This is a genomic window from Streptomyces sp. NPDC001985, from assembly GCF_040296845.1.
GTDB lineage: Bacteria > Actinomycetota > Actinomycetes > Streptomycetales > Streptomycetaceae > Streptomyces.
Genome location: NZ_JBEOYB010000058.1, coordinates 1 through 54,942, shown reverse-complemented (window position 1 = coordinate 54,942; position 54,942 = coordinate 1). Strand labels below are relative to the sequence as shown.

Annotated in this window: 40 protein-coding genes and 1 pseudogene; 12 read left to right on the top strand and 29 right to left on the bottom strand. The window is 72.9% G+C overall.

Annotated features, from left to right (window positions below; genetic code table 11):
* The 4 genes from ABT122_RS24385 to ABT122_RS24370 all read right to left on the bottom strand — a co-directional run.
* On the bottom strand, window positions 1-1,274 hold a 1,274-nt coding region (locus ABT122_RS24385; RefSeq protein ID WP_351556051.1), incomplete at its 3' end, for a serine/threonine-protein kinase.
* A gap of 154 nt (window positions 1,275-1,428) precedes the next feature.
* The gene (locus tag ABT122_RS24380; RefSeq protein WP_351556060.1) at window positions 1,429-2,022 is read right to left on the bottom strand and encodes a GNAT family N-acetyltransferase; all 594 of its coding nucleotides are present in this window, start codon (window positions 2,020-2,022) and stop codon (window positions 1,429-1,431) included.
* A gap of 259 nt (window positions 2,023-2,281) precedes the next feature.
* Window positions 2,282-2,668, bottom strand: a complete 387-nt coding sequence (locus tag ABT122_RS24375; RefSeq protein ID WP_351556048.1) for a hypothetical protein — start codon at window positions 2,666-2,668, stop codon at window positions 2,282-2,284.
* Window positions 2,669-2,784: 116 nt separating this feature from the next.
* Window positions 2,785-3,300, bottom strand: a complete 516-nt coding sequence (locus tag ABT122_RS24370; protein WP_351556046.1) for an SET domain-containing protein-lysine N-methyltransferase — start codon at window positions 3,298-3,300, stop codon at window positions 2,785-2,787.
* 436 nt (window positions 3,301-3,736) lie between these two features.
* Here ABT122_RS24370 and ABT122_RS24365 point away from each other — a divergent pair, with 436 nt between their 5' ends.
* From ABT122_RS24365 to ABT122_RS24355, 3 genes are read left to right on the top strand one after another with little or no spacing between them, the layout of a single operon-like run.
* Complete coding sequence (locus ABT122_RS24365) at window positions 3,737-4,537, top strand: ABC transporter ATP-binding protein (protein ID WP_351556043.1); 801 nt, start codon at window positions 3,737-3,739, stop codon at window positions 4,535-4,537.
* Window positions 4,534-5,406, top strand: a complete 873-nt coding sequence (locus tag ABT122_RS24360) for an ABC transporter permease (protein WP_351556040.1) — start codon at window positions 4,534-4,536, stop codon at window positions 5,404-5,406. The genes ABT122_RS24365 and ABT122_RS24360 overlap by 4 nt, the downstream gene beginning before the upstream one ends.
* 47 nt (window positions 5,407-5,453) lie before the next feature.
* The gene (locus tag ABT122_RS24355; RefSeq protein ID WP_351556037.1) at window positions 5,454-6,566 is read left to right on the top strand and encodes an ABC transporter substrate-binding protein; all 1,113 of its coding nucleotides are present in this window, start codon (window positions 5,454-5,456) and stop codon (window positions 6,564-6,566) included.
* A gap of 28 nt (window positions 6,567-6,594) precedes the next feature.
* Here the strand turns inward: ABT122_RS24355 and ABT122_RS24350 are convergent, their stop codons facing one another.
* Window positions 6,595-7,968, bottom strand: a complete 1,374-nt coding sequence (locus tag ABT122_RS24350; RefSeq protein WP_351556034.1) for a cryptochrome/photolyase family protein — start codon at window positions 7,966-7,968, stop codon at window positions 6,595-6,597.
* Window positions 7,969-8,322: 354 nt separating this feature from the next.
* Between ABT122_RS24350 and ABT122_RS24345 the strand changes: the two genes are divergently transcribed.
* Window positions 8,323-8,808 (top strand): Lrp/AsnC family transcriptional regulator, encoded by a 486-nt coding sequence (locus ABT122_RS24345; protein ID WP_351556057.1) that lies wholly within the window; start codon window positions 8,323-8,325, stop codon window positions 8,806-8,808.
* A 61-nt stretch (window positions 8,809-8,869) separates the two neighbouring features.
* Entirely contained in the window at window positions 8,870-9,556 is a 687-nt protein-coding gene (locus ABT122_RS24340; RefSeq protein WP_351556031.1) for an HAD family hydrolase, read from the top strand.
* Window positions 9,557-9,780: 224 nt separating this feature from the next.
* Here ABT122_RS24340 and ABT122_RS24335 read toward each other — a convergent pair whose 3' ends face one another.
* The gene (locus ABT122_RS24335; RefSeq protein ID WP_351556028.1) at window positions 9,781-10,689 is read right to left on the bottom strand and encodes a M56 family metallopeptidase; all 909 of its coding nucleotides are present in this window, start codon (window positions 10,687-10,689) and stop codon (window positions 9,781-9,783) included.
* Complete coding sequence (locus ABT122_RS24330) at window positions 10,686-11,054, bottom strand: BlaI/MecI/CopY family transcriptional regulator (RefSeq protein ID WP_351556026.1); 369 nt, start codon at window positions 11,052-11,054, stop codon at window positions 10,686-10,688. Before ABT122_RS24330 ends, ABT122_RS24335 begins: the two co-directional genes overlap by 4 nt.
* A gap of 166 nt (window positions 11,055-11,220) precedes the next feature.
* On the opposite strand from ABT122_RS24330, the gene ABT122_RS24325 reads away from it, so the two are divergent.
* The 3 genes from ABT122_RS24325 (at window position 11,221) to ABT122_RS24315 (ending at window position 13,514) form a co-directional block, all read left to right on the top strand.
* On the top strand, window positions 11,221-11,721 hold the full coding sequence (locus ABT122_RS24325) for a hypothetical protein (RefSeq protein ID WP_351556023.1): 501 nt from the start codon (window positions 11,221-11,223) through the stop codon (window positions 11,719-11,721).
* A gap of 91 nt (window positions 11,722-11,812) precedes the next feature.
* The gene (locus tag ABT122_RS24320) at window positions 11,813-12,541 is read left to right on the top strand and encodes a DUF305 domain-containing protein (protein ID WP_351556020.1); all 729 of its coding nucleotides are present in this window, start codon (window positions 11,813-11,815) and stop codon (window positions 12,539-12,541) included.
* A gap of 100 nt (window positions 12,542-12,641) precedes the next feature.
* The gene (locus ABT122_RS24315; RefSeq protein WP_351556017.1) at window positions 12,642-13,514 is read left to right on the top strand and encodes a F510_1955 family glycosylhydrolase; all 873 of its coding nucleotides are present in this window, start codon (window positions 12,642-12,644) and stop codon (window positions 13,512-13,514) included.
* Between the two features lie 64 nt (window positions 13,515-13,578).
* Here ABT122_RS24315 and ABT122_RS24310 read toward each other — a convergent pair whose 3' ends face one another.
* On the bottom strand, window positions 13,579-14,607 hold the full coding sequence (locus ABT122_RS24310; protein WP_351556014.1) for an SDR family oxidoreductase: 1,029 nt from the start codon (window positions 14,605-14,607) through the stop codon (window positions 13,579-13,581).
* Between the two features lie 341 nt (window positions 14,608-14,948).
* Here ABT122_RS24310 and ABT122_RS24305 point away from each other — a divergent pair, with 341 nt between their 5' ends.
* Complete coding sequence (locus ABT122_RS24305) at window positions 14,949-16,016, top strand: chitinase (protein WP_351556011.1); 1,068 nt, start codon at window positions 14,949-14,951, stop codon at window positions 16,014-16,016.
* A gap of 41 nt (window positions 16,017-16,057) precedes the next feature.
* Here ABT122_RS24305 and ABT122_RS24300 read toward each other — a convergent pair whose 3' ends face one another.
* The 4 genes from ABT122_RS24300 to ABT122_RS24285 all read right to left on the bottom strand — a co-directional run bounded on the left by ABT122_RS24300 (window position 16,058) and on the right by ABT122_RS24285 (window position 23,331).
* On the bottom strand, window positions 16,058-17,884 hold the full coding sequence (locus tag ABT122_RS24300; protein ID WP_351556008.1) for an alkyl/aryl-sulfatase: 1,827 nt from the start codon (window positions 17,882-17,884) through the stop codon (window positions 16,058-16,060).
* Window positions 17,885-18,042: 158 nt separating this feature from the next.
* Window positions 18,043-21,255 carry an amidohydrolase family protein gene (locus ABT122_RS24295; protein ID WP_351556005.1) on the bottom strand — a complete coding sequence of 1,071 codons (3,213 nt, stop codon included), beginning with the start codon at window positions 21,253-21,255 and terminating at the stop codon, window positions 18,043-18,045.
* A 145-nt stretch (window positions 21,256-21,400) separates the two neighbouring features.
* On the bottom strand, window positions 21,401-22,993 hold the full coding sequence (locus ABT122_RS24290) for a DEAD/DEAH box helicase (protein WP_451068905.1): 1,593 nt from the start codon (window positions 22,991-22,993) through the stop codon (window positions 21,401-21,403).
* Between the two features lie 134 nt (window positions 22,994-23,127).
* Window positions 23,128-23,331 carry a cold-shock protein gene (locus ABT122_RS24285; protein ID WP_018536328.1) on the bottom strand — a complete coding sequence of 68 codons (204 nt, stop codon included), beginning with the start codon at window positions 23,329-23,331 and terminating at the stop codon, window positions 23,128-23,130.
* A 1,183-nt stretch (window positions 23,332-24,514) separates the two neighbouring features.
* Between ABT122_RS24285 and ABT122_RS24280 the strand changes: the two genes are divergently transcribed.
* Window positions 24,515-25,048, top strand: a complete 534-nt coding sequence (locus ABT122_RS24280; protein WP_351556002.1) for a DoxX family protein — start codon at window positions 24,515-24,517, stop codon at window positions 25,046-25,048.
* A gap of 95 nt (window positions 25,049-25,143) precedes the next feature.
* Here the strand turns inward: ABT122_RS24280 and ABT122_RS24275 are convergent, their stop codons facing one another.
* The 9 genes and pseudogenes from ABT122_RS24275 to ABT122_RS24235 form a co-directional block, all read right to left on the bottom strand.
* Window positions 25,144-26,211: a serine hydrolase domain-containing protein gene (locus tag ABT122_RS24275; protein WP_351555999.1), complete on the bottom strand. Its 1,068-nt coding sequence runs from the start codon at window positions 26,209-26,211 to the stop codon at window positions 25,144-25,146.
* Window positions 26,208-26,585 carry a hypothetical protein gene (locus tag ABT122_RS33655; protein ID WP_502976196.1) on the bottom strand — a complete coding sequence of 126 codons (378 nt, stop codon included), beginning with the start codon at window positions 26,583-26,585 and terminating at the stop codon, window positions 26,208-26,210. Before ABT122_RS33655 ends, ABT122_RS24275 begins: the two co-directional genes overlap by 4 nt.
* A gap of 239 nt (window positions 26,586-26,824) precedes the next feature.
* Window positions 26,825-27,259 (bottom strand): annotated as a pseudogene (locus ABT122_RS24265) (DUF5819 family protein); the annotation flags it as partial.
* A 208-nt stretch (window positions 27,260-27,467) separates the two neighbouring features.
* The gene (locus tag ABT122_RS24260; RefSeq protein WP_351555994.1) at window positions 27,468-28,670 is read right to left on the bottom strand and encodes a cytochrome P450; all 1,203 of its coding nucleotides are present in this window, start codon (window positions 28,668-28,670) and stop codon (window positions 27,468-27,470) included.
* Window positions 28,671-28,782: 112 nt separating this feature from the next.
* Window positions 28,783-29,838, bottom strand: coding sequence for an MDR family NADP-dependent oxidoreductase (locus tag ABT122_RS24255; RefSeq protein WP_351555992.1), 1,056 nt, complete (start codon window positions 29,836-29,838; stop codon window positions 28,783-28,785).
* A complete protein-coding gene (locus tag ABT122_RS24250; protein WP_351555990.1) occupies window positions 29,835-31,601 on the bottom strand; it encodes a phytoene desaturase family protein in 1,767 nt (588 codons plus the stop codon). Before ABT122_RS24250 ends, ABT122_RS24255 begins: the two co-directional genes overlap by 4 nt.
* Window positions 31,598-33,436, bottom strand: a complete 1,839-nt coding sequence (locus tag ABT122_RS24245; protein WP_351555987.1) for a phytoene desaturase family protein — start codon at window positions 33,434-33,436, stop codon at window positions 31,598-31,600. Before ABT122_RS24245 ends, ABT122_RS24250 begins: the two co-directional genes overlap by 4 nt.
* Window positions 33,426-43,040: a non-ribosomal peptide synthetase/type I polyketide synthase gene (locus tag ABT122_RS24240; protein WP_351555984.1), complete on the bottom strand. Its 9,615-nt coding sequence runs from the start codon at window positions 43,038-43,040 to the stop codon at window positions 33,426-33,428. Before ABT122_RS24240 ends, ABT122_RS24245 begins: the two co-directional genes overlap by 11 nt.
* 167 nt (window positions 43,041-43,207) lie before the next feature.
* On the bottom strand, window positions 43,208-44,161 hold the full coding sequence (locus tag ABT122_RS24235; protein WP_351555982.1) for a sterol desaturase family protein: 954 nt from the start codon (window positions 44,159-44,161) through the stop codon (window positions 43,208-43,210).
* Window positions 44,162-44,786: 625 nt separating this feature from the next.
* Between ABT122_RS24235 and ABT122_RS24230 the strand changes: the two genes are divergently transcribed.
* Window positions 44,787-45,854, top strand: coding sequence for an LLM class flavin-dependent oxidoreductase (locus ABT122_RS24230; RefSeq protein WP_351555980.1), 1,068 nt, complete (start codon window positions 44,787-44,789; stop codon window positions 45,852-45,854).
* On the top strand, window positions 45,851-46,417 hold the full coding sequence (gene msuE / locus ABT122_RS24225; RefSeq protein ID WP_351555978.1) for an FMN reductase: 567 nt from the start codon (window positions 45,851-45,853) through the stop codon (window positions 46,415-46,417). Before ABT122_RS24230 ends, msuE begins: the two co-directional genes overlap by 4 nt.
* A gap of 110 nt (window positions 46,418-46,527) precedes the next feature.
* Here msuE and ABT122_RS24220 read toward each other — a convergent pair whose 3' ends face one another.
* The 8 genes from ABT122_RS24220 to ABT122_RS24185 all read right to left on the bottom strand — a co-directional run bounded on the left by ABT122_RS24220 (window position 46,528) and on the right by ABT122_RS24185 (window position 54,566).
* Window positions 46,528-47,085, bottom strand: coding sequence for a MarR family winged helix-turn-helix transcriptional regulator (locus tag ABT122_RS24220; protein WP_351555975.1), 558 nt, complete (start codon window positions 47,083-47,085; stop codon window positions 46,528-46,530).
* 133 nt (window positions 47,086-47,218) lie between these two features.
* Window positions 47,219-48,385 carry an NAD(P)-dependent alcohol dehydrogenase gene (locus ABT122_RS24215; RefSeq protein ID WP_351555972.1) on the bottom strand — a complete coding sequence of 389 codons (1,167 nt, stop codon included), beginning with the start codon at window positions 48,383-48,385 and terminating at the stop codon, window positions 47,219-47,221.
* A 534-nt stretch (window positions 48,386-48,919) separates the two neighbouring features.
* Entirely contained in the window at window positions 48,920-49,684 is a 765-nt protein-coding gene (locus tag ABT122_RS24210) for an ABC transporter ATP-binding protein (protein ID WP_351555969.1), read from the bottom strand.
* Window positions 49,681-50,481 carry an ATP-binding cassette domain-containing protein gene (locus ABT122_RS24205; protein WP_351555966.1) on the bottom strand — a complete coding sequence of 267 codons (801 nt, stop codon included), beginning with the start codon at window positions 50,479-50,481 and terminating at the stop codon, window positions 49,681-49,683. Before ABT122_RS24205 ends, ABT122_RS24210 begins: the two co-directional genes overlap by 4 nt.
* The gene (locus tag ABT122_RS24200; RefSeq protein WP_351555963.1) at window positions 50,478-51,305 is read right to left on the bottom strand and encodes an ABC transporter permease; all 828 of its coding nucleotides are present in this window, start codon (window positions 51,303-51,305) and stop codon (window positions 50,478-50,480) included. Before ABT122_RS24200 ends, ABT122_RS24205 begins: the two co-directional genes overlap by 4 nt.
* Window positions 51,302-52,267, bottom strand: a complete 966-nt coding sequence (locus tag ABT122_RS24195; RefSeq protein WP_351555960.1) for an ABC transporter permease — start codon at window positions 52,265-52,267, stop codon at window positions 51,302-51,304. The genes ABT122_RS24200 and ABT122_RS24195 overlap by 4 nt, the downstream gene beginning before the upstream one ends.
* Entirely contained in the window at window positions 52,267-53,781 is a 1,515-nt protein-coding gene (locus tag ABT122_RS24190; protein WP_351555957.1) for an ABC transporter substrate-binding protein, read from the bottom strand. The genes ABT122_RS24195 and ABT122_RS24190 overlap by 1 nt, the downstream gene beginning before the upstream one ends.
* A 44-nt stretch (window positions 53,782-53,825) precedes the next feature.
* Window positions 53,826-54,566 (bottom strand): DUF1684 domain-containing protein, encoded by a 741-nt coding sequence (locus ABT122_RS24185; RefSeq protein WP_351555955.1) that lies wholly within the window; start codon window positions 54,564-54,566, stop codon window positions 53,826-53,828.
* Window positions 54,567-54,942 lie beyond the last annotated feature (376 nt).

The window sequence follows — 54,942 nt, the reverse complement described above, 5'->3', positions numbered from 1 at the left end:
CCCCCCGCAGGGGTGGACTCGCTCGTCTGGAAGATCCTCGCGCACTCGCTGTGGAGCACTCCCCGCGCGACCAGTTCCTCCACCGATCCGGCGGCGGCGAAGGAGGCGTTCAGAGCGAGCCAGGGGTCGGGCCACTGCGCCTTGCTGTCCAGGTCCTGCTGGACATAGTCGGCGATCGCCTCGTCCCGGATGACGGTGCCGCCCTCGGTGAACGCCCGGTAGTCCGCGATGAGCTGGCGGTGGATGCCGAAGACATCCATGCCCGCGGACACCTGCTCCCCTGCCGGGCCCTTGGCCGGCACCCGGTCAGGCTTCGACGCCTGGACCGGCGCGGGGTGCCCGGCGTGGATGGGAGCCATGTCGTCCCACCTCGCCAAGGGAGTCAGGGGACCGCGCTCGGCGGCGAGTGCGTTCAGCAGATCCCGGACATCGGAGGCTTCGGCGGGACGGTCCTCGGGCCTCTTGGCGAGCAGCCGACCCAGCAGGCGGCTCAGCTCGGGGGGAATGTCCGGGCGTACCGCATCAATGGGCGCGGGGATCGTGCCCATGTGGTGGTTGGCGAGTTGGACGATGTCGTCGCTGGCCTCAATGTAGAACGGAGGGTCCCCCGACAGCATCTCGTACAGCACACAGCCCAGCGCGTAGAGGTCGACCGCGGCAGTGACCTCGCCGACCCTGAACTGTTCAGGGGCCATGTAGTGGTACGTCCCCTGCGGAAATCTGCTGGTGGAGATCGGGTCGTTGGCGGTGTCGTCGAGGAATCGTCCCAGGCCGAAGTCGAGTACCTTGACCGTGCCCTGCCGGGTGAGCATCACGTTGCCCGGCTTCAGATCTCGGTGGATCACCCCCTCGGCATGGGCTTCGGCCAGCCCTGCCGCGATCTGCGCGCCGATCTCGGTCACCCAGTCGATCGGCAGCGGTTCCACGTCGAGGACGAGATCCGTGAGGGTGCATCCGTCCAGTAACTCCATGACGAGATAGGGGTGACCGCCACCCGCCTCGTCAATACCGCCCTCGATGATTCGGGGAAGATTCCGGTGGTCGAGGCGGCGCATCATCGCCGCCTCCCGGCGGAAGCGCCTCACCAGACTCGGGAAACCCATCGCGTCGACCGAGGAGCCCGCCCGGTTCTTCAGGATCGTCTTGAAGGCGACCAGGCGCGCGGGCGAGTCGACAGGCGCATGGAGATCCTCGGCCTGGCGCACCTCGCCCATCCCGCCCCGGCCGAGTGAGACCCCCAGACGGAACCGTCCTCCGATGGACTCCTGGACCACGCGCACTCCCTCCGGCAATGACGGGGCGCGGCGCCGCCGGAACCACGGCCGCCCCCGTCCGAGAGACGGCATCGTATACGCGGCCCCGGCGGCTTTCAGGGAAGTCGCGGAAGCTGGCCGAAGACGGCCGGGAGGCCGTACGGACCGGGCCCGTTCAGCCGGTTCGCGGTTCCCGCCACATCGGCCACACCGGGGGGCCGTCCGGGAGGACGAGTGGGGGCTCGTCGGTGGAGAAGCCGAGGCGGCTGTAGAGCCGGCGGCTCGATGGGCTGCTGGCCTCCAGGTAGGCGGGGCGCGAGGTGCGGTCGCAGCGGTCGAGGGCCGGGCGGAGGAGGGCGGTTCCGAGGCCTCGGCCCTGGTGGGCGGGGTCCACGGCGATCAGCCAGAGGTAGTCGTGGGCGCGCTTGGGGTGGACGCGGGCCGTCAGCCGGGCCATGGTCTCGATGCGCTCGTTTCCGGGGTCGATCGCGGCGCGCAGCTCCGCCGGACCGGTGTCGTCCTCGCTCATGCCGCCGTCCGGCACGGGCAGCCAGAGCGCCACGGCCGAGCCGTCGTCCAGGAGATCGATGCGGCCGGCGGCGAGGACGATGTCGAAGAAGGCCGCCATCAGACGGTGATGGGTCGAGCGCCGGTGCTCCTCCCCCGGGAAGATCCAGCCGCTCACCGGGTCCTGGTCGAAGCCCGCGGCCAGCAGGCCCGCGACGGCCTCCCGGTCGCCCGCCCCCGCGCTGCGGATCTCGGCAGTCATCTCCGTCACCCCTCGGTCTCCCCCGGTACGACACCCGGACGAGGCCAGCGTAGACGAGGCGTACGACAGCCCGCCGCAATCACCGCGACGGCGGCACAGGGCGCGGGTCACCGGGGTTCACGCGGTGGTCAGTCACCCCTCCGGTGTCCCCGGCGTCCGGGGGCGGCGGGGGCCGGAGGCGCCCTGGGGCGGTCCGCTCACGCCGTACGGGCCGGACCGGCCCCGACCGGGTGTCGTGACGCGCGGGACGGCCCCGGGGTCACATGGAGCCGGCGATGCTGGGCGGCGCGAAGAGATGGCGCGCGCGGTGCTCCAGCCCCAGCGCGCCGGAGCCCTCCCGGGTCCGCTGCGACAGGGACTCGTTGGTGACCCGGGACTCGTAGAACATGCAGGTGGTGCAGGCGTGGTCGTATGCCGGGAGATCTCCCGGGTGCCCGGTCGCTATGTGCTGGGCGAGACGGATCTGCGAGGCGACCGCGCTGTCCATGAAGTCGTAGTCCGCGTCCGGCTTGCCCCGGCGGTGTGCCTCGTCCAGCACTTCGAGAACGTGCTTCATCGCCTTGTACAGATCGGTGCACTTCTGACAGCCCCACATCCAGGGGGGCGGCAGCGGCCACTCGTCGGCGGAATGAGCGTCGTCATCCATGCGGTCACGGTAGCGGCTGCCACCGTCACCGATAGCTGATCCACCGCACAGTATGCGCCAACTCGGCGGCGGCGGGGGCGCCGGCCGGCCGGGGTGGCCGGCGGCGCGGGGCGGGTTCACGGGGCGGCCGGGCCGTCGAGGAGATAGGGGGCGACGGAGTCCCGGTAGGCGTCCCGGCGCGCGGCGGGGAGATCCTTCCAGCCGGTGACCCGGCCCCGGCAGAGCGGTGAGCCGCATCCGCACAGGGCGGGGAAGTGCTCGATGGAGAAGTTGCGCATCGCGTAGTCGAAGGTGATCTCGCGGCCGGCCGCGATGGCGCGGCGGGCGAAGAGATCGTGGGCCCCGGAGGCGTTGAGCCGCACCCCGCACTCGGGGTCGCAGGAGTGGTTCACCTTGGGCATCAGACCGCCGTGCCGGACAAATCGATTCCAGCCGATCTGAGAGGCATGGGAGTCGTTGCGGTCGAGCTCGGCCTCGATGACCCCGTCCAGCACCAGCTCTCCCGTGCGGAAGGTGCGGGTGGCGAACACCCCGCCTCCCTTGCCCCGCGCCTCCCGGAGTTCGGCACCCGGGCCCCGGACCGCCGCCCCCGGCACAGTGGTCACGGCGGTGTCGGAGTTCTCACGAGTCACGGGGGAGCCCTTCGATAGAACGGGCGGAGCAGGAGTGCGCGCGCAGCGGGAATCGGGGCACCGGGTGTCACCGGAGCTCTCCGCCGGACCGCGGACACCACCCACACAACAGCACTGGCCCCCCGGGCGCCAGGCCCCTGCCCTCCCGGGTATTTCCGTGCCGGGCCCGGGGGCGTCCCGCGCCGCCGCCGCGCCGGGAGGCACCCAGTGCCCGTACCCGGGCCTTCCTCCGGAGCGCACCGGGCTCCAGCGCCGGGCCCCCGCACCGGGAGCGCCGGGCCCCCGCACCGGGCTCCCGCGCCCCGGCGTCGCGGGCGCCCCTCGGCACCCGGGGCCGGCGCGGCCCCTTCCGCCTCCCCCGCCCCCTTCCCGTATCTGACGGTTCGTCATATCGTCGTCGGGGCCCTTCATCAGAACTCCGCGCCGAGGAGCCGCCGTGGGAGAGCCCGATCCGACACCGCCGGCACCGCCGAACAAGCTCCGCGCCACCGCCCTGACCCGGGACTTCGGCCGGGGCCCGCGTGCCGTGCACGCGCTCGGCCCGCTGGATCTCTCCGTCGCGCCCGGCGAGTTCGTCTGTGTCGTCGGCCCCTCCGGCTGCGGGAAGTCCACCCTGCTGCGGATCGCGGCCGGGCTGCTGCGCCCCTCCGCGGGTGAGCTGGAGATCAGGACCGGGTCCCCGAGACCCGCCGCGATGATCTTCCAGGACTACGGCATCCACGACTGGAAGACGGTCCTCGCCAACGTCCGCTTCGGGCTGGACATCCAGCGGACGCCCCGCCGGGAGGGCGACGCCCGGGCGGCGCGGTGGCTGGCCCGGATGGGGCTCTCCGATGTCGCGGACGCCTATCCGTCCGCCCTCTCCGGCGGGATGCGCCAGCGGGTCGCCATCGCCCGCGCCCTCGCCGTGGAGCCGGAGATCCTGCTGATGGACGAGCCGTTCGGCGCCCTCGACGCCCAGTTGCGCACCATCCTCCAGGACGAGCTGCTGGAACTCACCCAGTCCACCCGCACCACCACCCTCTTCATCACCCACAGCCTGGAGGAGGCCATCGTCCTCGGGGACCGGGTGCTGGTGATGTCCGCGCGACCGGGCCGGATCATCGCCGAGCGCCGGCCGCCGTTCGACCGTCCGCGCTCGGCCGGTGTGCGCTCGGCGCCGGAGTTCACCGCGCTCAGAAGCGAGCTGTGGGAGCTGCTCCGCGGTGAGGTGCGCGCCGGGGCGGTCCCGGTATGAGTACGGCGAGCGGGAGCCCGGAGGGCACCGACGGGCATGTGCTGGTGCGGCGTCCGGGCCCGCGCGAGCTGCACCCCGTGCGCGCCCACCGCAGGCGCCGGGCCCTGGAGGTGTCGCTGGCCGTCGCCGTCCCTCTCGTCCTGCTGCTGCTCTGGCAGCTCGCCGCCGGGAACGGCTGGATCGATCCCCGGGTCTATCCCGCGCCGGGCACCATCGCCGCGGACGGCTGGGAGCGCGCGGCCGAGGGCGCGCTCTGGCCGGATGCCCGGGCGACCCTGGGGCGCGTGCTCGCGGGGTACGCCGCCGGCAGCGCCGCCGGATATCTCCTCGGGCTGCTCATGGGATCGTTCTCCCTGGTCAGAGCCGCGCTCGAACCCATGCTCGACGCGCTGTACGTGGTGCCCAAGCTCGCTCTGCTGCCGGTCTTCCTCAATATGTTCGGGCTCGGCGAGGGGCCGCAGATCGCACTCGTGGCGACCACCGTCTTCTTCTTCGTCTGGATCTCCACCATGGCCGCGGTGATCGCCGTGCCCCCCGGGCACCGTGACGCGGGCCGGGTCTTCGGCGCCTCTCCCTGGCAGATGTTCCGCCATGTGCTGCTCCCCGCGTCGCTGCCGGCCGTGCTGGTCGGTGCGCGGATCGCGGCGGGGGTCGCGGTGCTGGTGATCGTCGCGTCCGAACAGATCGCGGCCACCGAGGGGCTGGGGCATCTGATCTTCGACTCCCGGGCGCTCTTCCGGAACGATGTGATGTTCGTCGGGATCGTCTGTGTCGCCCTGCTCGGTGTGGTCCTCTCCGAACTGGTGCGGCTCACCGGCCGGCTGCTCACCCCCTGGGCCCCGCGCGACCGCGGACCGGGCCGGTCGTGAACCGTCGGACTCGCGGAGGGGCGACGCGCGCGCGGACGAGGGCGGCCGTGCTGCTGGCCGCGGGGGCGCTGCTCGTCTCGGCGGGGTGCGGCGGACCGGGCGCGGGTCCGGCGGACGGTCGGGCCGCGCCGCGCACGGTGGTGCCGGTCGCCGGGTGCGGCGGGGGTGCCTGGACCGACCCGGCCGATCTCTCGGCGGACCGGGCCCCCGCGCGCTGCGAGCGGGGCGCGCCCGCGCCGCGGCCGCTCGCGAAGAAGCGCCGGCTCACCCTGGTGAGCTCCACTCTGAGCGCCGAGTACGCCGCACCCCTCGTGGTGGCGGCCCGCAAGGGCGAGTTCGCCCGGGAGAACCTCGATGTCACCCTGCGGGTGCTGCCGACACCGGACGCGCTGCCGCTGCTGGCCAGGGGCGAGATCGACGCCCAGTGGGCCGCGCCCGAGGCCGCCGTGGTGAACGGGGTGGCCGCCGGGTTCGACATCAAGTGGGTCGCCGGGAACTTCTCACCCGGGCGGGGGTCGAAGAGCGGTCTGTGGGTGCGGCTCAGGGACGGCGAGAGCGCGGCGCGCGTCCCGATGGCGGGCCGCACCCTGGGGACGATGATCGGCAAGGGTTCCGTCATCGCCTACCCCCTGGCCCGGGCGCTGCGGCGGCACGGCGGCGGCCTCGACCGGATCGGGTTCCAGCAGCTCGGCTCCGCCGATGTCCTCACCGCGCTGCGCAACGGCGCGGTGGACTCCGCCTGGCTGCTCGACCCCGTGTGGCGGATGGTGGACGGAGATCCGTCGTACGCCTTCCTCGGCGGCCAGCCCGCCGGTGAGCCGCTGGGCGGGCTGCTCCTCGGCCCCGGGCTGCTGCGGGCCGACCCGGACGCGGGCGTGGCCCTGGTGCGGGCGTACATCCGCACCGTGAACACCTGGTTCGCGGGCGACTACAAGCGCGACGCGGCGTTCGCGGGCGAGCTGGCGGGGCTGCTGAAGACGGAGCGGCCGGTGCTGACGTCCACTCCCTCGCTGCGGATGGACTGGGAGATCCGCGCCGGTACGACCGACCGCGTCCAGGGGGCGTACCGGGACGCGGGGGTCGTGGACGGCGAGCCGGTGCCGGAGGAGCGGGCCGTGGACCGCTCGCTCTACGAGGAGGCCGTGGGGCACCGTCGCTGAGGGAGTGCCAGGGCGCCGCCGGACCGTGTCAGCCGATGCCCCGCGCGTGCTGGAACCGGGCCAGGGCCTCCGGCAGGCCGACCAGTGGCGCGGGGTAGTCGTACCGGGCGCGCTCCTCGTCCGGGAGCCGCCAGGGCTCGTGGACGGCGGACCCGGCGAGCCCCGCCAGCTCCGGGACCCAGCGGCGGACGTAGTCGCCGTCGGGGTCGAAGCGCCGGCCCTGGCGGACCGGGTTGAGGACCCGGTTGGGGCGGGTGTCGGTGCCGGTGCCCGCCGCCCACTGCCAGTTGAGCTGGTTGTTGGCGATGTCGCCGTCCACCAGGTGCGCCAGGAAGTGGCGGGCGCCGACGCGCCAGTCGGCGTACAGCGTCTTGGTGAGGAAGGAGGCGGCGAGCAGCCGGCCCCGGTTGTGCATCCACCCCTCGTGGAGGAGTTGGCGCATCGCGGCGTCGACGACCGGATAGCCGGTGCGGCCCTCCTGCCAGGCGGTGATCTCGTCGGCGGCGGCGCTCCCGGAGCGCCAGTCGTCGTGGCGGGTGCGGTAGTCCTCGGCGGCGGCGGCCGGGCGGGCGGCCAGCACCTGGTGGTGGAAGTCGCGCCAGGCGAGCTGCCGGACGAACGCCTCGGCGCCGGGGCCGCCCCGGGCACGGGCCCGGTGGACGAGTTCGACCGGGGAGAGGGTGCCGAAGTGGAGATGGGGCGAGAGCCGGGAGGTGGCGTCGCCGGGGAGGTCGTCGTGCCGGTCCTCGTAGGCGTCGAGGCCGCTCCGGGTCCAGGCGAGCAGCCGCCGCCTGCCCTCGCGCTCGCCGCCCGCGGCGAGCCCCGGCGCCACCCCGGCGAGGCCGCGGCGCTCGGGGAGCGGATCGGACGCGAGATCCTCGGGGACGCTCACCCGGCGGGGGGCGCCGTGCGGGGTCCGCAGCCGTTCCTGGGACCAGCGCCGGAAGTACGGGGTGAAGACGGCGAAGTGGTCGGAGCCGGCGGGCACCACCGCTCCGGGCGGAACGGCGGTGATCACAGAGTCGTGGACATGGAGCCGGCAGCCGAGGCGCTCGGTCTCCCTCCGGAGCGCCTCCTCCCGGCGGCCGGCGTAGCGGGAGACCCCGGCCGCGAGATGGAGATCGCCGGCGCCGGTCTCCGCGATGACCTTCGCGGTCTCCTCGGCGGTCCGTCCCGAGCGGACGACCAGCCGCCCGCCGCGCTCGCGCAGCGCGCCGTCCAGATCGCCGAGGCAGTCGGCGAGGAAGGCGCGGCGGTTGGGCGCGTCGAAGCCGGCGCCGTGGATGCCGCTGTCGAGGACGAAGAGCGGCACCACGGCGTCGGAGGTGTCGAGGGCGGCCCGCAGCGGCGGATGGTCGCGCAGCCGCAGATCCGAGGTGAACAGGACGACGGAGACCGTCATGGCGCCACTCCTGGGGAGGGTTCGGGGGGTGGGGTGTGTCGGCAGGGGGTTCCCTGCGGGAGGCGGGGGCGGATGCACCGGGGTGCGGTGAACGGGGCGGCCCGGTGCATGTTGGGCCCGGTGCCGGGGCCCGGTGCCGGGGTGCGCTGACCGGAGCGGCCCGGTGCCGGGGGGCGGTGACCCGGGCAGCCGGGTGCCGGGGTGCGGCGACCGAGGAGGCCCCGGTGCCGGGCCCGCCGTCGCGGGGGCGGATATGCGCGCCGGTGTGGCGGGGCGGCGCGGGTGGGGGCGGTGAAGGCCGTTGGTACGGTCGGGACCGGACTGAGCGACCAGGGAAAGGGCCGGTGGAGCACCATGGCGGTGGACGCGCTCGACACCCGCATTCTGCGGCTGATGATCGAGCAGCCGCGCACCAGCGTGCGGGAGTACGCCCGGCTGCTGGGCGTCGCGCGCGGCACGCTCCAGGCGCGGATCGACCGGCTGGAGCGGGAAGGTGTGATCACCGCGACGGGCCCCTGGCTCTCCCCCGCCGCGCTCGGCCACCCGGTGCTGGCCTTTGTGCACATCGAGGTCACCCAGGGACATCTGGAGGAGGTCGGGGAGGCACTCGCGGCGGTGCCGGAGATCATCGAGGCGTTCTCGATCACGGGCGGCGGCGACCTCCTGACCCGGGTCGTCGCCCGGGACAACGGGCATCTGGAGGACGTCATCCAGCAGCTGATCCGGCTGCCGGGGGTCGTGCGCACCCGGACGGAGATGGCGTTGCGGGAGCGGGTCCCGCACCGGCTGCTGCCGCTGGTGGAGTCCCTGGGGCGGGCGGCGGGCGGCGCGCCGAGATGAGTACGGGTGAGCCCGGCACCGGATGTCACCGGGCCGGGGGCGGCTTGGCATGCTGGAGCACATGAGCAACCTCCGTACCACCTCAGTCATCTTCGATCTCGACGGCACGCTGGTGGACAGCGAACCGAACTACTACGAAGCGGGACGCCGGCTGCTCGCCGACTACGGGGTGACCGACTTCGGCTGGGAGCGCCACACCGACTTCATCGGCATCAGCACCCGCGAGACCCTGACGGCGCTGCGCGCGGAGCACGGCATCGACGCGCCGGTCGCGGAACTGCTCGCCGGTAAGAACCGGCACTATCTGGAACTGGTCCGGGCGGGCACCGAGGTGTATCCGCAGATGCGGGCGTTCGTGGAACTGCTGCACACCGAAGGGGTGCCGATGGCCGTGGCCTCCGGCTCGTCCCGGGCGGCGATCGAGGCGGTCCTCGCGGTCACGGGCCTGGACGCCTTCATCACCACGACCGTCTCCGCCGAGGAGGTCCCCCGGGGCAAGCCCGAGCCGGATGTCTTCCTGGAGGCGGCCCGCCGGCTGGGCGCCGAGCCCGCCCGGTGCGTGGTGCTGGAGGACGCCCCGCCCGGCGCCGCCGCGGCGCGGGCGGCGGGGATGCGCTGCATCGCCATCCCCTATGTCCCGGCGACCGTCGCGGACCCCGCGTTCCGCTCGGCCGAGCTGCTCTTCCCCGGGGGCCAGGACGAGTTCACCGCTCGGGCGGCGCACGACTGGCTGTCGGCCGCGTCCTGAACCGCGGTCCTGAACCGCGGTCCTGAGCCGCGCACCCCCGCACCACGGCCGCCGCACCACCCCGCCGCACCACCGCGAGACCAGCTATACCACTAAGCTGATTAGCGGTACCGTGAACCACGGCACCACGCCGGCCGGTGGCTCTCCTGGGCCATGCGCACCGCGCACAGCCGCCAAGGAAGCAGGAGGGCCACCGTCCGCGCCCACCCGGAGCGGGACGACGGTCAGAGCGGGCCGCACCCCAGCAGCAGCGGCAGGACCGGCGCGGTGAACGACGCGGCGACGATCCCCAGCCTCGCCGCCCGGGACGGCCCCGCCTGCGGGTCGAGAATGCGGTGCAGCCGTACGAGGGTGTCCGGGCCGCCCGCGCCGAGTCCGGCACGCGGCGCGCGGCCGGCCGCCACCTCGCACAGGGCCGTGGCCAGGGCGTCCCGCGAGTGGCTCCGCAGGGCGCGGTCGTCGGCGGCCATCTCCAGCAGCAGCGCGGTCTGCCCGCGCACCCGCCGGGCCAGCGGCAGCCCCGGGAAGGCGGCGGCGAACGCCCCGGCCGCCAGCAGCGGGAGATGGTGACGGCCCCGCAGATGCGCCCGCTCGTGCGCCAGGACTGCCCGCACCTGCTCCCCCGTCAGTACGTCGAGGGCACCCCGGGTCACCACGACGCGGCGGTCCCGGCCGGGCAGGCAGTACACCGCCGGAACGGCGTGTTCCACGACCGTGGCGCCGTACCCGGGGGCCTCGGTGCCGATCATCAGGAGCAGATCGGCGTGGCGGCGCCGCTCCCGGCGGGCCCGCCAGGCCGTGCCGGCCAGCAGCCCGAGCGGCAGCAGCACCACCCCGGCGGGCACCAGCAGCAGACTCGCGCCCGCCGGTGACAGCGAGCCCCAGGCCGCCGCGCCCACCGCCTCCCCGCAGGCGCTCAGCAGCCCGGTGAGCCACTGGTGGGCGGAGCGCCCGGCGAGCAGCAGATGGCAGACGGCGAGGGCGGTGGCCACGACGAAACTCAGGGCCAGCGCCTGCCAGGCGAGCACGGCGGCGGCCGGGGCGCGGTGGGTCCACCCGGCCCGCACCAGGGCGTACGGCGCCACGGCGCCCGCCAGCAGCGCGTACCCGGCCGAGGCCAGGACGGTGCTCACTGATCGCTCCGGCGCTTGGCGGCCCGCAGCGCGGCGCGCAGCGCCTGGATCTCGTCGGCGGAGATCTGCTCCACGAAGCTCAGCAGCACCCCGGCCGGGTCGGGGTTGTCCTCCAGCGCGTCCTGCATCCGGGCGGCGGTGTACTGCTGGCGGGTGCAGGTGGCCGTGTAGAGCCAGGCCCGGCCTTCCTTCTCCCGGCTGAGCAGGCCCTTGGTGAAGAGGATGTCGGCGACCGTCTTCACGGTGCTGTAGGCGATCGGGCGCTTCCTGTTGAGGTCGTCGCGGACCTCACGGGCGGTGGCGGAACGGCCCCACGCCCAGAGCCGGTCCATGATCTCCGCCTCCAGCTCACCCAGCTGTCGCACGCCCGCTCATCTCTGTCGCCCCCGGTGTCCCCGGTCACCCATCGTAGCCGCCGGTACCGTCCCGTATGCGCGGTGCGAGTGCCATGCCGCTTAGCGGAACCGGGAGGGGGTGGGGAGCGATCGCGGCCCGGCACCTGGGTTAGGGTCGGGCACGGAGGTGGGAGTCATGGACGCGCGCCGGAGCATGCGGGCGGCAGGTGCCTGGGGGCATCTGCTGCTGGTGGCCGTGCTCGCGCTGGGTGTCTTCGCGATGCACACCACCGGACACCCCGACAGCGGCTCCGGAATGACTCACTCCGCAGCCGCCCCGGCACCGGAACCGGCCCCGGCTTCCGAAGCCGCCGGCCCCGCCGGCGTCACGCATCCGGCTGACACCGCCACCGGAAGCGGAACCGGAACCGCAACCGGAACCACCACGGCGGCCACCACCGGAACCGGCACGACCGACGGCGGCGGCACCGCCCATGACCAGGGCATGGCAATGGACATGTCCACGCTCTGTGTGGCGGTGCTCGCCGGCTGGGTCCTCGCGGTGCTGCTGCGCGCGGCGCTCAGCCGCCGGACGGAGTGGCTGCCGGCGCTCCGCGCCCTGGTCATCGCGTCCCTGCGGCCCCATCCCCCACCGTCCGGACCCGACCTCGCGCGACTGTCGATTCTGCGGATCTAGGCCGAACGCCACCGCGGGCGCACCACGCTGCCCGCGCCCCGAGCGTCTCCGCCACCGATCCGACAGAACAGAACAGCACGAGGTGTCATCCATGACCATCAGGTCCTCCCTCAGCACTGCCCCGCGCGGCCCGCGCGCCCGCCGCCGTACCGCCCTGGTCGCCGCCGTCGCCGCGGCCGGACTGCTGCTCACCGCCTGCGGCGGCGACAGCGGCGACAGCGGTTCCATGGACGGCATGGACCACGGCGGCTCCCGGCCGAGCACCGGTTCGGCCAGTGCCCCGGCCGGCGGGAAGAACCCCGCGCCGGGCGCCTTCAACGACGCGGACGTGATGTTCGCGCAGATGATGATCCCGCACCACGAGCAGGCCCTGGAGATGTCCGCGCTGGCGGACGGCCGCGCGCGGGACGCGGAGATCAAGAAGCTCTCCGCGCGGATCGCCGGTGCCCAGAAGCCCGAGATCGAGAAGATGAGGTCCTGGCTCGCCGCCTGGGGCAAGCCCGAATCCGCCGGCGGCGGCATGGACCACGGCTCGGAATCGGGCTCGGGATCGGAATCGGGCTCCGACGCGGAATCCGGCTCCGGTATGTCCGGAATGATGACCGCGCAGGACATGGCGGGGCTGAAGGCCTCCCAGGGCAAGGACTTCGACCGGAAGTTCGCCCAGCTGATGATCGACCACCACCGGGGCGCGGTGGAGATGGCCGAGGACGAGCGGAAGAACGGCCGGAACGCCACCGCCAGGAAACTCGCGGACGAGGTGGTCGCCGGCCAGTCCACCGAGATCGACGAGCTGACCGCGATCCTCGGAAGGCTCTGAGCCCCCACCCTCCCGGGCCGGCCGCCACACGGCGGCCGGCCCCCCTCCGCTCCACCGGACCACGGGTCCGCCCGGACCCCTCTCACCTGATCAGGACCCCATGAAGATGCGTCGTACCGCGCTGACCGCCTCCGCCGCCGCGCTGGTGCTCACCCTCGCCGCCTGCACCGACTCCGGCTCGTCCGGAGCGAAGGACACCGAGGGCGGGGCCCCCGCCATCAGCCATATCCACGGAGTGGGCATCGGCCCGTCCGACGGCAAGCTCTATGTGGCCACCCATGAAGGCATCCACACCCCGGACGCGAAGGGAGACCCCCGGCTCGTCGGCGACCGCGAGGACGACTTCATGGGCTTCACCATCACCGGGGACGGCAGGTTCCTCGCCAGTGGCCACCCGGCGCCCGGCCGGGACGCCCCCGCCAACCTCGGCCTCATCGAGAGCCGCGACTCCGGGGTCTCCTGGAAGGACAGGTCACTCGTCGGCGAGGTCGACTTCCACTCCCTCGAATACGCCCACGACACGATCTACGGCTACGACAGCACCAACGGTGTGCTGCGGGTGAGCGAGGACGGCACCCGCTGGGAGAAGCGGAGCGAGCTGACCGCGCTCGATCTCGCGGTGAGCCCCGACGACCCGGGGACGGTGCTGGCCACCACCGAGTCCGGGCTCACCCGGAGCACCGACGGAGGCAGGACCTTCGGCCCGGGCGCGAAGCCCGCCCTGGCGTTCATCTCCTGGCCCGTGAAGGACGCCCTCTACGGCATCGACCCGTCCGGCGGGCTCAGCCGCAGCGCCGACGGCGGAAAGAGCTGGAAGCGGGCCGGGACCGTGCCCGGGGGTGCCCCGCAGGCACTGACCGCGCTCGACGCGCGGCGGCTGATCGCGGCCACCCAGGACGGGGTGTACGAGTCGGAGGACGGCGGCGCCACCTTCGACAAGCGGCTCGACGTCACCTCCGGCGGCGGGCACTGACGGCGGCGCCCCGCCGTGCGCCGGGGGAGCGGGCGCCGCGTCCCGGCGCCCGCTCCCCCGGTCCTCACCGCCGGCGCTCCCCGGCGGGGGGTCCGCCGAAGTCGCCGGCGTGGTCGCGGGCCCATCGGCCGTAGTCACGGGCCGTGCCGCCGGTGACATCGGCGGCGGTGACCCAGGGGACGGAGGGCTCGGCGTACTCCCCCTCGGGGTGCCCGTCCCCGGACCCGGACCCCTGCTCGGACCCGTGCCCGGACCCGGACCCGTGCTCGGACTCGCGCCGGGCCGCCCCCTCCGACCCCTCCGATACCGCCGATACCGCCGATGCCTCCGGCTGCCCGGGCTCCTCCGCGGCGCCGGTGGCGGCGCCCGAGTAGTCCTCCCAGCCGAAGAGGAAGTCCGCGTTGTCGGCCGCCCACCCGCCCTGGCGCCGGTAGAAGTCGCGGGCCTCCTCCGCCGTGACCTCGTCCAGCCGGATCGGCTCGCCGATGGCCTCGGCGATGGCGGCGACCTGCTCCCGGTGGCTCAGGGTCCCGGGTCCGGCCAGGCTGTACGCCCGGCCCGCGTGGCCGTCCCCGGTGAGCGCGGCGGCGGCGACATCCGCGATGTCCGCCTCGTGGACGGGGGTGCCCGACTCGTCGGGATACACATCGACCACCCGGCGCTCCGCCCTGATCGAGGGCCCCCACAGCTGGAGCGAGTTCAGTGCGAACTCCCCCGGCCTGACATGGGTCCACTCCAGACCCGAGCGCTCCACCGCGCGCTCCACCGGGTAGTGGTACTCGGTGTCGTACCCGGCGGTGACGGCCGCCGACGACAGGACGACGATCCGGCGCACCCCGGCCTCCACCGCCAGACCCACCACCTCGTCGACGGCCTCGCCGACCGGGAAGAGCAGCATCGCCGTCACCCCCTTCAGCGCCGGCGGAAGGCTCTCGGGGCGGGCGAGATCGCCCTCGGCCACCGGCAGACGCGCCGGGAGGCGGGCCGTGGCGGGCCGCCGGGTCAGCGCACGGACATCCCGTCCCTCCGCCAGGAGCCGCCGAATCACCCACCGGCCGATATTGCCCGTCGCTCCGGATACCAGAATGGTCATACCGCTGTCGTCCTCCACGCTCGCGACCAGGGGCGCCCGGGCCCGCGCGGGCGTCCGCGCCCGCGCCCGCCGATCGGGTCGACCGGGTCGATCGGGCGGCCCAGCAGCCTATCCCGGGCCCCAACAGCCTTTTGTGTGCGCCCCATTGACGGTTGGTCTGGACCAACCTACCGTTTGGCCGTCGCACCACGTACGTCTCCAGGCCCCCACGTCCAGGAGGTGAGCGTGCCCCCCAGCCCCGTCCCCACGGCTCCGGTCCCGGCCGCGCTCACGGCCGTACCCCCTGGTCCCACCGGCCTGCCCTGCCCCTCACGGCACGAATGGCACAAAGGGAGCTCCGTATGATCCGTCGGACACTGCGCCTGCTGGGCGCCGCCGGACTGGCGATGGCCTTTCTGGCACCCCTGCCCGCCGCCGCGGCCCCGCCGCCCACCGCACCACCGCCGCTCGCCGAGACCTGTGCGGTCAAGTCGAAGCCCGCGGGCAAGGTCCTCCAGGGGTACTGGGAGAACTGGGACGGCGCGGCCAACGGCGTCCACCCGCCCTTCGGCTGGGTCCCGATCACCGACTCCCGTATCCGCGCCCACGGCTACAACGTGCTCAACGCGGCCTTCCCCGTGATCCGCTCGGACGGCACCGTCCTGTGGGAGGACGGGATGGACACCCGGGTGAAGGTCCCGACCCCGGCCGAGATGTGCCAGGCCAAGGCGGACGGTCAGACCATCCTGATGTCCATCGGCGGCGCGGCGGCCGGGATCGACCTCAGCTCCAGCGCGGTGGCCGACCGGTTCATCGCGACGATCGTGCCCATCCTGAAGAAGTTCAACTTCGACGGCATCGACATCGACATCGAGACCGGGCTGGTCGGCAGCGGCAACATCAACCAGCTGTCGGCATCGCAGTCCAACCTCATCCGCATCATCGACGGGGTGCTCGCCCAGATGCCGCCGAACTTCGGTCTGACGATGGCGCCCGAGACGGCCTATGTCACCGGCGGCAGCGTGGTGTACGGCTCGATCTGGGGCTCGTATCTGCCCATCATCAAGAAGTACGCGGACAACGGCCGGCTGTGGTGGCTGAACATGCAGTACTACAACGGCAGCATGTACGGCTGCTCCGGTGACTCCTACTCCGCCGGAACCGTCGCCGGTTTCCGGGCCCAGACCGACTGCCTCAACCGGGGTCTGGTCATCCAGGGCACCACGATCCGCGTGCCCTACGACAAGCAGGCCCCCGGTCTCCCGGCCCAGCCGGGCGCGGGCGGCGGCCATATGTCACCGAGTCTGGTGGCCCAGGCGTGGAACGGCTACGGCGGCCAGCTCAAGGGTCTGATGACCTGGTCGCTCAACTGGGACGGCTCCCGCAACTGGACCTTCGGCGACAATGTGAAGGCGCTCCAGGGCCGCTGACCGCCCGCGCGCCGGGCGGGCCGACGGGCCCGCCCGGCGCTTCAGGGGGTGACGACGGGGAACGCCGGATCGGGCTCGGTCACATGGGAGAAGAGCCGCGCGAGCAGCGCCGGGTCGCCCTCGGTCCGCACCCCTTCGAGCCCCTTGCCCCCGAGGATGCCCAGCAACTGCGGCCGGGTGAGGGTGAGAGTCAGCCCCGCCCCGGTGCGCGGGGTGTGGTAGAGCGGATAGGCCCGGTGGGTGAGGGCCCCGTTGTGGAGGGTGATGCGGTGCCGGCGGCGCTCGTCGGTGAGCACGGCGTCGATGGTCAGGTCCTCGTCCCAGGCTCCCGGCCCGTCGATCCGGATGGCGACCGAGTCGAGCAGCATCGCGGTGGTGAGGGCGCCCGCCATCTCGGGGTTGGCGCTGTCGAGGACGGCCCGGTTCTCGCCGTGGCGCAGCTCCATGGCGGCCGTCAGGAAGAAGTTGCGCCAGGTGCCGTTCTCCGATCCGTGGCCGAGACGGTCGTAGACATGGGCGAGGGTCTCCTTCGCCTCGGTGTGGGAGGGGTCGGCGAAGACGATGTGGTTGAGGAGGGTGGCGGCGAAGCGCAGATCGCCGTCGGCGTCGTAGACCCGCGCCTTGGCGAGGGCCTGTTCGGTGCCGCCCGCGATCTCGACGTACCGCCGGGCCTGCTCGGCGGGCGGGTGCTCCCACAGATGGGCCGCGTTGCCGTCGAACCACCCCATGTAGCGCTGGTAGACCGCCTTGACGTTGTGGCTCAGCGAGCCGTAGTAGCCGCGTGCGTGCCAGACCTCCTCCAGGGCGGGCGGCAGCCGGATCGCCTCGGCGATCTCGTTGCCGGTGAGTCCGTCGTTGAGCAGCCGCAGGGTCTGGTCGTGCAGATAGGCGTACAGATCGCGCTGCTGCCCCAGGAAGCGGATCACCTTCTCGCGGCCCCGGGTGGGCCAGTGGTGGGAGGCGAACGCGACATCGTATCCGTCGCTGAAGAAGTCGATCGCCTCGTCGAGGTAGCGGGCCCAGACCCGGGCGTCGCGGACCTGCGCGCCGCGCGGGGTCAGGATGTTGTGCATGGTGCGGGTGGCGTTCTCGGCGAGGCAGAGGGCGCGGTGGTCGGGGAAGAGGAAGTTCATCTCGGCGGGTGCCTCGGTGCCCGGGGTGAGCTGGAAGACCATCCGTACCCCGTCCACCGTCTCCTCCTGCCCGGTGCGGGCGATGTCCTTGGTGGGCGGGACGAGGGTGAGGGTGCCGGTGGAGGTGGTCATGCCCAGACCGGCGCCGATCTGGCCCTCGGGGCCCTTGGGGAGCCGGTCGCCGTACATGAAGACGGCCCGGCGGGTCATGGCGTTGCCGGCGTAGACGTTCTCGCTGACGGCGTGGTGGAGAAAGCCCTCGGGGGCGAGGACCGGCACCCCGTCCTCCGCGTCCCGGGGCAGCACCCCGCGCGCGCCGCCGAAGTGGTCGGCGTGGGAGTGGGTGTAGATCAGTCCGGTGACGGGCCGGTCGCCCCGGTGCTCGCGGTAGAGGGCGAGGGCCGCCGCCGCGGTCTCGGCGGAGATCAGCGGGTCGATGACGATGACGCCGTGGTCGCCCTCGACCAGGGTCATGTTGGAGAGGTCGAGACCGCGCACCTGGTAGATGCCGTTGGTGACCTCGTACAGCCCCTGGCGGGCGCAGAGCTGGGCCTGCCGCCAGAGGCTGGGGTGGGCGGTGGCGGGGCAGTCGGCGTCCAGGAAGGCGTAGGCGCCGTGGTCCCAGACGACCCGGCCCTCCGCGTTCCTGATCACGCCCGGGGCGAGCGCGCCGATGAATCCGTGGTCGGCGTCGGCGAAGTCCGCGGTGTCCTCGAAGGAGGGCAGGGGGCTCATGGGTCGCTCCGTTCGGGCGGGGGCGGGGCCGGCGGCGGCGCGCTTCTCCCCTCTCGGTACGGGTCTCATCTCAGCACCGGTCGGGGCTCCCCGCATGTCGTCGCCCCTTCCGGTCCGTGCCCCGGGCGCCGGGGGCGCGGGCCGGAAGGGGCGGGCGGTCACACCGGTGGTGCGCAGCAGCCGTCGCGGTGCATCAGCCGGGCAGCCTCGGGCCAGTCGGTCGCGGTGGCGCCGGGGTCCGTCCGGCGGGGCGGCGCGGTCACCGAGGCGACCAGGCCGGCGGTCTCGTACGGCACCCCGCCCCGGAGCACGGAGACCGTCCGCACCAGCGTGCCGAAGTCCGTGAACGGGTCGCCGTCCACCACCGTGAGATCGGCGATCCGCCCCTCCCGGACCGTGCCGAGGTGCTCTTCGAGGCCGAAGAGGCGGGCGGGGAGCACGGTCGCGGTGCGCAGGGCGGCGGCCGGGGAGAGCCCGGCGCGGTGGAGGGCGCGCAGCCCGAGGTGGAGGGCGAGGCCGACGGGGGTGAGGGGCGCGTCCGTGCCGAGGGCGACCAGCCCGCCGGCGGCGAGCACCCGCCGATAGACATCGGTCTCCGTGCTCAGGGTGGCCAGCTGCGCGGCGGTCGGCCGGGTGGCCGCCGTCCGCCGCACCGTGTCGACGTCCCAGGGCGGCATCACGGCCGTCACCCGGGGGTCGTCGGCCAGCGCCGGGTCCTCGCCCAGCAGGGGTACGGCGGTGAACATGGTGGCGATCAGTGCGAAGCCGGTGCCGGCGCGGTAGATCTCGGTCACGTCGTCGTGGGCGTGGCCCGCGGCGGTCACCGCCCGTCCGGCCTCGCCCCGCTGGGTGGCCTGGAGGTGGGTGGTCAGATCCTGGCCGAGCTGGATGCCCGGGGAGAGCAGATGGCTGCCGGCCCGTACCCCGAGGCGTTCATGGGCGAAGCGGGCGGCCTCCTCCATCACCCAGGCCGGTGCCCGGACGTAGGTCTTGACCGAGTCCCAGTCGAGCGCCGCGCCGCGCTCCAGGCTCCGCCGCAGGCCGTCGCGGGTGCGGTGGGCGCGGCCCATGCTGTAGGCGACACGGGCGCCGTCGAGGAGTTCGCCGCTGGTGAGCAGCCGGGGTCCGGCGAGCTGTCCGGCGGCGACGGCCTCGCGGACGCGGAGCTGTTCATGGGCGAATCCGCCCAGGGAGACGGAGGTGGTGATGCCGTAGGTCAGCTCGCCGACGGACTGACGGGCGCCGTAGGTGCTCTGCCAGGGGTGGGTGTGGGTGTCCCAGAGCCCGGGGACGACGGTGTGCCGGGAGGCGTCGATCCGCTTCAGGGTGCCGGGGCGGCGGGCGCGGTGCGGCTCGACGGCGCTGACGCGCCCGCCGCGCACCACGATGTCGACGCCGTCCCGGGCGGTCTCGCCGGTGCCGTCCCAGAGCTGCCCGGCGTGGATCACGGTGTCGGCGGGGGTGGGGGTCCGCCGGTCCAGGGGTACGCGGACGGTGCGGGCCGTGCCGGTGCCGTCGGCGGCGACGAGCCGGAGCCGGGCGCCGGAGAGATACAGCAGGGTGCGGGAGTCGCCGGACCAGGAGGGGTGGTCGGCGGGTTCGGTGGTGAGGGTGCGCAGCGGGCCGCGCGGGGTGCCGTCGGGGGCGACGGGCAGCAGGGCGAGCGCGGATTCGGTGATCACCGCCAGCCACCGGCCGTCGGGGGACCAGACGGGCCCGGAGCCGTAGCGGTCGGAGAGCGACGCGTGGGGGGCGATGGCGTGCAGCCGGGAGGCGCCGCTGCCGGCGTCGACGATCCGGATGAGGTTGTACCCCTCCCGGAAGCGCAGATTGAGCCGGTTGCGGTCGCAGAGCGCGATCCACCGGCCGTCGGGCGACCAGCTCGGCCGGCCGGGCAGTCCGCCCCCGCCGAGCGGCGCGGCGAGCACCCGTTCCGTGCCGGCCCCCGGGTCGCGGACGATCAGCCGGCCCGTCATGTCCAGACAGGCGAGCCGCCGGCCGTCGGGCGAGAGCGCGGGGTGGACCCGGCCGCCCGTGGCGAGCGGGCGCTCCCGCCCGGTGGCGAGATCGCGCCGGTACACCCCGAGGAGCCCGTCGCGGTCGTCGGCGTACACCAGGGAGCGCCCGTCGGGGGTCCAGACGGGCCCGAGGAGATAGCGGGTGGCCGGTGCCCGGCGCACCCGGCGGGCCGGCCGGCCGCCGGTGGTGTCGGCCAGCCAGAGGCTGTTGAGCGCGGCGAACGCGATCCGCCGCCCGTCGGGCGAGAGCGCGGGCAGATGGATGCCCCGCACCGGCCGCGCCCGGCCGTCGGGCTCCCCGAGGTCGTACTCCTTGGTCCGGTAGCGGGGCCGCTCGACGGGGAGCACGCCCTCGAAGGGAATCCGCCGCAGGGCCCCGGGCCGGTCGGGGTGTACGCGGGTGAAGTGGCCGTCGACGGTGAGGAGCAGCTCCCCCGGGCCGGTCCAGCGCGGGGGCACCGCCGCGATGTCCCCGGCGACGGGGACCGTCCTGCCGTCGACCACCAGGGTGCAGGAGGCCCGCGGGGCGGCGGTGGTCCGCAGATGGGCCAGCCGGCGGCCGTCGGGCGCGAGGGCCGGGGCCAGGATCTGGCCGCCCTCGGGCGCGGTGTGCTCGGCGGTGACGGGTCCGCCCGTCCCGGCCGCGGGGACGGCGGCGACGGTCCGGGCGTCCAGGGTGGTCCCGGTGGCGGTGGTGACCGCACTGGCCCGGACGAAGAGGACGCGGGTGCCGTCCGGGGACCAGGTGGGGTCGTAGTCCTCCCAGGGACCGTCCTGGAGCGGCCCGCTCTGTCCGGGGAGTCCGGTGAGACGGGTCAGCCGCCCGGTGCTCAGCTCCAGCACATGGATGCGGTAGGGGCTGCCCGCCACCGGGTCGCCGCCCCGTTCGGAGGCGAAGGCGATCCGGGTGCCGTCGGGTGACCACGCGGGCCCCCGGTCGTCCCAGGGCCCCTCGGTGCGCCGGCGCCGGTCCGATCCGTCGGGGCGCATGGTCCACAGGTGGAAGCCGCCGTCCCGGTAGGCGCAGAAGGCGACGAGGGTGCCGTCCGGGGAGTGCGCGGGCCGGTTGGGTTCGAGGTCGGGCGGGGTGAGGGGGGTGGCCCGGCCGCCGGTGCGCGGGAGCGTCCACAGGACGCCCTGGATCTCGGCGATCAGCGGGCCGCCGGTGGGTGAGAGCGTCGCCGCCCCGTTGGTGGACTCGGTGAGAAGCAGCCGGAGGGCGCCGCCGCGGCGGGCGGCCCCGGCGGCGGGAGAGGTGGCGCCGACGGCCGTGGCGGCGCCGGTGAGGCCGGCTGCGGCGAGCAGCCGGCGGCGGGAGAGGGAGAAGACGGTGGTGCTGCGGTCACTGTCCATGACCGCACGCTTCCGTATCCCCCGGCCCGTGGACAACACCGCCGGTCGCGCCACGCCGCGGCGGTTTCGGCCGGGCGGGCGGCGGAGGGGGAGGACATGCCGGTGCGGGGCCGGTCACCGGGTGACCGGCCCCGCACCGGAGGGGTCAGCGTGCCCGGCGGACCCGGGCGGCCTTGCGGGCCTCGGCGGTCTGGCGGGACTCGGCGCCGCGGCGGGACTCGCCACCGGAGCGGCCGGAGCCGGACCCCGGGGCGGGACGGCCCCTGCGGGTGCCACGGCCGAGGAACGGCGCGTTGGTGCGCTGCTTGGCCGGGCGCTCGGGAGCCGCCGGGGCGGTGACGACGACGGGGACGCCGGAGGGGGCCTGGGCGCCGGTGATACGGCTCAGCTCGGCCTCGCCGGAGCGGACCCGGGTGGTCTCCGGGGTGATCCCGGCGTCCGCCATGAGACGGGTCATCTCGCGGCGCTGCTCGGGCAGCACCAGGGTGACGACCCGGCCGGACTCACCGGCGCGGGCGGTACGGCCGCCCCGGTGCAGATAGTCCTTGTAGTCGCTGGGCGGGTCGACGTTGACGACCAGGTCCAGGTCGTCGATGTGGATGCCGCGCGCGGCGACATTGGTGGCGATCAGCGCGGTGACCTGCCCGGTCTTGAACTGGGACAGGGTGCGGGTGCGCTGCGGCTGGGACTTGCCGCCGTGCAGCGCCGCCGCGCGGACCCCGCTCTTCAGCAGGTGCTTGGTGAGCTTGTCCACGGCGTGCTTGGTGTCCAGGAACATGATCACCCGGCCGTCGCGGGCGGCGATCTCCGTGGTGGTGTCGTACTTGTCCGCGCCCTGGACGTGCAGAACGTGGTGCTCCATCGTGGTGACCGCACCGGCCGAGGGGTCGACCGAGTGGACCACCGGGTCGCTGAGGTAGCGGCGGACCAGCAGGTCGACATTGCGGTCCAGGGTGGCGGAGAAGAGCATCCGCTGACCGTCGGGGCGGACCTGGTCGAGCAGCTCGGTGACCTGGGGCATGAAGCCCATGTCCGCCATCTGGTCGGCCTCGTCCAGGACGGTGATGGACACCCGGTCCAGACGGCAGTCCTTGCGCTCGACGAGGTCCTTGAGCCGGCCGGGGGTCGCGACGACGACCTCGGCACCGGCCCGCAGCGCGCCGGCCTGCCGGCCGATGGACATTCCGCCCACGACGGTGGTCAGACGGACCTCCAGCGCGCGGGCGTAGGGGGTGAGGGCGTCGGTGACCTGCTGGGCCAGCTCCCGGGTGGGGACGAGGACCAGGGCAAGCGGCTGACGGGGTTCCGCGCGCCGGCCGGCGGTGCGGACCAGCATCGCCAGACCGAAGGCGAGGGTCTTGCCCGATCCGGTGCGTCCCCGGCCGAGGACATCGCGTCCGGCGAGGGAGTTGGGCAGCGTGGCCGCCTGGATCGGGAACGGCTCGGTGACGCCGAGACCACTGAGCGTGGTCAGGAGCTGGGACGGCATGTCCAGCTCGGCGAAGGCGGTGACCGCGGGCAGGGCGGGTGTGGTGCTCTCCGGCAGGGCGAAATCCCCCTGCGGCGCGGGCCGGCCGGAGCCGCCGGAACGGCCGCCCTGTCCACCCTTGGGACGGAATCGGGAGCCGCGGCCGGAAGAGCCCCCGGCGGGCGATCCGCCCTTGCGGGGGTTGGGGAAACGGCTATTGGTGCGAGCTGGGCGGTTCAATGGGGAACCTTTCCTCGACAGGGCACGCATCGAGGAATTCCCGGCAGGAAATAAGCCGAATGAATTGCAAGCACGAGCCGGTAGTAAAAAGTCTGGCGTAAAACGTCAACGAGCTGGGGCCCGACCATACGGTGCGGACCCCAGCTGCGTTGAGTGCTTCAGTGTCAGGCGGGAACGATGTTCTCGGCCTGGGGGCCCTTCTGGCCCTGGGTGACGTCGAAGTTCACCTTCTGGCCTTCCTGAAGCTCACGGAAGCCCTGGGTGGCGATGTTCGAGTAGTGGGCGAAGACGTCGGGGCCGCCACCCTCCTGCTCGATGAAGCCGAAGCCCTTTTCCGCGTTGAACCACTTCACGGTGCCAGTAGCCATGTCTAAAACTCCTTCGGGGCATGATCCGGGGGCCACACTGTGCGAACCCCGGTGTCGCCGCGATGATTGCCCCGTCCGGAAACTGCGCCGAAAACAAAAAGTGCCTTTGATGACTCAGAGTCATCAGCGGCACTTGAAGCGTTTGGGAACCACAACTGCAACTTCCAACAACACTAGCACGGCATCGGCCCGGGGCACGACGACCCCCGAATCTTTCTTCCGTGTCGCCATCCGTATTCCTCCGGTACGGCGAATATTCCCGTACGGGACACCGCGCGGGACATCGCACGGGAGACTGCGCGGGGCGGCACGGGGACCGCACGGGACACCGTCCGGGACCGCCACCCGGGACCGCCGTCCGGGGGAAGGCGCCCGCACCGGCGCATCACCGCGTGCTCGGGCCGGCCGCCCCGGTGGCCGCGTCCCGGCCGGCGCGCGGCGGGGACGCGGCCACCGGGACCCGTGCACGCGGCACGCTGACGGCGGCCGGTATCCAGCCCGCCGCCTGCGCGAACACCGCACCAGTATTGGTCCAGACCTTTACGCGGGGAGCGGGAACTTATAGCGTGTCGGCAGATGCGAACGTATGCCGCCGTTTCATCAACCCCCCACAAGGAGTTCCGCGTTGACAGGACATCTGTCGGCGTCCACCGCGCCGCACATCAGGGCACCCCACCGCCCGATCAGGCACTCAATGTCATGCACACCTCACGCTCGGCTCACCTTCGACGGCCGTTCCGGGAAACATGACAGACCTGCCGATGCCGACGGGGACACCGCGCCGCCAATCGAGGCGCTCGAAGCGCCCTCGCACCGTTGAGGCCACGGCCGCCCGGCTGACCGCCGGCCGTTCGACCCGCTCGATCCGCCCGATCCGTCCGCACGACCTTCGCCGTCATCCGGTGACAGCCGATGGCATCTGATGGCGGAAACCGCGAGTGGCGGCGACCGCCCCCGCTCGCGCGGAACGGCTCCAAGGCGGCCTCGGCCCGACCAGGCTCCCACTTCACGCATCTCTGACCACACCGTTGACGCCGTGTCGCGTCGCCATGCGTCCGTACTGGCGGGATCAGTACGGACCCCGGCCGGTGCGCTGCGCGCACACGGTCCGGTCAGGCGCGGCAGGGCACGGTTCAGCCACCCCCACACGAGCTGGAACCACGTCATCAGGAAGGACGCATTCATGTCGCGTCATCTGGCCAAACGAGGCAGCGGCACGCTCCAGGACGCTGCCGAGCGACCCGTTCCTCCACTGGACCGGCCCGGCAGGCGCCGGAGGGCCGCACCGGCCCTCAGCACCGCCCTGAGCCGGTACCGCCCCCACAGCACCACGATTCTCCGGGTGTCCGTCGGGCTCGTCTTCATCTGGTTCGGCCTGATGAAGTTCATCCCGGAGGCCAGCCCGGCCCAGGATGTCGCCACCAGGACCATGGACGTCCTGTCCTTCGGTCTCGTCCCGGCCGAGGCCACCCGGCCCCTGCTGGCCCTCTTCGAGACCGCGATCGGCGTCGGCCTGGTCACCGGAGTGCTGCTGCGGGTGGCGCTGGCGGCCTTCTTCGTCCATATGGCCGGAGTCTTCTCCGCGCTGCTGATCCTGCCCGGGGAGATGTGGAACGGGCCCATGGCCACCCCCACGCTGGAGGGGCAGTACGTGATCAAGAACGTGGTTCTGATCGCCGCCCTGCTCGCGGTGGCCGCCGACGAGAGGCGCACCTGACCGGACGCGCCGGACACACCCGCAGGGGCCACCCGATCGCACGGCGTCGGGTGGCCCCTGCGGTTCCGGCGCGGGTCGCCGCGGCCCGAGCGGTCTCACTCCCCCGCCGACACCAGGTGCGCGCCGATGCCGTCGACATCATGGCCGGTGTTGGCGAGGACCACGGCCCCGCGCCCGGTGCGCCGGTCGAAGCCGATGAACGAGCGGGAGCCGCCGGTGCCGCCGTTGTGCCAGGTCACCTCCTGGCCGTCCCGGGTCAGGGTGAGCCACCCGAGACCGATGCGGTTCGGGCCGTCCGCCTCGAACCGGGGCCGGGCCGCGTCCGCTCCCGGGGCGGTGGTGCCGATCACCGCGAGCAGCAGCCGGGCGAGGTCCCCGGCCGTGGACCAGACACCGGAGCCCGAGGGGGCGTACCCCTCCGAGATCCAGGGCTGGACCGGCCGGCCGTCGCGGTCGTGCGGCAGCGCGCGCGGGTCCGGCAGCCGCTCCTCCTCCGTGGCGACAACCCGGGTCCGGTCCATTCCGAGCGGTGCGAGCAGCTCCCGCTCCAGCAGCTCCCCGTAGCCGTGGCCCGGGTGCGCCGCGGCGGCCAGGGCGTGGCCGAGCAGGGACATGCCGAGGTTGGAGTAGTCGAAGCCGCCGGCCGGTGCCGGGCCGGTGACGGCGGCGGCGCGCTGGAGGAAGGAGTCCCGGTCGATGCCTCGGTAGGGGTCACGGCCGCGGTGCACCCGGTAGGCGTCCCGCAGCGAGACCGGCAGCGACCGGTGGTGCAGCCGGGGCAGCCCGGACCGGTGGGAGGCCAGCTCGACGAGGGTGGCGCGGCCCGCCGGGCGGCCGGTGAAGCGGCTGGGCAGCAGCTCCGCGACCGTGGTGTCCGGTGCGACCGTGCCCCGTTCGGCGAGGCCGGCGAGGAGCATCCCGGTGAGGACCTTCGTGGCGGAGCCGATCTCGAACGCGGTGTGCTCGGTGGCCGGCTCCCGCGCGTCGCCGTGCTCCGTGCCGAGCGCGGCGAAACGGGCCGTGCCCCCGGAGACCACCGCCACGGAGAGGGTGTGGAAGTTGCCCGGGGCGCCCGCGGCCCGCTTCAGGCGCGCGATCAGCCCGGGGTCCCCGGTGCTCAGCCTCGGTGCCCACAGGGTGCGGTCGGGGGTGGTGTCGGTCATGCGGGTGCGGTCCTCGCCCGGCGGGCGCGGCGGGACAGGGCGTGTGTGCTCCTGTGCAGCCATCCGCCGATCGCAGCGTACTCACGGTCGGTGAAGAGAATCAGATCGGTGGCGATCATGAACAGGGAGAAGAAGGGGATGCCCATGAGGACACCGATCCCGACATGCATCAGGGCGACGAGAACGAAGGCCGTGTGGCGGGTGAGCGGGCGCAGCAGCAGGAGCGGGAAGAACGCCTGGAGGAACACCGTCGTATACGTGACGGCGTGGACGATGAACGCGTGCTCGTAGAGCAGCCGTGCCAGCTCCGGGAAGATCGAGTACTCGGCGACCCGGAGCACGCAGGAGAGGGCGGTGCCCTCCTGCCGGCGCATCCCCTGCACCTTGAAGAGCCCCGCGACGACATACAGCAGACAGAGCTGGATGACGACGGCCGCGGCGGCGCAGTTGTGGAAGGCCGTGCCGGCGCGGTGGCGGGTGCTCCGGCGGGAGGGCGCGGGCCGGCCCGCGCGGGCCCGGCGCCGCGCGCCACCCCGCCCCGGCAGGGCACCGCGTCGAATCTCGGGTACTCGTGGTCGCCTATGCGGATCTGTATCTGCGTGATGTTCCGGCCCCACTGCTGTCCGGCCCTCAGGGCCGCCAGTTCGACGAGCCGGCGGTGGGCCCTGTCGTACTGCCGGCGCGCGGGGGCGGAGACGGCCGCGAGAACGCGCGCGTCGACTTCCTCGACATCCGTTTCCCCGGGGTTCTTCTCCACGTATTCCCGCATGATCAGGTATTCGACGTCCTGGTACATGTGGAGCGCTCCCGACTCGACCCGGGGCAGCCGGTCCCGCAGCAGATCGTGGTGTCCACGGATCAGCCCGGGGCTGGTGAGGTCCAGGAATTCGGTCGGTTCCGCCCCGGGGGCCGTTTTCGCCCGTACCAGGAACCCGGCGTCCCGTTCCACGGGATCGGGGGCGAACAACTGCCAGTTCTGGTCGAAGAACGGTTTGATGTATCCGTCGGCGTATCGGCCCGCCGATGTCCTGAACGGTCCGTCCGGCATCAGGAAGACGACCGTGGCCGCCATGTGCACGACGAGGGCCGCCGCTGCGGGAGACAACAGCCCATCCGTGGTCATGGTTCGCACCCGCCGAACCCCGCCCCGGAGAGGCGGGATTCGGGCGGTCAATGGTCGTCGTGAATTCAACTTTATGAACTCGAAGCGCGGTCGCCGTTTCCCCCGCCGCACCGGCGCGGGCCCCGCCCTCCGGCTACCAGGTCACCCTGAGCCGCTTCGGACTGCGCGACGTCGTCCCCAGCCGCCATGCGACGCCCCCCATGGGTTCGTCGAGCCGGAGCCCCGGAAAGCGCGCGGCCAGCCGGTGCAGACCGAGGCGGAGTTCCAGCCGGGCGAGCCATGCGCCGAGGCAGTAGTGCGGCCCGGCACCGAAGGCGAGGCCGGGGCCCTCCAGCGGGGCGAAGAGGTCATCGAAGGGACGGGCGGGGAAGATGTCGGGGTCGCGGTTGGCCAGGGCGCAGTCGGCGAGGACGACCGAGCCCGCCGGGATGAGCACGCCACCGATCTCCACGTCCTCCGCGGTGTGACGGGCGCTCCCCTGGTCGTCGCCGAGGGGGATCAGATGGATCAGACGGTCGGCCATCGCCTCGGCCGCGTCCCCGTCGGCGCCCAGCCGGTGCCAGCACTCGGGGCGCTCACCGAGCAGATACAGCAGGGAGTTGCCGAGCATGGTCATGGTGCTGTCGTGGCCGCCCACCACCAGGCCGCAGACCAGATGCACCAGTTGGACCTCGGGGATACCGCCCTCGGTGTCGGCGGCCCGCACCAGGGAGCTGACCAGGTCGTCCCCGGGGGCGCGGCGGCGGCGGGCGATGAGTTCGGCCCCGAAAGCGGCGAACTCCGCGAGCGCGGAGGCCACATCCGCCTCGTCGTGGGTGCCGTCGGAGAACGCGTGCTCGGACCAGTGGCGCAGCCGGGGGCGCACCGAGTCGTCGAGCCCCATCAGCCGGCTGATCACCATCACCGGCAGCGGGAGGGTGTACTCGGCCACCACGTCCACCGGCGGCTCGCTGCGGGCCAGTCCGTCCAGGCACTGCTCCACGATCGCGGCGATCCAGGGCTGCCAGCGGGCGACGGCCCTCGGGGTGAACGCCCGGCGCAGGGTGCGGCGCAGCCGCAGATGGTCGTCGCCGTCCTGATTGAACATCAGCTCGGGGTTGTTCACGAGGTCGGGCACGGCGGAGAGGGACGGCGCGTCGGGGTCGTAGAGCCGGGAGCGTCTGAAGCGGCTGTCGGAGAGGACCTGCCGGACCTCGGGGTGGCGGCTCACCAGCCAGGCCGGGGAGCCGTCGGGCAGTTCGGTGAGACGGGGCGGTCCCGGCAGTCCGGAGACCAGCCGGTGGAGCGGCGGTGTGGGCCGGTGGGGGCAGCCGAGGGGGTGCTCGGTGGCGGACACGGTTCCTCCTGGCGGGGCGGGACGAGAGGGGAGCGCCCGGGTGCGGGGGTCCGGCCCGGGCGGGGTGCGGGTGTGCGGACGGGAGGCTCGCCCGGTCGGGCGGGGTGTTCGGTCAGAGCGCGACCAGGACCTTGCCGAGCCGGCTCCCCCGGTCCCGGTAGAGGCTCGCGTAGGCGGCCGGGATGTTCTCGAACCCGTGGTGGACCGTCTGGTCGCAGACCACCTCGCCCCGGCGGATCAGACCGCCCAGTTCCTCGTGGAGGGCCTGCCAGTTCCGCTCGGTGAACCATTCGAGCGAAAAGATGCCGCGGATCGTCGTGCGCGGGAACATGATGTACGGGAGCAGACGCGGCCCCATGGCCTCTCCCCCGACCTGCGTGGCCCACTGCCAGCACACGGCCACCTGGCTGTCGACGTTGAGCAGGGGGAAGACCGCGTCGGTGACGGCGCCGCCCAGATTGTCGAAGTACTTGTCGACACCGTCGGGGGCGGCGGTCCGCAGCGCCGACCGCACGGTGTCGGCGCTGTCCCCGTGGCGGTAGACGACGACGGCGTCGAAGCCCAGTCCGGCGAGGAGTGCCGCCCGGTGCGGGGTGGAGGTGGTGCCCACCACCCGGGCGCCCGCGCGCCGGGCGAGCTGGCCCACCAGGGTGCCCACGGAGCCGGACGCGCCGCTGATCACCACCGTGTCCCCGGCGGTGACCGTCATGAACCGGGTGAGCGTTCCCCAGGCCGTCATGCCGGGCCCGCCCAGGGCGCCCAGCGCGGTGGCGGGCGGCAGCACCTCGTCGTACCAGAGGGGGTCGAGCCGGCGGTAGGCCGGGAAGACCATGGGGAAGGTACCGGTCCGCCAGAGCGCGGGGGCGCCGGTGCTGATCAGATGGGTGCGCCAGCCGCCGAAGCCCTGGACCAGGTCGCCCGGGCGGTGGGCCGCGAGCGGGCCGGCGTCCAGCACCTCCATCACGGAGTCGGCGCCCATGGGGTCGCCGATGGGGGTGTCGCGGGCGATGCCCTGGAGGTAGGGGTCGACCGATACGTACACCGTCCGCAGCAGCATCTCGTCGGGCGCGAGCGTCACATCGAGGTGTTCGACGACCCGCTCGTAGACCCGTTCCACATCGGGGACGCCCTCCATGTGCTCCCGGACGACCCACTTCTCCGTTCTCATGACTCCTCCTTCGCCGGGGGGACGGCTCCGGGGCCGGTGCCGTCCGCGCCCGGGGCGACGGGAATGACCAGATGGACCGGCGGCGGGCCGGACTCGTCGATGGACGCGGTGAACTCCCTGCCGTCGTCCCGGCAGACGAACTGCATGACATGCCGGCCGGCGGCGGCGGCGCGGATCAGACCGCCGGTGGTGGCCCACACCCCCGACTGGTAGAAGCCGGCCAGGCCCGGCACCCCGGGCCCGTGCTTCTTGACCAGTTCCTCCAGGGTCTCGCCGCTCTCCACGAAGGGCTGCCAGCCGAGGACGGTCCCGTTGTAGTTGCCGGTGTAGCGGACCTGGGTGAGCGGGCTGGACACATCGCGTACGGCGATCGCGTCCTCGATGCCGGGGTACCGCTCCTCCAGGAACCGCACGATCGCGTCCCGGGCCCGCCGCTTGGCCGCGTAGTAGCCGCGTCCGTGCCGTACGGGCAGGGTGTGCAGCCGCAGGCCGCCGCGGTTCCTGCTGGCCTGTTCCGGGCCTTCGTCGAGGGCGCGCCAGGGTTCGATGTCGCAGAAGTAGGTGGCGTAGACGACGGTGGTGTCCCGCGGGGACAGCTCGGGGTAGTGCCTGCTGCGGAACTGCACGTTGATGCTCGGGTGGCGGATGCCGGTCAGCTCGGCCGCCAGGGTGTCGTCGAGCAGATGGGTGGTGCAGGGCTCGCCCTCGGGGAAGGGCCGGCGCAGGCCCAGGAAGAGGGTGAAGTAGCCGGGGAAGACCATGCCCGGTTCGAGGATGGTCCGGGTGTAGAGCTTGCGGTACTCGTCGTTGAGATAGCGGCCCTTGAGGAGCTTCATCATGGTGGTGTGGCCGTCGCAGGCGGAGATGACGATGTCGGCCCGGTACTCGCGGCCGTCGGTGAGCCGGACCCCCACCGCCCGGTCGTTCTCGACGAGCACCTCCTCGACCTTCGCGTTGTACGTCACCTCGCCGCCGAGCCGGAGGTAGCGCTGTTCGATCGAGGTGGCGAGGCCGAGCGAGCCGCCCTCGGGCACTCCGGCGGAGAGGTTGGCGTGCGAGGCGAGCTGGAAGTGGAACGGCAGCACGGGGAAGGCGGGGTGCTTCTCGTACAGGATGAAGTTGAACGCCTCGCGCAGCAGCGGGTCCTTGAACCGGGCCGAGTAGTCGGCCATCAGCACGGTGATGGAGGTGCGGATGACATTGAAGTACGGGAGGAAGGAGGCGAGCATCCGCCAGCGCTCCATCCGTCCCATCAGGCCGACGGGTTTGAGGAAGGGGTAGACGGCGAGGCACTCGCGGAAGGCGCGCAACTGGCCGCAGAAGTGCCGGATCAGTCGCGCGTCGGCGGGCGAGAGCCGGGTGAGATGGGCCTGGAGACGGTCGGGGTCGGAGTAGAAGCGGACGGTGCGGCCGTCCCGGCCGCGCACGATGTTGAACACATCGAAGTGGCGCACCAGTTTGCCCTGGAGGGCGCCCAGCTCCAGCCAGATCTGGTGCATCTCGTTGCCCGGGCCGCTGCCGAGCAGCCAGCTGACACAGCAGTCCAGGGTGAAGTCCCCGCGCTCCCAGGCGGTGCAGCAGCCGCCCGGGATCTCGTGCATCTCCAGGATGTGGCTGCGGTAGCCGTTCATCTGGGCGTAGCACCCGGTGGAGAGGCCGCCGAGCCCCGCACCGATGACGATCACTGTCTCCCTGCCGCTCCTGGCGGTTCGCGCCACGGGTCCGCTCTCCTTCGCCGGGGTCTCGCGCCGGATCGCCCTCATGGGCCGGTCCCCTCCCGCCAGGGCTGCCGGCCCCGCCGGTCCAGCTGGGGGAGCCGGCCGAGGCGGTCGCGGTGCCAGGGGCCGCGCACGGTGGCCTCCTCCGCCCGGAACGGCAGGCCCCACTCCTCGCAGAGGTACTGGACGGCGAACCGGCCGGTGGAGGCGGCGCGGATCAGACCGCCGAGGCCGACCCACTGGCCGGCCATGGAGAAGCCGCTCAGACCCGGCAGCCGCATCCGGTCCTTGCCCACCAGTCCCGCGGCCACGTCGTCGGCGTCGGAGAAGGCCTTCCAGGCGAGGATGGAGCCGTCGAGATTGCCGGTGTACCGCTTGGTGGTGACGGGCGAGGCCACGTCGATCAGCTCGATCCGTTCGGCGACGCCCGGCCAGCGGCGCTCCAGGAAGTCCCGGACGAAGAGGGCTACCTGGCGCTTGCGCTCCCGGTACTCCCGGCGGTCGTGGGCGCGCAGCTCCCGCCAGTAGGCGAAGTCGCTGAAGTAGGTGCAGTGGACGACCGATTTCCCCGGTGGGGCGAAGCCGTCCGCGTAGCGGGAGCGCAGTTGCACCACCAGGCTGCGCTGGAGGCCGCCCGGGAGCCGGGCGGCGTCCTCGGCGGAGAGCAGATGGGTGGTGCTGTGGGTGGTGTCGGGGCCGGGGTCGCCGTCGATGCCGACGAAGGCCGAGACGACCGCCGGGAAGAGGGTGCCGGGGCGGTTCAGCAGATCGTCGTAGAGCCGGTCGATGCGGGGGCCGGTCCAGCGGCCGTCGAGCAGGGAGTAGATGGTGGTGTGGCCGTCGCAGGCGGCGACGACATGGTCCGCGTAGAAGCGCTTGCCGCTGGTGAGTTCGATCCCCACGGCCCGGTTCTCCTCGACCAGGACGCGCGCGACCCGGGAGCGGTAGCGGATCGAGCCGCCGAGCCCCGTGTACCGCTCCTCGATGGAACGGGCGAGGCCGAGCGATCCCCCTTCGGGGAAACCGGCGTTGCGGTGGCGGGCGGCGGCCATGTTGAAGAGATAGGGCAGCAGCGGAAAGCCCTCGGGGTCCTGGAAGAAGATGTTCCGGAACGCCCGGCGGAGCAGGGGGTCCTCGAAGCGGTCGGCGAAGGTGTGGATGGGGGTGGCGGCGGTGCGCCAGAAGAGCAGGAAGGCGGGGAGGACGGTCCGCAGCAGGGCGGCGCGCTCGCGCACCGTGCGCAGCGGCGGCGGGGTCAGGAAGGGGTAGAGCTGGATGGCGGCGAACCGCCGCAGGTCACGGCAGAAGGCGCGGATGTGGGGGGCGTCGGCGGGGGAGATCTCCAGCAGGTGCCGCTCCAGCCGGTCGGGGTCGTTGTAGAAGGTGACGGAGCGGCCGTCCTCGCCGACGACCCGGTTGAACATGTCGAAGTTGGTGATGGTCTTGCCGTCGAGCGCGCCCAGCTCGCGCCAGATGCGGTGTGCCTCGTTCCCGGGCGCGGTGCCGATCAGCCACTCGATGCAGTAGTCGAAGATGTAGCCGTCGCGGGCCCATGCGGTGCAGCAGCCGCCGGGGATCACATGCTTCTCGAAGATCCGGGTCCGGATGCCGTTCATCTGCGCGTAGCACCCGGTGGACATTCCGGCGACCCCCGCGCCGATGATGATCACTCGGGGCGGCCGGGCGGCCGGGCCGCGCCCGGGGGTCCAGCGGTCGGGCGGGCGGACGCTCCAGTCGCAGGAGTCGTCCCCGGCCGTATCGCCCCCGGAGGTACCGCTCCCGGCCGTATCGCGCGCGGCGGCCGTACCGCTCCCGGTCGCGTCGTCCTCGGGGCGGCTGTCCGGTGGAGGGCCGTCACTGGGCAGGTCGTCACTGCGCATGGCGCGCCCCGTCTCCCGTCAGCGTGCGGCGGACCAGCTCGGCGTTGCGGGCGAGATGCCCGGGGTCGAGCATGTCGGCGTGGGTTCCGGAGCCCCGGAGCACGGTGTGGGCGGTGGTGGAGCTGCCGTGCCAGGTGCCGGGGGCTCCGGCGGCGTACAGCTCCGCCTTCTCCTCGTCGGTGACGACGCTGACCGCGGCCTCGACCTCACCGAGGTTGGGGGTGCGGCCGCAGAAGGCGAGGTACTCGGCGGCGTGCTCCATGGTCTGCCGGGCGACGATCTCCGATCCGGTGTGTTTGCGGAGGTGCTCGCGCAGCTCCGTCTCGAAGCCGTTGAGGTGTTCCGGGCCGGGGACATGGACCGCCGTGATGCGGTGCGAGTCGAGGATGACCACATGGGCCACCCGGCGTCCGCGCCGCTCCAGCTCCTTGGCGGTCTCGAAGGCGAGGTTGCCGCCGAGGGAGTAGCCGAGGAGGAGACAGGGGCCCTCCGGCTGGAGGGCGACGACGAGATCGGCGTAGCGCGTCACCTTGTCGTCGCCGGGCACGTAGTTGAAGGCGGTGAGGCGGTAGCGCGGGAGGTGGGCGGCGAGCCCCCGGTAGACGAGGCCGTGGCCGCCGGCCGGCGGGAAGCAGAAGACCCGCTCCCCGGGTCCCCGGCCGGGGCCGTCGCCGGCCTCCTCGCCGACGGGGTCGTCCGCGTGGTCGTCGGGCCGGTCGTCGAAGTCGATCCAGGGCCGGTCGTCGGCGGAGCCCTCGGCGCTGATCTCCGCGACGGCGGCGGCCATCCCGTGCAGGGTCGTGACCCGGTAGAGCCGGCTGACGGGGATGGCGACGCCGAACTCCGTCCGGAGGTGGTGGATCAGCTCGATGAGCTTGATCGAGCTGCCGCCGGCCTCGAAGAAGTCCGTCTCGGTCCCCACCTCATCCAGCCCGAGGAGGGCCTTCCAGTGCCGGGCCATGCCGATCTCCCAGCGGGTCGTGGGCGGCTCGTGGGCCGGCTCCTCCGTCTCGCCGGTCCCGGGGCGCGGGTCCGGCAGGGCGGCGGTGTCGACCTTGCCGTGCGGGGTGAGGGGCAGCGCCGGCAGCTCGACGAAGTACGAGGGGATCATGTACGCCGGGAGGAGCCCGGCGAGGTGGCGGCGGAGCGCGCGCCGGTCCAGCGGCGTCCCGGCGACGGGAACGCACCAGGCGCAGAGCACCGGCTCGCCCCGGGCGTCCGGGCGGACCGCGACCACCGCCCGGGTCAGACCGGGCGACTGCGCGAGGGGCGAGGCGATCTCCTCGATCTCGATGCGGTGGCCGTGGAGCTTGATCTGGGTGTCGGCCCGGCCGAGCAGATGGACCCGGCCGCCGGCGTCCCAGCGGGCGAGGTCGCCGGTGCGGTAGAGCCGTTCGGGCGCGGCGCCGGGACGGCGGCTCAGGGAGCGGGTGACGAAGCGCTCCGCCGTGCGGTCCGGGTCACCGGCGTATCCCATGGCGACCCCGTCACCGCCGATCCAGAGTTCACCGCCCACCCCCGGCGGCACCGGTTCACCGTGCCGGTCCAGGATGTGCAGGGTGCTGTTGGCCAGCGGCCGGCCGATCGGAACGGTCCGGCCGGGCTCCAGACCGTCGGCGGGCCCCTCGAAGAAGGCGCTGTCGATGGTGGCCTCGGTGACCCCGTAGGAGTTGATGACCCGGGTGCGGGGGCCGGCGAGGGCGCGCAGCCGCTCGTACTCCTCGACCCGCCAGGCGTCGGAGCCGACGACCAGCAGCCGCATGAAGTCCAGCCGCAGGCCCCGGCTCGCGCAGTGGTCCATCAGCCCGCGCACGACGGCCGGGACGAACTCGGCGCTGTCGACGCCCTCGTCGAGCATCGTGCGGTACAGCCGGTCGGTGTCGAAGAGCAGATCCCGGTCGGCCAGGACCAGGCTGCCGCCCGAGCAGAGCGCCCGGACGAGGTCGCCGGTGAAGACATCGAAGGAGGGCGCGGCCATCTGGAGATGGACGCCGGGCTCCCCCTCCTCCAGCCCGTACTCCTCGCGCCACGCGCCGTACGCGGAGGCGAGGTTGCGGTGGCTGACCCGGACGGCCTTGGCGCGGCCCGTGGAGCCGGAGGTGTGGATCACATACGCGGGCGAGTCCGGGTCCACGGTCACCACCGCCCGGTCCGGCCCGCCGCCGCAGGGGTCGGGGCCGCCGGGGTCCATGGGGTGGGTGGTGGAGACGGCGGAGCGCGGCTCCGGCGCGTCCAGCTCGGCCGGGGTGACCGTCCGGGCGGGCAGTTCCGGCAGGCCCGCCCGCGCGGCGGTGTCCTCGACCACCACCAGGCCGGCGCCCGCGCCGCGCACCATCCGGGCGATCCGGCCGGCCGGCTGGTCGGGCTGGACCGGGAGGTACGCGCCGCCCGACTTCCATACCGCGAGCAGGGCGATGACCAGCTCGGGGGACTTGTCCAGACAGAGGGCGACCACGGAGCCGGGCCCGACGCCGAGGGCGCGCAGCCGATGGGCCTGGAGAGTGGACCGGCGGTCGAGTTCGCCGTAGGTCAGCCGCTCCCCGGCGCGCCCGGGCGACGGAGGTACGGAGACGGCCACCGCCCCGGGCCGCTCGGCCGCCACCCTGCTGACGCGCAGATGGACCGGCACACGGGGAGCGGACCCGGCGGCCCGGTCCGCGCCGGGTGCCTCGCCCCGCCGTCCGGCACCGCTCCACCGGCCGATGAGCCGCTCGCGCTCCTGGTCGCCGAGCATCTCCAGCCGGGTGGCGGGCGCCCCGGCCGGGGCGCGGGTCAGTTCGTCGAGCAGCCGGCGGTAGTGGCCGGCCAGCCGGCGCGTCGTCGCGGGGAGGAAGAGGTCGGTGTTGTACTTGAGGACGCAGTGGAAGCGGTGCTCCGCCTCGTCCTCGTAGGCCGACAGGGTGAGGTCGAACTGCCCCTCCTCCTCGGGGAGTTCGATGTACTCCAGCCGGTATCCGTACTTCTCGGTGGCCACCTTGTGGGTGAGCAGGATGAACATCGCCTGGAAGACGGCGGAGCGGCTGGGGTCGTGCTGGAGGCCGAGCCGGTCGACCAGCAGGACGAAGGGGTACTCCTGGTTGTCCAGCCCGTTCAGGACCGTTCTGCGCACCTGCTCCAGCAGGGCGGCGACGGACGGCTCGCCGGACAGGTCGGCGTGGAGGGGCAGCGGGTTGACGAAGTATCCGTAGACCGGGGCGAACTCCTGGCGGGTGCGGCCGGTGACCGGGCTGCCGACGACGATGTCGTCCTGGCCGGAGTAGCGGTGCAGCAGCAGGTAGTAGGCGGTCAGCAGCACCACGAAGGGGGTCACCTGGTGGGCGCGGGCGAGGTCGTGGACGCGGGCGCTGAGGCCGGTGTCCAGGACGAAGAACTCGGACGCGCCGTTGTGGGTCTGCACGGCCGGACGGGGCTTGTCGGCCGGGAGGTCGAGCAGCGGCACCCGCTCCGGGAGGTGGGAGCGCCAGTAGGTGAACATCCGCTCGGCGTCGGGGCTCGCGAGGAAGCGGTTCTGGTCGTTGAGGAAGTCGAGGTAGCGGGCGGTCACCGGCGCGAGTTCCGGTTCGGCGCCCCGGCGCAGCGCCTCGTACACCGCGAGGAGTTCCTCGATGAAGGTGAAGGTCGAGATCGCGTCGGAGACGATGTGGTGGACCGCCTTCATGATGATCCAGCGGCCGGGGGCGCGCCGGAACAGCCGGAAGCGGAAGAGCCGGTCGTGGGCGAGGTCGTAGGGCCTGCGGTACTCGGCCACGATGCGGCTGTGGATGTCGTCCCACTCCAGGTGCCGTACGTCGAAGAGGGCGAGGTCCGGGTCGGCCTCCGGGGAGACCCGCTGGACGGCCCGGCCGTCCACGAGGAGGAAGTTGGAGCGCAGGGCGGGGTGGCGGGCGACCACCCGGCGCACGGCCTCGAACATCAGCTCGGGGTCCAGTTCCACCCCGACCTCCACCGCGCCGCCGATGTTGTAGGCGTACCCCTCGGGGTTGAGCTGCTTGAGGAACCAGAGCGCCTTCTGGTTCTGGGTGAGGGGATACTCGCTCTCGTCCTCGAAGACGGCGGGCGCGAGGGCTGCGGAGTGCTCCTCGTCGGCCGCCACCAGCGCGGTCAGCTCCTGGTGCAGCCGGTCGCTCAGCTCGCCGACCGGGGTGCCGCTCAGCAGGGCGACCACCGGGAGCGCGATCCCGAACTCGGTCTGGACCCGGCCGCGCAGCTCCATCGCCAGGAGGGAGTCGAGGCCGAGGCCGCCGAGACCGGCGGCGGGCTCGATCTGCTCCGGGCGCGCCCGGAGCACCGAGGCCGCGAGTTCGGTGAACCGCGCGGCCACCAGGGAGCGCCGCTCCTCGGGTCCCGCGGCGCGGAAGGCGTCCGCCAGTCCGTTCCCGCCGGTGCCGCGCGCCCGGGGCGCCTCCGCCGCCAGCTCCGCGACCAGCGGTGGCGGGGTGGCGTACCAGGAGAGGAAGACCGGCCAGTCGACGACGGTGGCGATGAGCAGCTGGGCCCGGTCCTGGCCGATGACGCGCTCCAGCACGGCCATCCCGGCGTCGGGCGCCAGCGAGCTCATGCCCCGGTTGTCGAGGTAGTGGCCGACGAGCCCCAGCTCCTCGATCATGCCGGTGGCCCAGGGTCCCCAGTCGAGACTGAGCGCCGGGAGGCCCCGGGCGCGGCGGTGGTGGGCGAGGGCGTCCAGGAAGGCGTTCCCGGCCGCGTAGTTGGTCTGGCCGGCCGTGGTCAGCAGCGAGGCGATCGAGGAGAAGAGGACGAAGTGCTCCAGGGGCTCGTCCGCGAGGTGCCGGTGGAGCAGCAGGGCGCCGAGGACCTTGGGGTCGTGGACGGCGTCGAAGGTCGCCCGGTCCATCTCCGGGACGAGCGCGTCGCGCACCTGTCCCGCCAGGTGGAACACGCCCCGGACGGGCGGCGGATCGCCGCGCCGGTGGGTGTCGAGCCAGTCGGTGAGCGCCCGCTCGTCGGTGAGGTCGACGGAGGCGGGGAGCGCCTGGGCGCCCAGGGCCTCCAGCTCCTTGAGGAAGGCGATGGCCCGGCCCTCGGGGGTGGCGGGGTCGGTGTCGCGCCACTGGTCGCGGGCGGGCAGCCGGGTGCGGCCCAGCAGGATCAGCCGGCGGGCTCCGCGCCGGACGAGAGTGCGGCAGAGCAGCCGGCCGAGCGCGCCGAAGGCCCCGGTCACCAGATAGCTGCCGTCGGCGCGCAGCCGCAGCGGGAGGGGCCGGGTGAGCCCTTCGGCACGGCGCATCCGGCTGGTGAGGCGGTGCCCGCCGCGCAGGGCGATCTCCTCCTCGTCGTCGGTGAGGATCTCGCGGAGCAGTTGGTGCGCGCGGTCGGTCGGCGCGTCCCCGGAGCCGGCCGGCTCTCCGGGATCGAGGTCGATCAGCTTGCCCCGGTGGTCCGTCAGCTCCTGGTGCCACAGCACCCGGCCCACTCCCCAGGCCGGTGCGCCGAGCGGTGCGACGTCCTCCCCCGGGGTCACCGGCTGCGCCCCGCGGGTGACGACATGGAGGCGGCCCCGGACCCCGGAGGAGAGCAGCGCGCGGGCCAGGGCGATCAGCGAGTACGCGGCGGTGGCGCTGTGGACTCCGAGTTCGGCCGCCGGGGCGTCCGCGATGCCCGGCAGATCGAGGTTCCAGAGGTGGACCACGGCCCCGAAGGAGGTCGTGCCGCCGGCGCCGAGGTCGGCGAAGAGGCGCTCCAGGTGGTCGCTGGAGCCGGGGACGACGGTGAACTCGCCGCCGGACGGGGCCGCCGGGCCGGCCTCGTACCCTCTTGCGCGGTAGGCGGCCCCCGGGCGGACCAGATGGCAGCGGATGCCCCGGGCGGCCACCAGGGCCGCGAGCGCGTCCCCGGTTCCCCGGGTGTCCGCGAGGATCAGCCAGTCGTCCCCGGGGCCCGCCGGCTCTCCGTCGTCGCCCGGGGCGGGCGGGGTCTCGGTCCAGACGGTCTCGGTGAGCCAGGAGTCGATCGTGCCCCGGCCGACCGAGGTCGCGGCCCTCTCCACATCGGCCGCGCGGAAGCCGCCGATCCGCCCGATCGCCGTGCCGTCCTCCGTGTGGAGGGCGATGTCGCCGACCAGCTCGTCCCCGGTGGCGCGGGTCACGGTCGCGTGCGCCCAGAGCGGCCGGTCCCCCACGGGGTCCACGGACACCTCGTCGATGGCGAGCGGCAGCCGGATGCCGGTGCCCGCCGCGCCGCCGGCACCGTGGCCGCCGTCCTCCTCGGTGTCGAGGAGCTGGGGGGTGAGCAGCGACTGGAAGCAGGCGTCGAGCAGGGCGGGGTGGAGGTGGTGGCCCGCCGCGTCGTCGCCGATCGCCGCGGGGGGACGCAGCCGCGCCAGTGCCTCGCCGGGGCCGATCCACACCTCCTCGATGGCCTGGAAGGCGGGGCCGTACCGATAGCCCAGGGCCGCCAGCTCCGCGTAGCACCGCGCGCCGTCGAGCCGGCGGGTGCTGCGGGCGCGGATCGGCCCGGGGTCGAGCGCCGGCCCCGGCGACCGGCGCTGACCGGTGCGGACGACACCGCTGGTGTGCACGGTCCGCTCCCCCTCCGGGCCGCTCCCCGTTCCGGGCACCGACGCGATGGTGAACTCCGCGCTCTCCTCGGAGAGCGAGAGCGTCACCGTCCGGCTCTCCCCCTCGGGCAGGAAGAGCGCTCTGCGCAGCTCGATCCCGGTGAGCCGGACGGCGGTGCCGCCGGTGAGGGAGCGGACGGCCTGGGCCGCCATCTCCAGATAGCCCGCGGCCGGGAAGACCACGGAGTCCTGGATGCGGTGGTCGGCGAGGTAGGGCAGCCGCTCGGTGTCGAGCGCGGACCGCCAGGTCGGCTCGGGGTGGTCGGTGCGGCGGCCGAGCAGGGGGTGGTCGAGCCGGCCGAGGCGGACCCGGGCGACCGGCTCCGGCTCCGTCCAGTGCCGTTCGCGCTTCCAGGGGTAGCGCGGCAGGGGCACGGGGACGCCCGAGGGGTGCAGGACGTTCCAGTCGATGGCCGTGCCCAGGTTGTGCAGCGCGGCCAGGGAGGCGGCGAAGCAGCCGGTCTCGCTCTCCCGGCGGCGGATGGAGGGCAGGGTGCGGCACTCGCGCTCCCGCTCGTCGAAGCACTCGCGGATCGAGTGGCCGAGGACGGGGTGCGGTCCGATCTCCAGGAAGAGCCGGTGTCCGTCGTCGGCCAGCCGGTCGATCGCCGCGCGGAAGCGGACCCGGTCACGGACGTTGTGCCACCAGTACCCGGCGTCCAGCTCCCGGCCGTCCGCGAGGCCCTCGCGGGCGGTGGTGTGGAGGGGTACGCGCGCGGCGCGCGGCTCCAGCCCGTCCAGCGAGGCCAGCAGCTCGTCCTTGATCGATTCCATGCCGGCGCTGTGGTACGGCACCCGCACGGCCAGGAAGCGGGTGAAGACCTGCTCGGCGCGCAGCTCCCCGGCCAGCTCGGCGAGTGCGTCCTCCTCCCCCGCGAGGGTGATCCCGGTGGGGCCGTTGACCGCGGCGACGGACACCCGGTCGCCGTAGGGGCGCACCCGCCGCTCCGCCTCCTCCTCGGGGAGACCGGCGGCGAGCATGGTGCCGGTGCCGGAGAGCTTCTGCTGGAGCCGGCTGCGGTGCAGGGCGATCCGTACCGCGTCGGTCAGGCTGTAGACACCCGCCTCGTGGAAGGCGGCGATCTCGCCGGTGCTGTGGCCGACGATGGCGTCCGGCCGGACTCCGTGGCTGCGCCAGAGGGCGGCGAGGCCGGTCTGCACCGCGAAGTTGGCGGGCTGGGCGAGCCAGGTCTCCTCCATCCGGGACGCGCTCTCGTCCGCGAGAAGCTCGTCGATCAGGGACCAGTTGGCGAGCCGGTGGATCTCCCGGTCGCAGCGGACGAGCGCCTCGCGGAAGACGGGTTCCCGGTCGAACAGCTCCCGGCCCATGCCCCACCACTGGGGCCCCATACCGGTGAAGACCCAGACGAGCCGGCGGTCGGCGGGGTCGGCCACCCGGCCCTCGACCACGCCCGGATGGGGCTCGTCGCGGAGGAAGGCGGCGAGGCCCTCGTCGAGTCCGGCGCGGGAGGAGTGGATGACGGAGAGGCGTGACTCCAGGTGCTGGCGGCGGTGGGCGAGGGTGTGGCCGAGGTCGGCCAGCGCGACCGGGGTGCCGTGCTCCCCGGCGAGTTCGCGCCGGATGCCGTCGGCGACCTCGCGGAGGGCCTCCGGGGTGCGCGCGGTCAGCGGGAGGATGGTCCAGCCCCGTGCGGGCGTCTCCTCGGCCGGCGTCTCCTCCGCCGGCGTCTCCCGGGCGGGCGGTGTTCTGCCGGGTGCCTCCTCCAGGACCACATGCGCGTTGGTGCCGCCGAAGCCGAAGGAGTTCACCCCGGCCCGCGCGGGCCCGGGGTGGTCGGGCCAGTCGGTGACCCGGGTGGGGATCTCGTACGGCAGCGCGGCGCGGTCGATGGCGGGGTTGAGCCGCTCCAGATTGATGTGGGGCGGGATCGTGCGGTGCTTGAGGCAGAGGGCCGCCTTGATCAGCCCGGCGATGCCGGCGGCGGACTCGGTGTGCCCGATGTTCGCCTTGACCGATCCGACGTAGCACTTCGCGCCCGGCGCCCGCCCGGTGGCGAGCGCCCTGCCCAGCGCGTTCGCCTCGATGGGGTCGCCGAGCGGCGTCGAGGTACCGTGGGCCTCCATGTACTGGAGCCCGCCCGGGGTGATGCCCGCCTCGGCGCAGACCCGGCGGACCAGCTCCACCTGGGCGTCCGGGTTGGGCACGGTGATGCCCTGGGTGCGGCCGTCCTGGTTGACCCCGCTGCCGGTGATCACCGCGTGGATCGGGTCCCCGTCGCGCAGCGCGTCCTCCAGCCGCTTGAGGGCGACGATGCCGACTCCTTCGGCCCGCACATAGCCGTTGGCCCCCGCGTCGAAGGTGCGGGAGCGGCCGTCGGGCGAGAGGAAGCCGCCCTTGGTCTCGGCGATGGTGTACTGCGGCGCCATGTGCAGCAGGGCGCCGCCGGCCAGCGCGAGCCCCGTCTCCCCCTTGTTGAGGCTCTCGCAGGCGAGGTGCACGGCGACCAGGGAGGAGCTGCACGCGGTGTCGACGGAGAGGCTGGGGCCGCGGAAGTCGAAGCAGTACGAGATGCGGTTCGACACCATCGTCATCATGGTGCCGGTGGCGGTGTGCGCGGCCAGGGAGCCGAAACCGAGGTCGGAGAACTGGAGGATCTTGTAGTCGAGGGTGAACGCGCCCACGTAGACGGCGGTATCGGTGCCGGCGAGGTCCGCGGGCCGCTGGCCGCCGTCCTCCAGCGCCTCCCAGGCCACCTCCAGCAGCTTGCGCTGCTGGGGGTCCATGTGGTCGGCCTCGCGCGGGCTGATGCCGAAGAAGGCGGGGTCGAACTCGTCGAAGCCGTCGATGTATCCGCCCCGGCCGCCGGTCAGCCGCCCGGGCTTGTCCTGGTGCCGGCTGGCGAGCGTGGTGATGTCGTAGCGGTCGGCGGGTGTCGGGGTGATGCAGTCCTTGCCCTCCAGGAGGTTGCGCCAGTACGTGCGGTGGTCCGACGCGCCACCGGGCAGCCGGCAGCCCATGCCGATGATCGCCACTCTGCCTCGCGTGGGGGCGCTGGTCTCGTCAGCCATGGTCGAACTCCTCACGTCGTGGCGCTGGGCAGGGGGGACCCGCTTGACCGGGCAAGGGGGTACGGAGAGACCGGCGGCGGGCCCGTGCGGGCACCGGCCCGCTCGCTCACCGGGGGGAGACCGGACTCACCGGGCGGGAACCGGCCGGCTCGCTCCGGAGGAACCCGTCAGACGGGTCCGCCGCCGGTCCGCCGGGGGCGGCGGACGGGGTGGAGCAGGCCGGCGAGAATATCGCCGGTATCGGGAAAGGACGCCGGATCACTCAGTCCGACGGCGACCGGTTCCCGTCCGGGCCGCCAGGTGTAACTGCCGAAGAGGTGGTCCCAGACCGACAGATCGGAACCGTAGTGACCCGCTTCGGACAGAGCGGTGCTGTGGTGCAGTCGGTGCTGTTCCGGGCTGGCGAGGAAATGGTTCAGCCTGCCGATGCGCACATCGATATTGGCGTGGACAAAGTAGCCCTGCGCGGTCACGAAGAGCCCGACCACGAACACTGAGGCGCGGGAGAACCCGGCCAGGGCGAGGGCCAGTTGAACGACTCCCTGGGCAAGAACGATATCGAGAACGTGATTGACGCCGTTGTTGGCGACATTGACCTTCGGCGGGACATGATGCACACCGTGCAGCCGCCACAGCAGGGGGCTGGTGTGGCCGAGCCGGTGCACGAGATAGCTGGCGAGTGAACCGAGCAGCAGGGCGCCGGGGATCTCGGCCCAGAGCCGGAGCGGCGGCCCGGCGGGTGAGACGGCGGCGACCACGGCGGTCACCAGGGCCTGTGCGAGGGCGCTGCCGACCATGGTGAGCAGGAAGTAGGCGCCGTACCAGCGCCATTCGCGGCGGCTGGGGTGCCAGTCGCGGTTGTGTGGAATGAGTTGTTCGAGCGCGGTCAGATAGAGCAGGACGCCCACGAGGAAGAGCGGGCTGATCCGGGTGGGCTCCCATCCGAGTGCCAGGGTGGCCGTGCCCACCGCCGCCGTGGCGGCGAGGAGACAGGGGTAGGCGGTGGCGCGGAGCGCGGACCTTCCGGGGCGGAGCGGTGGGCGTGTGCGGGACGCGCGCCCGGGGGCGGGCACGGGGGCGGGGTCCACCTCACCACCGGACGATATTCCGTTCTCTTCCATCCATGGCTCCTCTGCAAGAGGCACGGCACAGCGAAACGAGCGCGGACAGAGAGCAGAGCGGACATCACGGCCGGGGGTATCAGCTCCCGGCCCTGTGCGGATTTCCGCGATGACACAGGCCGAACAGTGTGCGAGAAATCGTCAACTGCCCGGCGGTAGCGGTGACTTCGCGTGTGATGGGAATCCCAGAAATTTTTCGACAGGATGCCCCTGGACGCTACCAGCTCTATCCAGTTGCCATTGGACAGGATTTCCACCGGAAGAGGAATAGGGCGGGACACTTTTAGTCAATGTGGGTTACATAGTGTTATTAGTGGTTCATGGGAGAACGGCGCGGGCCGCCCGGCGGAGGTGGCCCCGGCTCCGGCGGCGCACGGCACCGGGGGGCGGCGGTGGCCGATGCCCCGGCGAGGCCCTCGACCACCTCCGCCGGCGCCCGAGCCGCCGCGACGGCGATCAAGGGGAAGGCGGCCGGCCCGGTGGGCGGCAGGGGCGCGGACCGGGCCCCGTGACCGGCGTCACCGGAGGGGAACCCCGGGGTGGCACCCGGCCGGGGAATAACCGGCCCCACTCCCCATGTTGTTCGTTGCGCAAGTAACGATATCTCCTGGACGGGGCTCACGTCATGGCCTTTGAACTCGGCATCTACCACTTCGGCGAGCTGACACCGGACCCGGTGACCCAGCTTCCGCCCGCGCCCGGTCACCGGCTCCGGGAGCTGGTGGAGCAGGCGAAGGCGGCCGACGAGGCGGGGCTCGACATCTTCGCGGTGGGCGAGCACCACCGTACGGACTTCGCGGTGTCCTCCCCGGCGGTCGTCCTGGCCGCGATGGCGGAGAACACCCGGCGGATCAAGCTCTCCAGCGCCGTGACCGTGCTCAGCTCGGACGACCCGGTACGGGTGTTCCAGCAGTTCGCCACCCTCGATCTGCTCTCCGGGGGCCGGGCGGAGATCATCGCGGGCCGGGGCTCGTACATCGAGTCCTTCCCGGTCTTCGGCTACGACCTGAACGACTACGCGGAACTCTTCGCCGAGAAGCTCGACCTGCTGCTCCGGCTCCGCGAGGAGAACCCCCTCACCTGGGAGGGCTCGCTGCGGCCCGCGCTGGTGAACGGCGACATCACCCCGAGGCCCGACCGCGAGCTGCCCGTCTGGGTCGCGGTGGGCGGCACACCCGCGTCCGTCGTACGCGCCGGGCGGCTCGGGCTGCCGCTCTCGCTGGCGATCATCGGCGGCGGCTACCGGCAGTTCGCCCCCTTCGTCGATCTCTACCGGCAGGCGGCCGCCGAGGCCGGGCACGACCCGCGGACCCTGAAGGTGTCGATCAACTCGCCGGGCTTCGTCGCCGCCACCCACGAGGAGGCCATCGAGGTCTCGCACCCCTCCTTCCAGGCGGGGTGGATGGCCAACCACCACCAGCGCGGCCAGGGCGTCCCGATGCCCAAGCGGGCCTATGAGGCGCAGGCCACACCCGGGGGCGCGTTCTTCCTGGGGAGCCCCCAGGAGATCGTCGACAAGATCATGGCCCAGTACCGGCTCTTCGGCCACGACCGCATGATGATCCAGCTCGGCTTCGGCAATGTGCCGCAGAAGGAGGCGCTGAAGGCGATCGAGCTGCTCGGCTCCGAGGTCGCCCCGGTGGTGCGCCGGGAGATCGCGTCCCTCCGGGAGAGCGCGGAGGCGACGGCATGACCGGGCCCCTGAGGGTGGTCGCGGTGGTCGGCAGCCTCCGCTCCCCGTCGAAGACGACGGCGCTGGTGGAGCTGATGCTCGACACCCTGGCGGCGCGGACGGGGACGGAGGCGCGGCTGATCGAGCTGCACACCCTCGGCCCGGCGGTGACCGGCGCGGTGGAGCGCGAGCAGGCGGGCCCCGAGGCCGAGGAGGCCCTGCGGGCCGTGGAGGAGGCCGACCTCGTGATCGCCGCGACGCCGGTGTTCCGCGGCTCCTACACCGGGCTGTTCAAGCACTTCTTCGATCTCGTCGACCAGTACGGGCTCGCGGCCAAGCCCGTGCTGCTGGCGGCGACCGGGGGCAGTGACCGGCACGCCCTGGTGATCGACCACGCGATGCGCCCGCTCTTCGCCTTCCTCCAGGCGTGGACCGCGCCGGCCGGGGTCTATCTCAGCTCGGGCGACTTCGACGGAACCACCATCCTCAACCCGGAGGTGTACGAGCGGGTCGAGATGGCGGTCGCCGATGTGGTCCCGGTGGCCCGGGCGCTGCGCACGGCCCGGACGGCCGCCGCGCACTGAGGCCGGTGGCACGGGGAGCGCCCGGTGGGACCGCTTGCGCGGCGGTCCCACCGGGCGTTCCCGTTCCCGTGCCGGTATCCGTGCCGTCGGCGGACGGCGGACGGCGGAGGTCAGCAGGTGCCGGCGCGGTCGTCGAAGCCGAGGGTGCGCCAGATGCCGGCGAGCGCGGTGAGCTGCTCCTCGGTGAGCCGGTCGAGGAACTCGCCGCGGAGGCTGGTGAGGTGGACCTTGCGGGCGCGGCGGTAGGCCTTCTTGCCGGCGTCGGTGAGGACGGCGTCGAAGCCGCGGGCGTCGGTGGGGCACTTCTCCCGTGCGACGAGTCCCTGGCGTTCGAGGTCGTCGACGATACGGGTGAGTCCGCTGCGGCTGATGAGCAGGGAGGCGGCGATGTCCTTCATCCGCAGCCGGTCCCCGGGGGCCTCGGCCAGGGTCAGCAGCACCTCGAAGGAGGAGAGCGGGATGCGCTCGGCGGCCACCAGTTCGGTGTCGAGCGTGCGCAGCAGCCTCATATGGGTGGAGAGAAGACCGAGCCAGACCGTCCGCTCGGTGTGGTTCAGCGGGCGGGAGGGCGAGGCCGCGCTCTCCCCGGCCGGGCCGGATCGATCGGCGGGGGCGCTCTCGGCGGGGCCGGGCTGTGCGCCGGTGGCGCTCTCGGTGTTCGGGCTCACAGCCTCTCCCAGGAAGGTTTCTTTCACACATGAGGATATCCGGACCGCGCACCGGTCCGGGCCCGGGGACGGACCCCGGGACAGGACCCCGGGCGCGGGCGGCCCGGGGTCCTTCGCGCGGGACGGCGCGCGGTCAGCTCCCGATACGGAGCACGGGCTTGATCACCGTTCCCGACCGGGTGTCGTCGACGGCCTCGTTGATCCGGTCGAAGCCGTAGGGGGTGATGAGCCGGTCGAAGGGGAAACGGCCGCTCCGGTACAACTCGATGAGCTGGGGGATGAAGAGCTGGGGGATCGAGTCGCCCTGGGCGATGCCGCGCAGGCTCCGGCCGCCGAGGAGCGCGTTCATGTTGACGGGGGCGTGGGCTCCGGCGGGGGCGCCGCCGATGAGGGCGGCGGTGCCGAGCGGGGCGAGGGCGTCGACGGCGAGGGTGAGCATCTCGGGCCGGGCGGTGATCTCCAGGACGTAGTCCGCGCCGCCGCCGGTGATCTCGCCGATCCGGGCGGCGGTGTCCTCGTCCCGGGCGTTGACGGTGTGGGTGGCGCCGAGTTCGCGGGCGAGGTCGAGCCGTTCGGCGACGATGTCGACCGCGATCACCGGGCTCGCGCCCGCGACCTTCGCCGCCATGACGGCGGCGAGACCCACGGTCCCGGTGCCGATGACCACGACCGAGGCCCCGGCCTCGACCCGGAGTGAGTTCAGTACGGCGCCGGCGCCGGTCTGGATGCCGCAGCCGAGCGGCGCGAGCAGCTCCAGCGGCACCTCGTCGCCGACCTTGACCACATTGCGCTCGGTGGCCAGGGAGTGGGTGGCGAACGACGACTGGCCGAAGAAGTGGCCGTGGATCTCCTCGCCGCCGGGGGCGCTGAGCGCGTTGCTGCGGTCGAGCCGCGCGCCGCCGAAGTTGAGCGGGAACGAGAGGGCGCAGTAGGCGGGGTTGCCGCTGCGGCAGGGTGCGCAGTGGCCGCACGCCTGATAGGACATCACCACCCGGTCACCGGGGGCCACGGTGGTGACCGCGCCGCCGACCCGCTCCACCACACCCGCGCCCTCGTGGCCGAGGACCGCGGGCAGCGGGGTGGGCAGATACTGGTCCCGGACGTGGATGTCCGTCTGGCAGACCCCGGTCGCGACCACCCGGACGAGGACCTCGTCCGGGCGCAGCCGGGTGTCGAGGGTGAGGGCCTCGAAGACGAACGGTCCGCCCTTCTCCCGGACCACCGCGGCCCGGACGGCGGTGGCCGACGGGTCGGGGTCGCCGGTGGTGCGGGGTGCGGGTGAACCCTCGACTGCCGTCATGATCACTTCTCCCAACCGGACCCCCTCCGCCGCGGCCGGGCGATCGGCCCGCCGTCGGGGGACGGGGTCCCTCAGCCGCCCATGGCGGCACGGAACGGATGCGAACGGGAATCCGGCCGTCGGGCGAGTCGCGCCCGACACCCTCATTTAGTTCGTTGCGCAACGAAGCATAAGCACGGTTTTCGGTCACGGTCAAACGCTGAGGGTGCCTCGGGGGGCATACGGGTGATGGTGGCGGCCGCGTGAAGCGCCCGGGCCCACGGGCGGGCCCGGCTCTCCGGTACGCGCACCTGCGCGGTGCGGGGTCCTGTGGCACGGGGTCCGTCCTCGAACGCCGGACGGACTGACATACCCAGTCCCTCCGGCGACTGAGCGCACCGCCCAGCCCCGCCGGGGGCCCGCAGCGTGCGGGTCTCCTGTCGCACAGGGTCCGTCCTCGAACGCCGGACCGGCTGGGATACACAGGCTCGGGCCACCCGTAGTGCGGGGCTCGTCCTCAAACGTTGGACCGGCTGACACTGGCGGGGCGAGGGGTCAGTGCGGCAGTCTCGGGACGCTCTCGACGAGACGGGCCGTGTACGGATGCGCGGGCTCCCCCAGCACCCGCGCGGTATCCCCCTCCTCCACAATCCGGCCCCCCTCCAGCACCACCGTCCGCTCACACAGCGCCGCCACCACCGACAGATCGTGAGAGACCATCACCAGCGTCAGCCCCTGCTCCTCCCGCAGCTCGTTGAGCAGATCCACGACCTTCACCCGCGTCGTCACGTCGAGCGCGCTCACCGGTTCGTCCGCGAGCAGCACCCGGGGGGAGCACACCGTCGCCCGGGCGATCGCGATGCGCTGCCGCTGCCCGCCGGAGAACTCGTGCGGATAGCGCTCGGCGGCGTCCGCGGGGAGGCCGACCCGCTCCAGCGCCGCCGCCACCTTGGGAACGGCCGACTGCCGGGTGTCCAGCCCGAGCGAGCGCAGCGGCTCCGCGACCGTGGCGCCGACGCTCCGGCGCGGGTCGAGCGAGGAGTACGGGTCCTGGAAGACGCACTGCACACCGCGCCGGAACCGGCGCATCATCTCCCGGTCGCCGAGGCGCAGCGGGTCCCCGTCGAAGCGGACCGTGCCCGAGGTGGGGCGGGTGAGCCCGAGCAGCAGCCGCAGCAGGGTCGTCTTGCCCGCGCCGGACTCGCCGACCAGGGCGAGGCTCCGCCCGCTCTCCACGGTGAGGCCGATCCCCTCCACCACGGGTGCGCGGGCGCCCCGGTAGGCGAAGGAGACATGGTCGAGTTCCAGTACGGGCGTCATCGCCCACCCCTCGCGTCGAGCGCCGATTCCAGCTGCCGCGCACTGGCCACCAGGGCCCGGGTGTACGGCTCGCGCGGGGCGGTGACGATCTCGCCCACCCCGCCTTCCTCCACGGCCCGGCCGTCCTTCATCACCAGCACCCGGTCGGCCACCTTCGCGACGACCGCGAGATCGTGGCTGACGAAGAGGACGGCCATCCCCCGTTCGCGTACCAGCGCGTCCAGCAGGTCGAGCAGTTCGGCCTGGACGGTGACGTCCAGCGCGGTGGTGGGCTCGTCCGCGATGAGCAGCTTCGGGTCGCAGGCGAGGGCCATGGCGAGGGCCAGGCGCTGGCGCTGGCCGCCGGACAGCTCGTGCGGGAAGGAGCGCGCGATGCGTTCGGGCTCGGGGAGCCGCACCTGCTCCAGTGCCGCCAGGACGGCCCCGCGCAGCTCCGCGCCCTTCAGCCCGCGGTGCCGGCGCAGGGGTCCGGCGAGCTGACGGCCGGCTCGCATCAGCGGGTCGAGCGCGGTCAGCGGCTCCTGGAAGACGATCGCGGCGTCCCGGCCGCGCACCTCCCTGAGCCGTCGCTCGCCGGCCCCGACCACCTGGGTCCCGGCGAGTTCGACACTGCCGCTCGCGGTCATGGTGCCGGGCAGCAGACCGAGCAGCGCCAGGGAGGTGAGGGACTTGCCGGAGCCCGACTCGCCGATGAGTCCGAGGCGCTCGCCGGGAGCGAGGGCGAAGGAGAGCCGGTCGACGAGGGTGCGCCCGTCCGCCGTGGTGATGGTGAGGTCGTGTACGCCGAGGATGTTCACGCGCGCCTCCGCCGGGCCGCCGGATCGAGGGTGTCGCGCAGTCCGTCGGCGATCAGGTTCACCCCGATGACGAGCAGGACGAGCAGGATGCCGGGGGCCAGGGCTCCGGCCGGGGCGGTGGTGAAGGTGGCCTGGGCCTCGTGGAGCATCCCTCCCCAGGAGGCGTTGGGCGCCGGGGCGCCGAGACCCAGATAGGAGAGACCCGCCTCGGCGAGGACCGCGAGGCCGAACTGGAGGGCCAGGTTCACCACGAGGGTGGGCCAGATGTTGGGCAGGATGTGCCCGGCGACGATCCGGGGCCAGGAGGTTCCGGAGGTGCGGGCGGCGGTGATGTAGTCCTGTGCCAGGACCCGTTTGACCAGGACCCGGACGAGCCGGCCCACCACCGCGCTCTGTGCCAGTCCGATCGCCAGCACCGCCGATCCCAGGGTGGCCGAGCGGGCGGCGACGATCAGCATCGCCAGCAGCAGGGTCGGGAAGGCGATGAGGATGTCGAGGAAGGCGGAGAGGGTGTCGTCCAGCCAGCCCTGGGCGAACGCCGCCAGCACCCCGAGGGTGACACCGACGGTGGCCGCGATGAGCACCGACCCCAGGCCCGCCTGGACGGCGATCCGGGAGCCGGTCATCAGCTGGGTGAAGAGGTCGCGGCCGAGTCTGTCGGTGCCGAGGAGGTGGTCCCCGGCGGGGGCGGTCAGCCGGCCGCCCGAGGTGTCGTCGGGGGCGTACGGCAGCCAGATCAGCGAGACCAGCGCGAGCAGGCCGATCGCCCCGGCCACCACCGAGCCGGTCAGCAGGGTGTACGAACGAGTGCGGGAACGTTTCACCGGTGACCTCCGGTGAGTCCGCCGCGCAGCCGCGGGTCGATAATCCGCTGGACGAGATCGGCGGCGAAACCGATGACGAGCACCGCGAGGGTGGAGACGAACAGCACGCCCTGGATGACCGGGTAGTCGTGCTGGTCGATACCGGTCGCGAGCAGCGAGCCGAGGCCGGGCAGGGCGAAGACGGACTCCACGACCACCGCGCCGAGCAGCGTGGAGGCCAGTTCGATGCCGAGGATGGAGATCACCGGTACGGAGGCGTTGCGCAGCCCGTGGCGCCACATCGCCCGCCCGAAGGAGGAACCCAGCGCCCGCGCGGTGCGCAGATAGTCGCTGTCCAGGACGTCGAGGGTCGCGGAGCGGACATAGCGGATCAGGGAGGCGCTCATCACCAGGGCGATGGTGAGGACGGGGAGGATCAGCGAGCGGACCGCATCGGCCGGCTGCGCCCAGCCGTCCGGCGGGAAGCCGCCGGCGGGCAGCCAGCGGGCGTTCAGCGCGAGGACGGCGATGAGGATCATGCCGAGCCAGAACACCGGGATGGCGATGCCGAGCTGGGAGACCCCGCTGAGCAGTGACCCGTACCAGGTGTGGCGGCGGTACGCGGCCACGAAGCCAGCCGGGACGGCGACCAGGACCGCCAGGACGAACGCGGCGAGCGTGAGCGGGACCGTCACATCGAGCCGGGCGGTGACCTCGGGGCCGACGGGCAGGGAGCTGACGAAGGAGGTGCCGAGATCGCCCCGGAGCAACTGCCCGATCCAGTGGGTGAACTGTTCGGGGAGCGGCTTGTCGGAGCCGATGGACCGGCGGGCCGCCGCTATCTGCTCGTCGGTGGCTCCCACGGCGGTGAGCGCGTTGGCGGGGTCCCCCGGCAGCATCCGCAGCAGCACGAAGAGGACGACGCTCGCCAGCGCCAGCGACACCAGGAGAAAGGCGAAGCGGCGCAGCAGGTAGCGCGCCATCAGCCCTTCTTGATGTCGTAGGCGTGGAACTGCGAGTTCAGCCCGTTGAGCGGGTAGCCGGAGAGCTTGCTGGAGGCGACCACGATCTGGGGGTACAGATAGAGCCAGTCGCTGGCCGCGTCCTCGGCGGTCCTGCGGTTGACCTTCTTCAGCAGCTCGGTCTGCTCGTCGGTGGTGGCGGCCCGCTCGGCCTGCTCCACCCACTTCGTGACCTGCTTGTCGTCGTAGCCCCAGTAGAAGTCGGGGTTGCCGTACCAGACCAGGTCGCGGTCGTTGACGTGCTCCTGGAGCGTGGCGCTGAAGGTCCGGTTCTTGTAGACCTTGGTGTACCACTCGTCCGAGGTGATGGTGTTGATCTTGACGTTGATGCCGACCTTGGCGAGCTGCGACTTGATGAAGGTCGCCGCCGTCGGGTGCGGGTCGTAGTTCGGGGTGTCGAGGGTGAAGTCGAAACCGTCCTCGTACCCGGCCTCGGCGAGGAGCTTCCTGGCGTGCCCGGGGTCGTGGGTGTCGATCGCGGTGAGGTCCTCGTACCACGGGTCGGTGGGCGGCACCATCGAGCCGATGAGCTTGCCCCGGCCGCCCCAGACGGACTCCAGCAGCTTCTTGTCGTCGATGGCCGCCGAGACGGCCCGGCGCACCTTGACGTCGTTGAAGGGCTTGACCCGGTCGTTGAAGGCGAGCAGCAGCTTGGTGGTCGAGTTGCCCTCGTTGACCTTGTAGGCGGGGTTGTTCTCGAACTGGTCGAGGGCGTCCGGGGACTGTCCGCTGGTGACGACGTCGACGGCATTGGTGAGCAGCGCGTTGTTGAGCGCGGTGGCGTCCTTGAAGTAGCGGAAGACGACCTGCTTGTTGGCGGCGGCGTCACCCCAGTAGCCGGGGAAGCGGTCGAGGCTCAGAGCCGATCCCCGGGTCCACTTGCCGAGGGTGTACGGGCCGGTGCCGTCCTCGCTCGTCCTGAGGTCGCGGGCCTCGGAGTTGATGATCCAGACGTAGGAGAGCTGGTAGACGAAGGAGATCGACTTCTGCTTCAGCCGCACGGTCACAGTGCGGGGGTCGGGGGTGGCGATGGAGTCGATGACGGAGAGGTTGGCCTTGCGCGCGGACTGCGAGTCCTTCGCGATCACCTTCTCCAGGCTGTACTTGACGTCCTCGCTGGTGAGCTTCTTGCCGCTGTGGAAGGTCACCTTGTCGCGCAGGGTGAAGGTGTAGGTGAGCCCGTCGCCGCTGACCTTGTGGTCCTGGGCGAGCAGCTTCTCGACCTCACCGTCGTCGGTGAGCTTGAACAGGCCCTCGTACACATTGCCGTTGAGCGCCTCGGTGACGCCCTGGCCGCCGCCCGCGGTGTTGTCGAGGTTCTGCGGCTCGTAGAGGGAGCCGATGTTCACCGTGGCGCCGGCGCCGGCCGCTCCGCCGGCGGAGCCGGTGCCGGTGGAGCCGCCGCAGGCGGCGAGGGTGAGGGAGAGGGTGACGGCGGTGGCCGCCGCGTACAGGGAGGACTTCTTCATGCTCATGAGGGTGCGCGTACTTTCGTGCTGCGGGGCGGGAAGTGGTCTGATCAGTTGCTGTCGGGGAAGCCGTCGCGGAAGACAGGGCGCTTCTCACCGGCCGGTACGGGCAGGTGGAAACGGTTCTGCCGCGGCGGCATCGGACAGTTGTACTGATCGGAGAATCCGCAGGGCGGCACGAACGCGCGGTTGAAGTCGAGCCGGACAGTGCCCTCGCCGGTGTGGGTGACGAAGAGGAAGCGGCCGGCGCCGTAGGTGGTGTCCCCATTGGTCGGGTCGCCGAAGACGAGCAGCAGGACGCCGTCGTCGTCGAAGGCGTTCAGGGTGTAGTCGCGGCCGTCCACGGTGAGGGAGATGTCCCCGGGGACGGCGAGATCGCGGCTGCCGCCATGGTCCCGTATGTGCTCGAAGGCCACTTTCCGGGCGCCGGGTATCGGGGTGTAGACGGCGTCCAGCACCCAGGCCGGGTCGTACGGAAAGACCTCGGTGTGGTCGAAGTGCCGGATCGCGGGCGCGTCCGCGTCCCAGAACCGCAGGCCGTGCTCCGGCTCCCCGGTGACCAGATCGGTCCGCCGGACCGTGGTGACGGTCACCCCCTCCGGCTGCCCGGCGCGGGCGGCGTCGAGATCGGGGCGCTCGCCGAGGGGGAGCCAGCGGGTTTCGACGAGGGCGAGGTTCCCGGTCGCGGAGGTGACCGACCGCCGGCGGTCGGCACACCAGGCCGCCCACTCCCCGGCGGGATCACGGGTCGGCTGATCAGGAACGGCGGAGTGCGGCACGGCGAGACTCATTCGCGTAGAGGTCCATGGCGACCACGCCGTTAAGTACCACTCGGCGTGAAGTTCAACCCAAAGCTTGTTCTTTATCAGCTATAAGGCGAACTAATGTCAAGTTGTGCCACATGGCGAGATGCTGACGGTGTCGGACCCCATGTCCCCTATCGGCCCGAGGGCGGGCGGGACGAAGGAGACATCCCGCTCATACCGATGTCGAAGCGGCGGGGGTCCTCGGGGATGTTGCGGTGCGGCACATCGGAGAGGCTCCCGGTGGAGCGGGTCAGGCGCGGGCCCCAGGCGGTGAAGGCGCTGTGCCACAGGACCCCGCATCCCGCGGGCCACGGTCGGGGGCCGGCCCCCCCACCCCCACCACGAGAACGCGACGCGGATG

Excerpts from the sequence above, each read along its gene's own strand:
- ABT122_RS33655 (WP_502976196.1), bottom strand. The coding sequence starts at position 26,585 with ATGCGCCGGCAGGAGGGCACCGCCCTCTCCTGCGTGCTCCGGGTCGCC.
- ABT122_RS24320 (WP_351556020.1), top strand. The coding sequence starts at position 11,813 with ATGACCATCAGGTCCTCCCTCAGCACTGCCCCGCGCGGCCCGCGCGCC.
- ABT122_RS24350 (WP_351556034.1), bottom strand. The coding sequence starts at position 7,968 with ATGACGGTCTCCGTCGTCCTGTTCACCTCGGATCTGCGGCTGCGCGAC.
- ABT122_RS24255 (WP_351555992.1), bottom strand. The coding sequence starts at position 29,838 with ATGAGAACGGAGAAGTGGGTCGTCCGGGAGCACATGGAGGGCGTCCCC.
- ABT122_RS24210 (WP_351555969.1), bottom strand. The coding sequence starts at position 49,684 with ATGACGCCCGTACTGGAACTCGACCATGTCTCCTTCGCCTACCGGGGC.
- ABT122_RS24295 (WP_351556005.1), bottom strand. The coding sequence starts at position 21,255 with ATGGACAGTGACCGCAGCACCACCGTCTTCTCCCTCTCCCGCCGCCGG.
- ABT122_RS24280 (WP_351556002.1), top strand. The coding sequence starts at position 24,515 with ATGTCGCGTCATCTGGCCAAACGAGGCAGCGGCACGCTCCAGGACGCT.
- ABT122_RS24315 (WP_351556017.1), top strand. The coding sequence starts at position 12,642 with ATGAAGATGCGTCGTACCGCGCTGACCGCCTCCGCCGCCGCGCTGGTG.
- ABT122_RS24340 (WP_351556031.1), top strand. The coding sequence starts at position 8,870 with ATGAGCAACCTCCGTACCACCTCAGTCATCTTCGATCTCGACGGCACG.
- ABT122_RS24275 (WP_351555999.1), bottom strand. The coding sequence starts at position 26,211 with ATGACCGACACCACCCCCGACCGCACCCTGTGGGCACCGAGGCTGAGC.
- msuE (WP_351555978.1), top strand. The coding sequence starts at position 45,851 with ATGACCGGGCCCCTGAGGGTGGTCGCGGTGGTCGGCAGCCTCCGCTCC.
- ABT122_RS24380 (WP_351556060.1), bottom strand. The coding sequence starts at position 2,022 with ATGACTGCCGAGATCCGCAGCGCGGGGGCGGGCGACCGGGAGGCCGTC.
- ABT122_RS24230 (WP_351555980.1), top strand. The coding sequence starts at position 44,787 with ATGGCCTTTGAACTCGGCATCTACCACTTCGGCGAGCTGACACCGGAC.
- ABT122_RS24325 (WP_351556023.1), top strand. The coding sequence starts at position 11,221 with ATGGACGCGCGCCGGAGCATGCGGGCGGCAGGTGCCTGGGGGCATCTG.
- ABT122_RS24290 (WP_451068905.1), bottom strand. The coding sequence starts at position 22,993 with ATGCGTGCCCTGTCGAGGAAAGGTTCCCCATTGAACCGCCCAGCTCGC.
- ABT122_RS24300 (WP_351556008.1), bottom strand. The coding sequence starts at position 17,884 with ATGAGCCCCCTGCCCTCCTTCGAGGACACCGCGGACTTCGCCGACGCC.
- ABT122_RS24215 (WP_351555972.1), bottom strand. The coding sequence starts at position 48,385 with ATGACGGCAGTCGAGGGTTCACCCGCACCCCGCACCACCGGCGACCCC.
- ABT122_RS24305 (WP_351556011.1), top strand. The coding sequence starts at position 14,949 with ATGATCCGTCGGACACTGCGCCTGCTGGGCGCCGCCGGACTGGCGATG.
- ABT122_RS24245 (WP_351555987.1), bottom strand. The coding sequence starts at position 33,436 with ATGCGCAGTGACGACCTGCCCAGTGACGGCCCTCCACCGGACAGCCGC.
- ABT122_RS24310 (WP_351556014.1), bottom strand. The coding sequence starts at position 14,607 with ATGACCATTCTGGTATCCGGAGCGACGGGCAATATCGGCCGGTGGGTG.
- ABT122_RS24235 (WP_351555982.1), bottom strand. The coding sequence starts at position 44,161 with ATGGAAGAGAACGGAATATCGTCCGGTGGTGAGGTGGACCCCGCCCCC.
- ABT122_RS24345 (WP_351556057.1), top strand. The coding sequence starts at position 8,323 with ATGGCGGTGGACGCGCTCGACACCCGCATTCTGCGGCTGATGATCGAG.
- ABT122_RS24185 (WP_351555955.1), bottom strand. The coding sequence starts at position 54,566 with ATGAGTCTCGCCGTGCCGCACTCCGCCGTTCCTGATCAGCCGACCCGT.
- ABT122_RS24250 (WP_351555990.1), bottom strand. The coding sequence starts at position 31,601 with ATGAGGGCGATCCGGCGCGAGACCCCGGCGAAGGAGAGCGGACCCGTG.
- ABT122_RS24360 (WP_351556040.1), top strand. The coding sequence starts at position 4,534 with ATGAGTACGGCGAGCGGGAGCCCGGAGGGCACCGACGGGCATGTGCTG.
- ABT122_RS24240 (WP_351555984.1), bottom strand. The coding sequence starts at position 43,040 with ATGGCTGACGAGACCAGCGCCCCCACGCGAGGCAGAGTGGCGATCATC.
- ABT122_RS24375 (WP_351556048.1), bottom strand. The coding sequence starts at position 2,668 with ATGGATGACGACGCTCATTCCGCCGACGAGTGGCCGCTGCCGCCCCCC.
- ABT122_RS24190 (WP_351555957.1), bottom strand. The coding sequence starts at position 53,781 with ATGAGCATGAAGAAGTCCTCCCTGTACGCGGCGGCCACCGCCGTCACC.
- ABT122_RS24285 (WP_018536328.1), bottom strand. The coding sequence starts at position 23,331 with ATGGCTACTGGCACCGTGAAGTGGTTCAACGCGGAAAAGGGCTTCGGC.
- ABT122_RS24195 (WP_351555960.1), bottom strand. The coding sequence starts at position 52,267 with ATGGCGCGCTACCTGCTGCGCCGCTTCGCCTTTCTCCTGGTGTCGCTG.